Here is a 56,752-nt window from a genome sequence, read left to right as displayed (position 1 = left end):
GGAAGACGGCGGCAAAGTTCAGGGCCTCGTGGAAGTCGCCTTCACTCGTGGAGCCGTCGCCGCACAGGGCCAGCACCACGGTGTCCTCGCCGCGCAGCTTCGCGGCATGGGCCACGCCGACGGCGTGCAGCAGCTGGGTGGCGAGCGGCGTGGTGGGCAGGGCCGTGTTGTACCGGTGCGGGTCAAAGCCTGAGTGCCAGTCCCCGCGCAGGGATTCAAAGGCCTCCATGGGGTCCACGCCGCGGCCCAGCACGGCCACCGTGTCGCGGTAGGTGGGGAACAGCCAGTCCCCGGAGCGCAGGCACATGTCCGCGGCCACCTGGCAGGCCTCCTGGCCGGTCGAGGACGGATATACGGCCATCCGCCCCTGCCGCACCAGGGCGTTCGCCTGGTCGTTGATGCGCCGGCCCACCACCAGGCGTTCGTAGCCGTCCACCAGCGTGTGCGGGTCCGGGAGGTTGTACGTCTCCTTGTAGTCCGCGGCGGGCGCCGCCGAGCCGTCCGGGGCGATGAGCTGGACCGGCGTGGCCGATGGCAGCAGGTAGCTTTCCGGACAGTCGGCATTGCCGGTGTATTCGATGAATTCCGGATGGTTCGTCATTGGATTTCCACTCCTCCCAGGGAGTTTTGCGGCCCCGGCGCGCCCGCCGTCGCGGGGTGGCGGCGCGGTTCGCCAGCGTGAAGATGTTCCGTCCTTCAAGTATGCGATTGACTGGCTATTTGTATCCATCACTTGTGCGATGTGTGGAAAATCCGGAACTGAAGCCGTAGTCTTGAAGACGAAAGTGCATTGTGACGTGCATTACTGGCACAGCCCGTCTCACGGCCCCGCCGGCGACGCCCCGTGACCCCAGCGAAGGAACCCCATGCCAGAGCACCCCGCCGTCCCGCTGGACGAGGTGGACCGCAGGATCATCGCCGAGCTGGTCGGCGACGGACGGCTCTCCGTCACCACCGTGGCCGAGCGTGTGCACATCTCCCGCGCCCATGCCTACTCCCGCATATCCCGGCTTACCTCCACCGGCGTGCTGACCAGGTTCACGGCCCTGGTGGACCCGGCGAAGGCCGGGCTGAAGTCCTCGGCCTACGTGACGCTCAAGGTCAGCCAGCATGCGTGGCGTGAGTTGAAGGAGGCGCTGCGTGCCATCCCGGAAGTGGAACATATTGCCCTGGTGGGCGGGGACTTTGACGTGATCCTGCTGGTCCGCGCGGAGGACAATGCCGGCCTGCGCCGGGTCATTTTCGACCAGCTCCAGTCGATGCCCGGCGTTCAGGACACCCAGACGTTCCTGATCTTTGAGGACCTGGACAACCGCTGAGCGGGCGCCGGGCGCGGCCAAGCCATGAGTATGCCGTGAATCTCGAATCCGCCATTGATCTTTGGACCGTTCGGGCGCATTCTGGTGCGGGTATAGCGATCTTGGGAGCATGCCATGGCAGCGTTGAAAGCACCCGTTCCATCCGCCGGCGCCAGGCCGGGGCTTAAACGCGAGATCGGGTTCATCGGTCTCCTCTGGGCCTCGACGGGTTCCATCATTGGCTCCGGCTGGCTGTTCGGGGCCAAGGACGCCCTGCAGATCGCCGGCCCCGCCGCCCTCATCTCGTGGGTCATTGGCGGCATTTGCATCCTGATCCTGGCACTGCCCCATGCGGAGCTGGGCGGCATGTATCCGGTTTCCGGCGGCACGGCACGCTTTCCGCACTATGCCTTTGGCGGCGCCGTGGGCGCATCCTTCGGCTGGTTCTCGTGGGTGCAGGCCGCCACGGTGGCCCCCATCGAGGTCCAGGCCATCATCAACTACGCCGGCCACTACAACTTCGCCAAGTCGTGGCTGGTCATCAAGCAGACGGCCGCGGGCCCGCAGCCCACGCTGACGGGCAGCGGATTGACGGTCGCCATCCTGCTGATGGCCTTTGTCACGGCCGTCAACTTCCTGAGCATCAAGAAACTTGCCAACGTCAACAGCGCCGCCACGTGGTGGAAGGTCGGGGTGCCGCTGTTGACGATTTTCATGCTGGCCGTCTTCAATTTCCACCCCGGCAATTTCAGCGCGTCCAACGGCTTTGACCCGGACGGCGTCAAGGGCATCCTGTCCGCCGTGTCAACGGGAGGCATAGTCTTCGCGCTGCTTGGTTTCGAACAGGCAGACCAGCTGGCCGGTGAGAGCAGCAACCCCAAGAAGGACATCCCGCGGGCCGTCATCGGCGCCACGGTGATCGGCGTGATCATCTACCTGCTGGTGCAGTTCGCGTTCCTGGTGGCGCTGCCGTCCTCGCAAATTGGCACCACCTGGGCCAACGGCGTCTACACGGCCATGACGGGCCCCTTCGCCGACCTCGCCACGCTGGTGGGCTTTGGCTGGCTGGCCTCTGTCCTCTACATTGACGCACTCATATCCCCCGGGGGCACCGCACTGATCTAAGTCACGGCGTCCTCCCGGGTTTCCTACGGGCTTAGCCGCAACGGCTATGTGCCTGTGGTGTTTGAAAAGACGAACAAGTCCGGCGTGCCCTGGGTGGGGCTGATCGCAGCCTTTGTCATCGGCTGCATCTGCTTCCTGCCGTTCCCCACCTGGCAGTCGATCGTGGGCCTGATCACCAGCGCCAGCGTCCTGATGTACGCCGGGGCGCCACTGGCCCTGGGGGCGTTCCGCCGCAGGCTGCCGGATGAGGACCGCCCGTACCGCCTGCCCGGCGCCAACGTCATGTCCCCCCTGGCCTTCATTGTCGCGAACCTGCTGATCATGTGGACGGGCTGGAACACGGACTGGAAGCTGGGCGTCGCCATCCTGATCGGCTACGTCATCCTCGTCGGCAACCGCCTGTTCAACCTGAACCCGCTCAAGCCGCAGATGGACTGGAAAGCCGCCCAATGGCTGCCCGTCTACCTGGTGGGCATGGGCCTCATTGTCTACGTCAGCGACTTCGGCCCGCTGGCGCATCCGTGGTTCCCGCTCTACTGGGACATTGTGGCCACGGGGGTGTTCAGCCTGATCATTTACTACTGGGCGGTCCATGTGGCGCTGAGTACGGAGGAGATCAAATCCATGGTCAACACCGTGGTGGTTGCTGAAGAGGAAACCCTCACCGAATCCTCCTGACGCCGGGAGCAATGGGGGCTAGTACTACGCCGCCGGGGATGCGGCAGGTCCCAGGTCCGGCCTGTCCCGCAGTTCCAGGGCGGTCCCGAGGCGTTCCAACTCAAGGACGGTGATTCGGTTGGTTCCGGGACGCAGCACCGGAGCCGGAACGTAGAGCGTAACTTGCGGGCCGGTCTCCCAGTACCGGCCTAGCAGGAACCCATTCGCCCAGGCGAAACCCTTACCGAATCCGGGCAGCGCAAGATGGGCATCTGCCGGCGCCTCGAGGTGGAATTCGGCAGTTGCGAATCCGGAGCCGGATGTGTCAGCCACCGCAGTGGACGTCGGGGAGGACAGCCCCTTTAGCCTGTCCTCATCCAGATCCTCAAGCGGAACCGTGCGCTGCTCCCAATGGAAGACGTACCTCCGGCCCACCAGGACGCCGCCCAGGATGCCTTTCCCCTGTCCCAGCAACGGACCGTAGTTGATGCGGCCCTGGTTTTCGACCAGGACCTCGAGCTTGACTGGCCTTCCCGTGCCCATGAGGCGGACGACCTCGCCCCCCTGCGCATCGTCCAGGACACCCGCGAAGACGCCGTCAACCCAAAGGTAGGCTCTGTCGTGCAGCCCCCTGATCGTGATGGTGGTTTCCGCCGCGGGCAGCACGGCGCTGGCGCTATAGAGCACCAGACCCCGGTCGAGACCGAGTTGCTCAAAGCTGAGGGGCCGCACACTGTTTACGGCCTGGTGGGAGCGGACGAAGTCCAACAGCTGGGCTCCGTGGCGCACGGCCAACTCTTGATGTGGCACCACCGCCGCCGGCTTCAGGAGCTCATCAGGGAGGGGCTTGAGTTCCTTGCCTGCTGCGGCATGGTACTCGGCGCGCATCGCATGGTATTTCTCGGTCAGGGTTCCGTCTTCGGCAATCGGCGCGTCCGAGTCGTAGCTGGTGACGGTGGGCTGCAGGACCCGGTCGTAGTTGCATCCGGAGCGGAGCCCGAAATTGGTGCCACCGTGGGCCATGTACAGGCAGACGGAGGCGTCCAAGGCCAGCATCGTGCGCACCTCGCCTGCAGCTTCTGCCGCGTCCCGCGTGTGATGGTGCTCGGTCCAGTGGTCAAACCAGCCGTTCCAAAATTCCACGTTGAAAAAGGGCTCGCCGGGACGGCGGCGCTTCCAGGTTTCGATCGCTTCGTCGCTGCGGCTGCCCAGGGTGGCCGTGGCCCAGGTGTCCGGCAGGGCGCCTCCGTCCAGGAAGTAGTCCGTGCCGCCGTCAGCGGTGAAGAGCATCTCCGTGACGCCGCGTTCTTGAAGCGCCTGCCGGTTCCAGCGCAGGTACTCACGGTCGTCACCGTAGCTGCCGTATTCGTTCTCCACCTGAAAGGCGATTATGGGGCCGCCCTGGCTGGCCTGCAACGGGGCAAGCTCGGGAAGCAGTTGGTCAAACCAGGTTTCCACGGCGGAGCTGAAGACAGGTTCGGAGCATCGCAGCCCGATGCCCGGCGCGGCCGTCAACCAGGAAGGAAACCCGCCGTTGTCCCACTCGGCGCATATGTACGGTCCGGGCCGGACGATCACGTCGAGCCCGGCCCGCTGGGCCAGCCTGATGAACCGGCCAACGTCCCGCCAGCCGGAAAAATCCGGTGCTTGTCCGGATTTGGGCTGATGGAAGTTCCAGGCGATATAGGTGTCAAGGGTGTTGGCGCCCATGGCGGCCAGGCGTGCGATCCGGTCCTCCCACTGCTCCGGATGCACGCGGAAGTAGTGGATGGCTCCGGCCAGGATCCGGTGCTTGTTTTCGCCGCGGAAGAGCTGGCCCCTGCGGATGCCCAGCGTCGGTTCACGCGATTCCGCTGCAGCCAGGCTTCCCCGCGCCGCGATCCCGGATGCCCGACTCACGGTTCCACAGCAATCCGGGCCGGCTGGCCGTCCCGGAAGTAGTCCAGCAGCTCGGCAGGAAGGTCCGGTACCTCGCGGGCAGAGCCATCTCCGCGCAGGGATTCGGTGGCCAGCACCCCTGCGGCCACGGCCTGCCGGGCAGCCACCGGACTGGTACGGGTCCGTCGGCCGCTGCGGACAAAGTCCAGGAATTCCACCATGAGCAACGGATCCGCCCCGCCGTGGCCACCCTCGCCGTCGCCGATCATAACCTTCCGGTCCGGCTCGCTGAAGCCGTCCTGGCTCCTGCTGGTCCACACATAGATCTGCCCGCCCGGGCCGTCACCAAAGTTCTCGATCCGGCCCCTAGTGCCGATGACCGTATAGTTTCGCCAGTAGTCCGGGGTGAAGTGGCACTGCTGATAGGAGGCCAGCACACCGTTGTCCAGCACCATCTGCATCATGGAGATGTCCTCCACATCGATGACCGGGTTCAGGTCCGTCTGCTCGGTCGGCGGCCAGTTGTCCACATTGAACCAGTCCCCCATCCGCCGGTCGCTGTTGTCCCTCCGACTGGCCACACCGCCGTAAACCGCGAGGTCCCCGACCGCCGAGACCCGACTGGTGTAGCCACCAGCGAGCCAGTGGATGACATCAATATCGTGCGCACCCTTCTGCAGCAGCAGGCCGGTGGTGTTGGCCCGCTCGGCATGCCAGTCCTTGAAGTAGTAGTCCCCGCCGTTGCCCACGAAGTGCCGGCACCAGACGGCCTTGACCTCCCCGATGGCGCCCTCCTGGATCAGTTGGCGCATCTGGACGACGACGGGCATGTGCCGCATGTTGTGCCCCACATACAGACGGGTCCCCGTCTCATAGGCGGTCTGCAGCACCAGATCCGCGGCCTCCAGGGTCACGTCGAGCGGCTTCTCGCAGAAGGTGGCGATCCCTGCCTTCAGGGTCCTCACCGCTACCGCGGCATGCTGGTTGTCCGGGGTCAGCACCAGCACCGCGTCCAGCCCGGCGGCCAAAAGCACCTCCAGTTCACCGGTGACCTTCGCCGTCGGAATCTTCGCCGCCGCGTCCGCCCGGCCCCGCTCGCTGACATCGCACACCATCGTGACCTCCGAACCAGCGCCCGGTTTGTGCACGTGGCGCCATAACCCCGAGCGCAGCCCGAAACCGACGATCCCGACCTTCAAATCCCTTGTATCCACTGCCTTTTCATTCCTTCTGTCGCCACTATCCGCCGCCAAGCCTGGCCTGCGGAAACCTGCTGATCGCTAACTCTGATCCTCTAACTCTGCTCATGGGAACCGCCGCCGGAACCCTGACGGAGCGGCGCGGACTCCCGGGCAAACAGCTGCCAAGGGAATTCCAACACCTCCGGCTCCCCTCCTTCGCCCTTGGCCCGGTCCAGCAGCAGCGTGGCCACCGCGTCGAAGAATCCGGCCGGTCCCACCGAGCTGAGCGAAGGTGTCATCCGTTCGCCCTCCACCGTGTTGCCCACCCCGATGATGTCGATGTCCAGGCCCACGGTCAGGCCCATTCGCTGAGCGGCGTTAATGGCGCTCATGGCCGCGAAGTCCGTGGTGGCGTAGATGGCCGTGGGCCGCTCCGGGTTGGAAAGCAGGCGCACCGCCGCGTCATAGGCACTGGCCGGGAGGACCTCGTAGCTTTCCACGTAGTCCTCCCGCAGTTCCAGCCCGGCGCCGGCCAGCGCCTCCACGTAGGGCAGGTAGCGGGAGGGGCGCTGCGGGTCGATCCCCCGACCTGAAGTCAGGCAACCAATCCGGGTGTGGCTGCGCAGCAGGTGCCCCATCGCCAGCCCGCAGCCAGGCAATGCCAGGGAACGGATCACGTCAAATCCGGCCGGCTCCAGCACCTCGCTGAAAACGACTAACCGGGTACCCCGCCCGGCCAACCGGAGCAGGTCCTCCCTGTGGTCGGGCGGAACCGCGTCGATGAACACGGCATCCGCGTCGTGGCTCTGCAGGACCTGGGCCCAGTCAGCATCAGCCAAGATTAGCGGGGTGATGCCCAGCGGGGCTGCCCGCCGCTGGACGGCTTCAATGACGGCCAGCGACCACGGGTCCGAGAGCATGGTCAGGGACAGCAGCACGGTGTTGGTCCGGCCGGTCCGGATGGCCCGGGCGGCAGGGTTGGGCTGATACCCCAGACGGTCCGCCGCCTCGCGGACCCGCCTGATCGTCGCCGGCGAAACCCCCGCCCCGCCCTGGACACCGCGGCGCCCCGAAAGCACATAGGAGACGGTCGCCGTCGACACCCCCGCCTCGCCGGCCACGCTCCGGATGGTAGCCCGCATCGGTTCCCCCAATCTCTGCTGTTGTCCTGTTTGCAGGTTACTGTAACTGCGCCGGAGTTGCCCGCCTGACCTACGCGCCGAAGACGGGAACGTCCGACGGAAGCGCCTTCTGGTACTCCTCGCGGATCTTGTCTCCGCCGCCGTCCTTCCAGCGTTTGAGGGCGTCCTTGAAGTCGGAGACCTTGGCCCGGCCGGTGATGATGTCGATGGTCTTGTCCGTGATGATCTTGGTGATCTTGGAGCCGACCTTGGAATTCGTGTCCGAGTAGGTGCCGTTGGTCGGATTGCGCCAGGCGAATTCCAGCAGTTTCTGCTCCTGCTGGTAGATGTACTTGGTGTCGTCCGGGAACGCGGGATTGAAGATGACATTTTCCGGGCTGGACATGATGTTCAGGGCGCTGGCCAGGCCCGGAATGTCGGTCTGCCCTGATTCGGTCATGACCGGGTTGCCGTTGGGATCCAGGGTGAAGTCCTTGCCCAGCTCGCCGTAGTTCTTCTGGAGGTACTCGGCGCTGCCGAACGGCGCGGACAGATAGTTGATCAGGGCCAGCAGTTCCCGGATCTTGCCCTCGTCGGTCTTCTTGAACGGAGTGAAGCCGACGGTGCCGTAGCCCATGTCGTAGGTGGGCTTGGTCTTGCCGTCGAAGCCGAAGGGAATCAGGATCTCCGTCTGGGCGTTCTTGTCCAAATTTCGGTAGCGGGCAATGTTGTGCGGGCCCACAATGACCTGGGCGGCGACGCTGCCGTTGACGATCCGGTTCGAGATGTCTGTGGCGTTGGCGTCCGGGTAGAAGCAGCCGGCGGCGAAGAGCTTCGCCGCATATTCCAGGCCTGCCTCATACTGCGGGGTTTCGTAGCGGTTGGTCAGGGTGCGGTCCTTATTCACCGCCCAGCCGTTGGGCGCGCCCAGCCACTCGGTGATCATGTGCAGCATGTTGATGTACGCCGGCTCCAGGGCGTACTTGCCCTCGTTGGGCCGGGTGAGTTCCTTGGCTTTCTGGAAGAACTCGTCGGCGGTGGACGCGGTCAGGCCGCCGACCTGTGCCCAGGTGCTCTTGTTGCCGGCCATGACCTGACCGAAGGGAGTGCTGGGGATGGGTGCGCCCCAGATCTTGCCGTTGACGACGGCGGTCTTCCACGAATCCGGCTTCAGTGCGGCCAGGTTGGGGTACTCCAGGACGGCATCCCCCGAGAGGTATTTGGTCAGGTCCTGGAATTTGGCTTCCAGCATGGGTCCGATGTTGGGGATGCCTTGGTTCGGCGGAACCCACATCATGTCCGGCAGCGTGTCACTGGCCAGGATCGTGGCAAACTTGGCCGGGTAGCCGTCGCCGACGTCCTCGGCAATCTGCAGGTCCAGGGTGCCGCCCAGCTTTGCGTTGAGCCGCTGCCAGAACGGATTGTCCGCCATGGCCGGAGACATCGTCTCGAACGTCTCCGTCAGGCCCGTGACCGTGCCCTTAAGCGGCGGCGCCTTTACCGTCTGGACGGGGCTCGGCATCTTCAGGAAGCCGGCCTGCAAACCCTTGGCGTTACCGGCAAACTCCGCAGTGATGCCGGTGAACTCCTTGTACGTGGGCAGCTTTACGTCGGCCGAGGCCGCCGCTCCGCCGCCGGAGCCCGAGCCGGAGCTGCCGCAGCCGGCCAGCGAAGCCCCCATGGCTACCGCGGTCACGGACAGCCCCGCGAGGCCTAGGAAATTACGCCGGCTGACGCCGGCCTGGGAGGTGCGGTTCATCGCATACCCCTTTCTGGGTTATCCCTTGATGGCGCCGGTGATGACGCCCTTGTTGAAGTGCTTCTGGAGGAACGGGTAGACAAGGAGAATGGGCAGCAGCGCCACCACCACGATGGCCATCTGCATGGACTGCGGCGGCGGGGCGGACGCGATGCCCAGCTGATCCGCCAGCCCACCGCCCTGCACCACGTAGTTGCGCAGCACCAGCTGGACCGGGAACTTGGTCTGGTCATTGATGTAGAGCATGGCGTTGAAGAAGGCGTTCCAGAATCCGACCGCATAGAACAGTCCGACGACGGCGACCACGGCCTTGGAGAGCGGCAGCACAATCTTCCACAGGATCTTGAAATCCCCCGCGCCGTCGATCCTGGCACTTTCAACCAGCTCCTGCGGAATGTTCATGAAGAAGGAGCGCATCACCACAAAGTTGAAGGCTCCGAAAATGCCAGGCAGGATCAGCGACCACAAGGTGTTCAGCAGCCCCAGTTGCTTGACCATCAGGAACATCGGGATCAGTCCCGGGGCGAAGAGCAGCGTGAACAGCACCAGCAGCAGGACCGGGCGGCCGAAAAGCACGGGACGGCTGGTGGCGTATGCCATCGTGATCGTGACGAACAGAGCCAGCAGGGTGCCCACGGCCGTCACGACCGCACTGACCCCCAGCGCCCGGAACATGAACGATCCGCTGAAGATGGCTTCGTAGGACTGCAGGGTCGGATGCGTGGGCCACAGGACGTAGCCGCCGGCCTGCACCAGTTGCTGGTCATCGGCCAACGAGGTGGAGACCACCAGCAGGATCGGCAGCACAATGGACAGCGTGATCAGCCCCAAGATGACGCCCTTGATGCACTGGTAGAGCGGCGACGCCGGTTCCTTCCAGGCAGGCCGGTTAGGGTTGAACGTCAGGCCTGAGCGTTTGCGTTTGGACAGTTTCCGATTGGACTGTTTGCCCTGGGATGGCTTGCCGCTGGGCGGCGTGCCGTCCGAGGCATTCCGGACTTGTGCGTTTATTGCCATGACATGTCTCCTTGGATGGCTGGCGTCCTGGCCGGGCCGGGAACCTAGCCGACCTTTTTCGAAAAGATTCCGGGTTCGCCCATTCGGTGGGCCACCTTATTGGCTGCGAAGATCAGGATGGCCCCCACAACTCCCTTGGCCAGGCCGGCCGCCGCGCCCATGCTCCAGCCGCCTCCCACCACCCCGGCAAAGTAGGTGAAGGTGTCCAGCACTTCGGACGCTCCAGGGCCGACGGCGTCGTGCTGGAGCAGGAACTGTTCAAAGCCGACGCTGAGGATGTCCCCGATCCGCAGGATGAGCAGCAGGACGATGATGGACCGCAGGCCAGGCAGCGTGATGTGCCACATCCGGCGCCAGCGGCCGGCACCATCCGTCGCGGCTGCCTCATAAAGCGAGCCGTCAATGCTTGCCAACGACGCGAGGAAGATGATCATCGCCCAGCCCGCGTCCTTCCAGACCAGCTGGACGGTGGCCAGCAACGGAAAAGTATCCGGATTGGTCATGAATGGGATGGCCCCCAGGCCCAACTGCCGCAGCTCGTTATTGACCAGGCCGGCACCTCCCAGCACCTGTTGGAACAAGGCGATGACCAGGACCCAGGAGAGGAAGTGCGGCAGGTAGACAATGCTCTGGAACCACCGCCGGATCTTGGTGCTCATCAGCGAGTCCACGATCAGCGCCAGTCCCAGCGGCACCGGGAAGAACAGCACCAGCTGCCACAGCGCCAACACCAGCGTGTTCCGCAGGGCAACCCAAAAATCGGGGTCGAAATAGAGGTCCACAAAGTTTTGCAGCCCGACCCAGTCGCTGTTCAGGATCCCCAGGAATGGCTGATAGTCCTGGAACGCGATGACGTTGCCCAGAATCGGGATGTAGAAGAACAGCAGCAGGAACACCAGCCCGGGGACCATCATCAACAGCATCTGCCGGTCCCGTTTCCAGCGCACCCTCAGGCTCTGCCTGCCGGCGGCGCTCTTCCTGGCCTTCCGTGCGCCCAGGGGTTTTCCCGGAGGCCTTGAAGCCACGGCAGACTGCCGGGACGGCGCTTGCCGTTCCTCGCTCGTGGTCGAGATCATGCTCTCTCCTCTTACCTTGGGTGATGCCCATCGCTGTGGCCTGCATCTCGTTAACCGTTTAATAGACCATAAGGGAAGACGCACCAGAGTGCAATATGATGATTGAATAAAGCAATACCAATCATTATTATTCATATGGACCCTGCGGTGACGGCATGACTGGACTACCATGAAGGCAAAAGGAGCCCTCTTTGGCCACGGCCCGAGGCGGGATCAAACCAGAAGTCAAAGACCGCAGATGAGAGTTCGCATCAGCTTGGCCGGTGCGGCCGGAGGGAGAAGTCATGGGGCAATGCTGCAGGCCGCCTGCCCGCGATGCCTGGCGTGAGGCCGCGGCGCCTCAGAGTGGCGCAGGAGATTCGGGACCACCCAGTCACCCAGGTCTCGCACACCCATGCGCTGGCCTACTGCGCCTCGGCCGGCCGGTGCCTGCCCACCGAGGCGCAATGGGAATTTGCCGCCGGGCCAGCCTAGCGCGGGCCCGCTACCCCTGGAGCGACGAGTGGGCGCCGGGGGCGTTCCGGAACACCGCTGCAACATTTGGCAGGGCTTGTCCCAGGTCCGCCGGCGGCAGCTGCGGCTTCCGGACGGGGGCCCCGAAATTTCCCAACGACGGTCCTGAACGTGGAATGACGCCGTCGTGACACGTCCCAATGTGGTCCTGATCTGTGCCGACGAGTGGCGCGGAGACTGCCTCTCTGCGGCGGGGCACCCCCATCTGCAAACTCCGCACCTGGATGAGCTTGCGGCAGCCGGGACTCGGTTTGATCATGCGTATTCCGCAACTCCCACCTGCGTTCCGGCGCGGGTGGCCCTGTTCACAGGGCAGTCCCAGGAGCGGCACGGCCGGGTCGGCTACCAGGAGGGCATTCCGTTCGAGGTGGCACACCCGGTCACCCTTGCCGGAGAGTTCCGCAAGGCGGGCTACCAGACCCAGGCGGTCGGGAAGATGCACGTCTATCCGGAACGGAGCAGGGCCGGTTTCGACGACGTGATTCTGCACGACGGTTTCCTGCACTTTGCCCGTCGGGAGCACAAGCTCAATTTCAGGTTTTTCGACGACTATGTGCCCTGGCTACGGCGGCAGCCCGGGGTGGGCCCGGATGAGGAGTATTTTGACCACGGGGTGAACTGCAACTCCACTGTAGCCCGGCCTTGGGACAAGGCTGAACGGCTGCACCCGACCAGCTGGGCGGGAACCCAGGCCATCGACTGGCTGTACCGGCGCGACCCCACCCGACCCTTTTTCCTGTACCTGTCCTTCCACCGCCCGCATCCACCCTACGATCCGCCGGCCTGGGCTTTTGAGCAGTATCTGGACCTGCCTGCCTTCCGGCGCCGGCTGGGGAACTGGGAACACCATTATGATCGGGTGCGGACCGACGGCTTGCACCAGGCCGCGTTCGGCACACTGTCCGAGGCGGTCACACACCGCGCCCGTGCCGGCTACTACGGGCTGATGGCCCACGTTGACCTGCAGATCATGCGGCTGAGGGAGGCCCTGACCGGGTTCGGGCTGGCGGACAATACCGTCATCGCCTTCACCAGCGACCATGGAGAGATGATGGGGGATCACGACTTCTACCGGAAAGCCGTTGGCTACGAGGGCTCCGCCCGGATACCGTTCATCGTTGCTGCTGCACCCTCGGATGGCGGTGCGCTCCGGGGGGCCGTCGCGGACCAGGTGGTGGAACTGCGCGACGTGATGCCCACCCTGCTGGAACTGGCCGGCCTGCCCGTTCCGCCCGAGTGTGACGGTAAGTCCCTGGTTCCAGCACTCCGCGGCGAAAACGGTCTGCCGGTCCGCCGGTGGCTGCACGGCGAGCACGTCTATTTCGGGCAGTCCCTGCAGTGGGTGACGGACGGCCACGTCAAATATCTGTGGGCTTCGGGCTGGGGTACGGAGGAGCTCTTCGATCTGGACGCGGATCCGGAGGAACTGGAAAATCTGGCTGCGGACCCTACGCACGCGCACCTGCTGGAGCTGTGGAAGTCCCGGCTGGTCCAGGATCTTACCGGCCGGGAAGAGGGCTTCGTCAGCGATGGCCGGCTGGTCACGGGCCGGGCCGTTGTGCCCATCCTGACGCATACCCGGCTACGACTCGAAGCGGCCCGTTAGCCCAACCGGGGCCCGTCTCCCAATGATCTGGCTGTTGCATCGGCAGGATGAAGGAATGAACCCTCGCTACGCCGTGTTGTCCGATGCCCAGTGGAAGCACATTGCCCCGCTGATGCCTGAGTCCGAGGGGAAGTTGGGCCGTCCGTTCAAGGATCACCGCCTCGTGGCGGAGGGGATCATCTACCGGTACCGGGCCGGCATCCCGTGGCGGGACCTGCCGCCGCATTTCGGGCCGTGGCAGACGGTCTGGAAGCGCCACCGCGGCCACAGTGGCGACGGGACCGGGGACAAGGCCCCGGCCGCCCTGCTGACACGGGCGGATGCCGCCGGGCTGATCCATTGGGAGGTGTCGGTGGATTCCACGGTCCACCGTGCCCACCAGCATGGCACCAACCTCCCCCGCCACACAGGGGGACCTGTCGAATGAGAAGAATCTGCTCGTGGAGCCTGCCGATCACGCCATCGGCCGCTCCCGCGGCGGCCTGACCACCAAGATCCACGCCCTGGTCGACGGTAATCAACGCCCGCTGGTCCAGCTCCTTGGGCCGGGCCAGGGCGGGGACTCGCCCATGTTCGAGAACCTGATGGAGGCCCTGAAGGTCGAAAGGGAGGGCCGCGGACGGGCACGCACCCGCCCGGATCGGGCCATGGCCGACAAAGCCTACTCATCCAAAGCGATCCGGGCCTACCTGCGGGAGAGTGGCATCGAGTGCGTCATCGACGGAAAAGGAGGACCAGAAGGCCAACCGACAGCGCAATGGCTCCGCTGGCGGCAGGCCGGTCAGCTACGACAAGGAAGCCTGCAGACGCCGCAACGTCGTCGAGCGCAGCTTCAACGCGCTCAAGCAATGGCGGTCCCTGGCCACCGGTACGGCAAGCTCGCCCTCACCTACCGCTCGGCCGTCGTCCTGCAGTCCGTCGCCATCTGGAGCTCAGCATTAGGAGACACGCCCTAGTACTACAGTCGCGTTAATATGGTTGATCTGCGGCTCTGGTACTGGTGTTCGCGTGCGCGGTGTTGGTGTTTTCGGCGCCAGCGTGAGCGGTGTAGGACGTGGCTGGGGTCCGGGATGCTTGCCCAGGCGAGACGTGTGATGAGGTGGCGGATTTCGGGCAGGGAGAGCGCTACGAGGCTTTCCTGCCCGGTTCCGGTGCCCCTTTTTTGGCCCTGACGGTGGTCAGGAACCCATGGGCGAGCATCGAGAGGGTGATGTGCCGGTACCAGCCGGCGTATTGGCGGACCTGGTAGTGGTCCAGTCCGGCTTCGCCCTTGGCGGTCTGGAAGGTTTCCTCGATGGCCCGGCGGATCCCGGCGATGCGGGCCATCTGGGCCAGGGCGACGCGTTAGGGGTGTGGCAGATGAAACAGGCAATTTCCTCGGGCCTGGCCAGGGAACGCCCGGCGAGCAGCCAGTGCTCCGCACGCCGGTCTTCGGCGCCGTTGATGCGCACCCGCGCCCAGGCGTAGTCCCGCACGCCCTTGGATCCCTCGCCGGCTGACCGGGTGCGCCACGCGGCAGGCGCGAGGTCTGCCACGGCGGCATCGGCGCGCTTTTCGGTGCCGGCAAAGGTCCCGTCCTTGACGATGACGCGCTGGGAGACCGGGACGGCGTGGACGTAGTGGAGCCCGCGTTCCTCCAGAGTGCGGCGCAGCCGGTGGTACTGGCCGTAAACCGCGTCCCCGGCCACCCAGGCCGCCGGGACTCCTGCGTCCAGGGCACGCAGGAGCGTGTCCATGGCCAGCTCCGGCTTGGTCCTGAACTACCGGTCTCTGGGCACCCCGGCCGCGTCGCAGCGTCCGGGGTCCTCGGTCCAGGCCTTGGGCAGATACAGTTCCCGGTCCAGGAAGGTGCGCCCGCGCCCGGTGGCATGGGTGAGGAACACCCCGATCTGGGAGTTCTCCACCCGCCCGGCGGTTCCGGAGTACCGACGGGCGACGCCTGCCGAGCGGGTGCCCTTCTTCAGGAACCCCGTCTCGTCGATCACCAGCACCCCGTCGGGGTCACCGATCCTTTCCACCACGAAGGAGCGCAGGTCATCCCGCAACCCGTCCGGATCCCAGTCCGTGCTTGAGAGCAGACGCTGCATCCGGTCCGGGACCCGATGCCCGGCGCGCTCCGAAAGCGTCCAGGAATTCTTCCGCTCCTCCTCGGAGAGCAGTCCCTTGACATACCCAACAGCGTTCGCCCGAGGCTCCGAACGGGCGAACCTGGCCCCGATCAGCTCCCGATCTCCGCCAGCCCATCGGCCCATTCCCCCACGTCCGCCACGCAAATATCATCGCCCACCGCCTAGGATTAACACGTCCGCGTCCCGGAACACGGTTAAAACTCCAAACGCAGAGAAAATAAACGCGACTGTAGTACTAGGCTCGTTCCATGAGCACAGCAAGCAAGGCCACGGAGCTTCTCCGGCTCCACAATGCGCCCGAAATTCTCCGGCTCGCCAACGTGTGGGACGTCATCAGCACCAAGGTGATTTCGGAGCTGCCCGGCACGAAGGCGCTGGCCACGGCCAGCCATTCGATTGCGGCATCCTACGGCTATGAGGACGGTGAGCACATCCCGGTCGCCACCATGATCGAGGCCGTCGGCCGGATTGCTGCAGCCACCGAACTGCCCGTCACAGCCGACCTTGAGGCCGGCTACGGCAACCCCGGGGAGACGATCCGCAAGGCGATCGGCGTCGGGATAGTCGGTGCCAACATCGAGGACCAGATGCGACCGCTGGCGCAGGCCGTCGCGCAGATGAAGCAGGCCGCCGCCGCAGGCGCCGCCGAAGGCATCGACTTTGTCCTCAACGCCCGCACCGACGCCTTCCTGCGCGGCGCGGACCGCGACCCGCGCGAGGTGCTGGAGGCCGCCATCGAACGCGGCCGCGCCTACCTGGAGGTCGGCGCCACGTGCGTCTTTGTGCCCGGCAAGCTGGACGAGCCCACCGTCAAGGCGCTCGTGGCCGGCATTGGGCGCGGGAAGGTCAGCGTCATCAACGTGCCCGGTTCCCTCACGCCGTCCCGGCTGCAGGAGCTGGGCGTGGCCCGGATTTCCTACGGTCCGTGGATCCAGCGCGTGGCCCTGACCGCCATTGCCGACGCCGCCACCGAGCTCATGAACAACGGCTCCCTGCCGGAAGGCACCCGCCCGCTTAACTGAGCGGGGGTGCGGCACCGGCCGGCCGCGTTTAAGGCTCCGGGAACCATGGCCCTGGGGCTACCTGCCGGTAAAGTCCGGCTTCCGCTTCGCGGTGAAGGCGGCAAAGCCTTCGAGGTAGTCGGCCGTCCTGGACAGCGCGGCCTGCGCCTCGTTTTCCCGCACGACGGCGTCCCACAGTCCCAGCCGCTCGTCTCGGATGCGCGCCACCAGGGCCTTGCTGGCGTTGAATGCCCGGGTGGGGCCGTTGGCCGCCTTCGCTGCCGCGGCACGGGTGAAATCAAGCAGTTCCCCCGCGGGCCTGGCCCGGCTGAACAGCCCGGAGGCCACGGCCTCGGTGCCGCTGATGAGCTCGGCCGTGTAGATCAGGTCAAGGGTGCGGTGCGTGCCGAGCCGTTCGGTGAAGAGCCAGTGGCCGCCGGAATCCAGCGTGGCCCCCAGGTTGGCAAACGGGGAGCCGATCTTGGCGGTCTCCGCCACGTACACCACGTCCGTGGCCACCAGCAGGCCCAGCCCCACGCCCAGGCAGGCACCCTGCGCGGCGGCAAAGGTGGGCGCCGGAAAGGCACCCATCTTCTGCATGAGCGGGACCAGCAGCCCGTCGAGGTAGCCGCTGACGTCGTCGGTGGCGCCGTCCACACCGGCGATGTCGCGGCCGGCACAAAACGCCCGCCCCTCCCCGCGGAGCACCAGGGCCCGGACGGCCCCCGCGGAGGCGGCTTCCGCGGCTTCGCCGTACGCGGCCCCCAGCTCCCCCAGCGCGGTCTCGTTGAGCGCGTTCAGCTTCTGCGGGGCGTTCAGGACAATCTCGGCCACGCCGTCGGCGATGGACAGGTCAATCATGGTGTCTCCTCAGGGGTTGCGGGCCTCGACGGGCACGGCCGGCGGTTTAGCCGTCGTAGTCGACAGTGACCTCGGGGGTCGTGGGGCGGGATTGGCAGGTGAGGACGTAGCCGTTCTCGATTTCGTCGGGCTCAAGGGCGTAGTTCTCATCCATGTCCACCTCGCCGCACACCAGCTTGGCCCGGCAGGTCCCGCACACGCCGCCGGCGCAGGCAAACGGCACGTCGGGGCGCACGCGCAGGGCGGCGTTGAGGATTGACTCGCGGGCGTGGGTGGGGCTGAGGATGTCGGCGGTCAAGCCGTCAAGGGTGAAGGTGATCTTGTAGGTTTCCTCGGACTCGTCCACCTGGACCGGGCGGCCGGCCTGTCCTTCGGGGCGGTCGGGGCGCCCCGTGGTGAACAGCTCGAAGCGGACCCGGTCGCGGTCCACGCCGCGGGCCTCCAGGACGTCGCGGCACAGCTGCACCAGCTCGAAGGGACCGCAGAGGAACCACTCGTCGACGTCGTCGGCGTGGATGGCGGTGCCCAGCAGCGCCTCGAGCTTTTCCGCGTCAAGGCGCCCGCTCATCAGCGGTGCGATGCGCTGTTCGCGGGAGAGCACGTGGTGGAGGGCGAACCGCCGGGGGTACCGGTCCTTCAGGTCCGCCAGCTCCTCCAGGAACATGACGTCCATGGTGGCCTTGTTGGCGTAGACCAGGTCGAAGCGGGTGCCGGGGTTGCCGGCCAGGAGCGACTTGGCCAGGGCCATGACCGGGGTGATGCCGGAGCCGGCGGCAATGGCCACGTAGGTCCCGGCGTCGTGCGCCATGTCTTCCGGGTGGTTCATGCTGTTGAGGACGTTGGAGACGCCCGTGCCGCCGGCGTGCTTGGAGATGAAGGCACCCATGGGGCTCATGACGTCCATGACGGCCCCGGCAGCCAGTTCCTTGTTGGCCCAGGTGGAGAATTCACCGCCGATGTCCCGCTTGATGGCAACCTTGATCTCGGAGCTGCCGTCCTCAAACTGCACCGGCACGGCGCAGATGGAGTAGCTGCGGCGCACCTCACGGTCCACGCCGTCGGCCCCGGGCATCTGCACGCGCAGCGCCACGTATTGGCCGGGCAGGTAATCGTAGTGGCCCGCCAGTTTGGCGGGCACCGCGAAGGTGGCCTCAATGGCGTCCTCCGTGAGCCGGCGGACCTCCTTGACGGTGAGGGCGTGGAACGAGGCCCGGCGCCGGGCCGTGGCGTCTGCGGGAACTGTCATTAGAGCACCTTGAAGTAGTCGAACGGTTCCTTGCAGTCCTGGCAGACGTACAGTGCCTTGCAGGAGGTGGAGCCGAAGCGGGTAAGTTCCTTGGTATTGAGCGAGCTGCACTGCGGGCATTTGACCTGCAGGGCAAGCCGGACGGGGCCGCTGTGGCCGCCGGCGCGGGAATGCCCGCTGGGCGGGGCGATCCCGAATTCCGCGAGCTTGGTGCGCCCTTCGGCACTCATCCAGTCGGTGGTCCAGGCCGGGGAGAGCACCAGGAGCACCTCCGCGGACGGGTACCCTTCCTTCGCGAATTCCGCCTGGACGTCGTCCCGGATGGCCTCCATGGCGGGGCAGCCGGAGTAGGTGGGCGTAATGGTGACCTGGACGGCGGGCTTGCCGGCGGGCCCGCCCGGCCCCCCGGCGTCGTACACCTCAACGCTACGCAGGATGCCCAGGTCGGCGATGGTGAGCACGGGGATCTCGGGGTCGCATACACGTGCGGCGATGTCCCAGGCCTGCTGCCGGGCAGTCCTTTCCCCGGTCTGCATGACGGTCACCAGCTGGCCCCGGGGAATTCGCGGGCCAGCACCTGCATCTCCGCGAGCACAAGGCCCAGGTGCTCGGAGTGGTTTCCGCGCCGTCCGCCGCCCGTGGCCATGGGGTGCCCGGGGACGTCCAGTTCCGCCTCGGCCAAAATGGCGCCGGTGGTCCGGTCAAATTCTTCCTTCAGGCTGGACGGCACGACGCCGGCGTCCCCGATCCTTGCGGTGAGCGCGTCGTCCTCGAAGAGCTCGCCGACAAACGGCCACATGAGGTTGAGGCCGGCCTCCATGCGGCGGCGGGACTCGTCCGTGCCGCCGGCCAGGCGCAGCACCCACTGGGTGCTGTGGTCCAGGTGGTAGTCCACTTCCTTCACGGCCTTGGCGGCGATGGCGGACAGCATCGGATCGCTGGATTTCACCAGTTCGCGGTACAACGGGAACTGGTAGTTCGCCACGATGAACTGCCGGGCAATGGTGGCGGCAAAGTCGCCATTGGGCTGTTCGAAGAGGTGCGCGGAACGGAATTCGCCCTCCCGGCGGAAGTAGGCGAGATCGTCCTCGCTCTTGCCCCAGGCGGCGCCGGCGTACGTCAGGAAGGAACGGGCGTGGCCCAGCTGGTCCAGGGCGATGTTGCCCAGGGCCACATCCTCCTCCAGCTCGGGGGCACGGGAAATCCAGTGCCCCAGGCGCTGGGCCAGGATAAGGGCGTCGTCGCCGAGGCGCAGCGCGTATTCGGCCACGTCTTCGCTTGGCTTCGCCGTGCCCTGTTCGGCGGCGAGTGCAATGTCCTCCGGGCGGAGGGCAAAGCCGGGGGTGATGCGGGTGGCTGAGGCGGAGGAATCGCCCAGGGCCCCCACGTCGTGCGGGTCCGGTGTCACAGGTGCTTCACTCCTTCGCTCTTCGTGTAGTAGGTGGCGTGCCGGTAGTCCTTGCCCTGCGGGGATTCAAAGAAGGAGCCCTTGGAGTCCGGGTCCGAGGCGGCGATGGCGTCGGAGGGGACCACCCAGATGGAGACGCCCTCGTTGCGGCGGGTGTACAGGTCACGGGCGTTGCGCAGCGCCATGGCGGCGTCCGGCGCGTGCAGGGAGCCGGCATGCACGTGGCTCAGGCCGCGGCTGGAGCGCACAAAGACCTCCCACAGGGGCCAGCGGTGCGCGCCTTCGGCGGGGTCCGGCGTCGTGCTTTCGGGTGACGTTGCTTCAGTCATGTCTAGGCTGCTGCTTTCTGTGCGTTCGTGGACTGCTTGGCGGCCTGCTTGGCCGCGTAGGCTGCGGCGGCCTCGCGGACCCAGGCGCCGTCCTCGTGGGCGGAGCGGCGGCGCTCCAGGCGCTGGGCGTTGCAGGGGCCGCGGCCGGCCAGGACTTCCTTGAATTCCGCCCAGTCCAGCGGGCCGTGCTCCCACTTCTTGGTGTCCTCGTTGAAGCGGACCTCCTCATCGGGCAGGGTCAGGCCCAGGACCTTCACCTGCTCGGCGAGCATCCCCACAAAGCGGGAGCGGAGCTCGTCGTTGCTGAAGCGCTTGATGTTCCAGGCCATGGACTGCTTGGAGTTGGGGGAATTGTCGTCCGGCGGGCCGAACATCATCAGGGACGGCGCGTACCAGCGGTTGACGGCATTCTGCGCCATCTCACGCTGCTCCGGGGTGCCGTTGGCCAGTTCCAGCAGGATCTCAAAGCCCTGGCGCTGGTGGAAGGACTCCTCCTTGCACACGCGCACCATGGCCCGTCCGTAGGGGCCGTAGGAGGCGCGGCACAGCGGCACCTGGTTGCAGATAGCGGCGCCGTCCACCATCCAGCCGATGGCGCCCATGTCCGCCCACGTCACGGTGGGGTAGTTGAAGATGGAGGAATAGCGGGCCTTGCCGGCCACCAGGGCGTCCATCATGTCGTCACGCGTGGTGCCCAGCGTCTCCGCCGCGGAGTAAAGGTACAGTCCGTGGCCGGCCTCGTCCTGGACCTTCGCCATCAGGATGGACTTGCGCTTCAGGCTCGGGGCGCGGGTGATCCAGTTGGCCTCCGGCTGCATGCCGATGATCTCCGAGTGCGCGTGCTGGGAAATCTGGCGCACCAGTGAACGGCGGTACGCCTCAGGCATCCAGTCCTTGGGCTCCACGCGGGAATCCTTGGCGATGATCGCATCAAAGTTTTCCTGCCCCGCGATGTCCTCCGGGGACAGAACAACGGCGGGGGCCTGGGCCGTGCCGTTGGAAGCGGGGTTCTGGGGGGCGGGCTGGCCCGCCGGCTGCACGTTCCGTGCCATGGCAACTCCTCGATGTGGTGCCGACATTATTTACCGACCGTTCGTTCAGGATATAATGTGACGGGCACCTCGTCAATCGCAATTTTTGCAGATTGACAGAACAGGGCCCCAGGGTATTACCTAATGAACATTCGGTTAGATAACGTGAGGAGCGACACATGGCGTCCATCGACGCCGGGGCACAGCACCCGATCCTTTTGAATGACTATGCGTCCGAGTGGCTGGGCATCGAGGTGCTGGGGCTCGACGACGGCCACGCCACCATTGAGATGACCCTCCGCCCGGAGATGATGAACGGCTTCGGCATCACCCACGGCGGCATGATTTTCGCCTTCGCCGACACCGCCTTCGCCTTGGCCTGCAACTCCGCCCACGGCCACGACGGCTTTGTCACGGTGGCCTCCGGCGCGGACGTCAACTTCATGGCGCCCACCCGCGCAGGCCAGCGGCTCACCGCCGTCGCCAACCGCCGCCAGCAGCAGGGCCGCAGCGGGCTGTATGACGTCCAGGTCCTGGCCGAGGACGGCGGCACCACCACCGTCGTGGCCGAATTCCGCGGACGCAGCCGGACCATCCCCAGCAAAAACACGAACTGAAAGGTCCGCCCACGATGACCGAAACCACCCAGAAGGACCCTTCCCGGCTCGACGCCGCGGAGCTCATGAGCCGCGACGAACTGGAGGCCCTGCAGCTCGCACGGCTCAAGGACACCGTTGCCTACGCCTACAACCGCGTGCCGCTGTACAAGCGCAAGTTCGACGAAGCCGGCGTCCACCCGCAGGACCTCAAGGAACTTTCCGACCTGGCCCAGTTCCCGTACACCACGAAGGAGGACCTGCGCCAGGAGTACCCCTTCGGCATGTTCGCCGTGCCGCAGAACGAGGTGGTGCGCATCCACGCCAGCTCCGGCACCACTGGCCGGCCCACCGTGGTGGGCTACACCCAGAACGACCTCGACGTGTGGGCCTCGCTCGTGGCCCGCTCCATGCGCGCCTCCGGCGTCCGGCCCGGCATGAAGGTGCACGTGGCCTACGGCTACGGCCTGTTCACCGGCGGACTGGGCGCGCACTACGGTGCGGAGGCCCTGGGCACCACCGTCATCCCCATGTCCGGCGGACAGACGGAAAAGCAGATCCAGCTGATCCAGGACTTCAAGCCCGACGCCATCATGTGCACGCCCACCTACCTGCTGACCATCATGGACGCCATGGTCCACCGCGGCATCGACCCGCGCGCGACCTCGCTGAAGTTTGCCGTGTGCGGCGCCGAGCCGTGGACGGAGGAGATGCGCAAGGAACTGGAACAGGGACTCGGGGTGGACGCCTGCGACATCTACGGACTCTCCGAGGTCATGGGCCCCGGCGTCGCCGGTGAATCAGTGGAGACCAAGGACGGCAACCACATCTGGGAGGACCACTTCCGCCCGGAGATCATCGACCCCTTTGACCACACCACGGTGCTGCCCGACGGGCACAAGGGCGAGCTGGTGTTCACCTCCCTCACCAAGGAGGCGCTGCCGATCATCCGCTACCGGACCAAGGACCTCTCCAGCCTGCTGCCGGGGACGGCCCGCCCGTCCATGCGCCGGATGGCCCGGATCACCGGCCGCAGCGATGACATGATCATCCTGCGCGGGGTGAACATGTTCCCCTCGCAGATCGAGGAGATCGCGCTGCGCATCCCCGCGCTCAGCCCGCACTTCCAGCTGGAACTGACCCGCAGCGGCCGCATGGATGCCATGACCATCCACATCGAACCGCGCGAAAACACCACGCCCGAGGACCGCGCAGCCGCCGCGCTGGCGCTGAAGTCGCAGATCAAGATCCACGTGGGGTCCTCGTGCACCATCGACGTCGTCGAGCCCGGATCGCTGGAACGCTCCAACGGCAAGCTGCGCCGCATCTTCGACAACCGCCCCAAGCCCTGACCGCCGAGGTCCTGCGGCCCCTCCCGGCACATGCCTGTGCGCCGGGAGGGCCGCAGGACCGTGAGAAACTAGGAACCATGCCCCATACCGCCCCCGCCACCCAAGCCGCCTCGTCCAAGCGGGGGCGGCCCGGCTACGACCAGCAGTCGGTGCTGCGGGTTGCCGTGGACGTCTTCAACAAACACGGCTACGAGGCCACGTCAATGGGCATCCTGGCCGAGCACCTGGGCATCTCCAAATCCGCCATCTACCACCATGTCCCGTCCAAGGAGGACCTGCTCCGGCTGGCGCTGGAGGAGGCCCTGGGCGGCCTGGAGGGCGTCCTGACGCTCGACGGCGCCACGACCGGCGCGCCCGACGCCCGCCTTGAGTTTGTGCTCCGGGGGACGATCGGGGTGCTGGTGGCGAGGCTGCCGTTTGTCACGCTGCTGTTGCGCCTGCGCGGGAACACGGAGATGGAGCGCGAGGCCCTGGCCCGGCGCCGCGTGTTCGACCGCACCATCACCGGGCTGGTCTCGGCGGCCCAGCAGGAGGGCTCGCTGCGCACCGACATCGCCCCCGGCACCATCACCCGCCTGCTCTTTGGCACCATCAACTCCATCGTGGAGTGGTACAAGCCCGGCGGGGCGCTCTCCGCCGCCAGGCTGGCCGACGACGTCATCACCATGTCCTTCCAGGGCCTGCACAAGTAACGCCCGTGCGTTGACTGCGCCCCGCGGCAGGCGCACGATTTAGGCATGGCCACCAAAATTTCCGACTCCCTGCGGGCGCTCTCGGGCGAACTCCGCTACGAACCCACCACCAAGCGCATCCGCGCCCTGCTCGGGGACCGGCCCGTGCTCGATTCCCGCAGCGCCGTGGTGCTTTGGGAACCCCGGCGGGTGGTGCCGTGCTACGCGGTGCCGGCCAACGACGTCGTGGGCGTCCTGAGCCCTGCCGCTCCCCCGGCGCACAGCCACGAAGCGCCCGCGGTGCTGCACCCCGGCATCCCCTTTGCCCGGCACAGCACGCCCGGCAAGGCGCTGGACGTCTCCGCCGGAGGGCAGAGCGCGGCAGGGGCGGCGTTTGAGCTCGGGGACCCGGACCTGGCCGGCTACGTGGCGTTCGACCCGAATGCCTTCAGCTGGCTGGAGGAGGACGACGCCGTCCAGTCCCACCCGCGCGACCCCTTCCACCGGGTGGACATCCGCCACAGCGCCCGGCACGTCATGGTCAGCAACGCCGGGCTGGTGCTGGCTGAATCCGCGGCGCCGGTCATGGTGTTTGAAACGGGCCTGGCGGAGCGGGTCTACCTGCCGCCCGCGGACGTCAACTGGGACCAGCTGATTGCCACGGATTCAGTGACGCTGTGCCCCTACAAGGGCGCGGCGGGCTACTGGCGCCTGGCCGGCGGGTCCGGTGAGGACGTGGCCTGGAGCTACCAGGAACCGCTGGCGCCCGCCGCGGAAATCGCCGGCTACGTGAGCTTCTACGACAACCTGGTGCAGGTGAGGGAAGTGTAGGCTCCCCCACCCCAAGTAGGTCGCAGTAGTTGCGATGGCAACCGCTTTCGCGGGGCCCATTCTTGCAACTACTGCGAGCTACTTGTCACTGCGGGGTTATTTGTAGAGGGTGTCTTCCTTCTCCACGAGGGTCAGCACGTCGTAGGTGGCCACGGTCTCGCCGTTCTGGTTGTGCAGGATCGCGTCCCAGCACACCTCGCCGTACTCGTCGGTGACGCGCGGGGTGATCTTCTTGGCCGTCAGGGTCACGCGGATGGAGTCCCCCGCCGCCACCGGGGTGATGAAGCGCAGGTTTTCCAGCCCGTAGTTGGCCAGCACGGGGCCCGGGGCGGGCTCCACGAACAGCCCGGCAGCCCAGGCGACCAGCAGGTAGCCGTGCGCCACAATGCCCGGGAAGAACGGGTTCTTTTCAGCGGCAGCGGCGTTCGTGTGGGCGTAGAAGGTGTCCCCGGTGGAGTTGGCAAACGCCGTGATGTCCTCCAGCGTGACCTGCCGCAGCCCGGAGGCAAACGCGTCGCCAATGTGCAGCTCGGCAAGCGACTTCCGGAAGGGGTGCACCGCCCCTGCCACGCCGCCAAACTCAGCCGAGCCTACTATGACCCGGTCCGCCCCTGTGTGCCACACGCCGGTCACGGCAGTGAGCATGTTGGGCGAGCCCTGGATGGCCGTACGCTGCATGTGGTGCTTGACGGAGCGGATCCCGCCCAGCTCCTCGCCGCCGCCGGCACGGCCGGGCCCGCCGTGGACCAGGTGCGGCACCGGCGAGCCGTGGCCGGTGGAGGTGCGCGCGTCCTCCCGGTTAAGCACCAGGACGCGGCCGTGGTGGGCGGCGATGCCGGTCACCAGCTGACGGGCCACCTCGGGATCGTTGGTGCACACGGTGGCCACGAGGGACCCGGCGCCGAGCGCGGCGAGCCGGACAGCCTCGGACACATCGCCGCCGTCGTGCGTGTCATAGCCAATCACGCTGGTGACCGGGCCGAACGCCTCCAGCCCGTGGACTTCGGGAGCCTCGGCGTCGGCCCAGTTCAGCAGCACCGGGGACATGAACGCGCCATCGGCTACGGCGGCCACGGTCCCGTCGGCGCGCGTCACGGCCGGCGCGTCAAGGCTGCCATAGGCCAGCTCGCCGCCGGCGGCGATCATGGACTCGACGGCGGCCCGGACGTCCGCGAGCTGCTCCAGCGAGGCGAGGGCGCCCATGGTGACGCCGTCGGCGCGGGGGTCCCCCACCACCACCCGCTGGCTGATCCGCGCGCCGATGGCGTCGATGACGGCCTGGCGCAGCTCGTTGGGGACGATGGTGCGGCGGATGGAGGTGCACTTTTGCCCCGCCTTGACCGTCATTTCCGTAACGACCGACTTGATGAAGGCGTCGAACTCCGGCGTGCCGGGGACGGCGTCGGGGCCCAGGATCGCGGCGTTGAGCGAGTCGGTTTCAGCGGTGAATCGGAGCCCGCCACGGGCCACGTTGGGGTGGTTCTTCAGCAGGTTCGCCGTGCTGGCGGAGCCGGTGAAGGAGACCATGTCCCGGTAGTCCAGCCCGTCGAGCAGGGTGCGGGCGGAGCCGGAGACCAGCTGCAGCGAACCGGCGGGCAGGATGCCGGATTCCACGATGGCGCGCACGGCGGCTTCGGCCAGGTAGCCGCTGGGCGTGGCCGGCTTGACGATGGTGGGCACCCCGGCGATGAAGGCGGGCGCAAACTTCTCCAGCATGCCCCAGACGGGGAAGTTGAAGGCGTTGATCTGCACGGCAACGCCGGGGATGCGTGTGTAGATGTGCCCGCCCAGGAACGAGCCGTCCTTGGAGAGCGGCTCGGCCGGGCCGTCCACAATGACGTTGGCGTTGGGCAGTTCGCGCCGGCCTTTGGAGGAGAAGGTGAACAGCACCCCGATCCCGCCGTCAATGTCCACCATCGAGTCGATCTTGGTGGCCCCCGTCCGGGCGGAGACTTCATACAGTTCCTCGCGGCGGCCGTTGAGGTACTGGGCCAGTTCGCGCAGCTTCAGGGCCCGTTCGTGGATGGTGAGCTTGCCAAGCGAGGCCTGTCCCACGGTCCGGCCGTGCCGGACGGCAGCGGCCAGGTCCAGCCCCTCGGCCGACACCCGCGCAAGCACCTCGCCGGTGCTGGCGTCGCGCGCGTCAGTTGACCTGGCGCCGTCGGCCGGGGTCCACCACGCATCCTCGATGTAGCTCGGGACGGTTTCAATTATGGTCTTCATGTCCATTCGTTTCCCTCGATCGTGTGGGCGTCAGGCCCAGTCGAAAAATCCCTTGCCGGTTTTGCGTCCGAGTTCGCCGCGGGCGACCTTTTCGCGCAGGATCGCCGGTGGTGTGAAGCGTTCCCCGAGTGTTTCGGCCAGGTATTCGGCAATGCCCAGGCGCACGTCCAGGCCCACGATGTCCGTGGTGCGCAGCGGTCCGGTGGGGTGTTTGTAGCCGAGGACCATGGCGTTGTCGATATCCTCGGCGCTGGCCACGCCTTCCTCCACCATGCGCATGGCCTCGAGTGCGAGCATCACGCCCAGGCGGGAGGAGGCGAAGCCGGGTGCGTCGTTGACGACGACGGCGGTCTTGCCCAGCGCTTCGACCCACCCTTTTGCCGCGGCCACGAGGGCGGGGGCGGTCTGCTTGGCGATGACGACCTCGATGAGGGTGGAGGCCGGGACGGGGTTGAAGAAGTGCAGGCCGATGAAGTTTTCCGGGCGTTGGAGCTCGGCGCCGAGCCCGGACATGGACAGCGAGGAGGTGTTGGAGGCCAGCACGGCGTCCGCGGCCAGGTGCTTCTCCACGGACTGCAGGGAGGAAACCTTCAGCTCCCAGATTTCCGGCACGGCCTCCACGACGAGTTCGCGGCCGGCAAAACCGGCGTAGTCCGTGGACACTTCCAGCCGGGCCAGGTAGTCCCCTGCCGTGCCGGCCAGGCCGCGGTCGATGGACTTGGCGACGGCGCTTTCCACACGGGTGCGGGCGCCGGCGGCGGCGTCGTCGTCGCGTTCAACGACGAGGACATCGCAGCCCTGGGTGAGGAAGGCGTGCGCGATGCCCGCACCCATCCGCCCCCCGCCCAACACGCCCACGGATTGCGGGAGCGTTGGCGAAAAGGCCCCCGGTTGCGCGGGAGCGTCGGCAGAGGGACTCTTCTGGGGTGTGGTGGTCATTTCTTCCTCTTGTCCAGGAACGCCTGCATGCGTTCAAACTTCGCGGGGGATTCAAAGAGTTCGGCCTGCTCGCGGTTGTCAAGGCCGGGATGGGCCTCGCGGGGGGCGTGGAACACGCGCTTGGTGGCCTGGACCGCCAGCGGGTCCTGCAGGGCGATCTTGTCCGCGAGGGCGTGCGCGGCAGCCAGCAGTCCGGCGGACTCCACGAGCTCGGTGATCAGCCCCACGGCCAGGGCGCCCTCGCCGGTGAGGATGCGCCCGGCCAGCAGCATCTGCTTCGCAACGGGCTCGCCGACGAGCTCCTTCAGCCGCCAGGTGGCCCCGGCGGCGGCCATGATGCCCAGGGACGTTTCCGGCTGGCCCATGCGCAGCGCGCGGGTGCCGATCCGGAAGTCCGCGGCGTAGGCCAGTTCCGCCCCGCCGCCGAGCGCGTACCCGTCCAGGGCCGCGATGACGGGCATGGGCAGTTTCGCGATCCGGTCGAACAGGCCGGAGTTGATGCCGGCCAGGGCGTCCTCGCGGCGGCGTTCGCGCAGCTGGGCAATGTCCGCCCCGGAGGCGAAGATGCCCTTCGTCCCGGCGGCCTCATCGCCCGGGATCCCGGACAGGATGAGTATCCCGGGCTTCCTCTCAAGATGGCTGCAGACGGCGTGGAGCTCGTCCACCATCTGCGCGTCGATGGCATTGCGGACCTCGGGCCGGTTGAGCCGGACCGCCACCCGGCCCCCGCCCTGCGTGACCAGCAGCGTGGTGAAGGAGGAAGGATCGAGGCCGGCGCCGGCGCCGTCCGCCAGGGACCCGGGCATCAGATGCGCTCCACGAGCATCGCCGCGCCCTGGCCCACGCCAATGCACATGGTGGCCAGGCCCAGGGAACCGGCGGACGCCTCGCGCTCCATCCGGCCCAGCAGCGTGATGACAATGCGCGAACCCGAGGACCCCAGCGGGTGGCCCAGGGAGATCGCGCCGCCGTCGTTGTTCACGGTCCCGGCATCCAGCCCGAGCTCGCGCATGCAGGCCAGCGACTGGGAGGCAAACGCCTCGTTCAGCTCGACCGCGGCCAGCTGGCTGACGCTTGCACCCTGGCGCCCCAGGACCTTCCGGCTCGCGGCAACCGGGCCCATGCCCATGATTTCCGGGGCCAGGCCGGCAGCGGCACCGTCCACGATCCGGGCCCGCGGGGCCAGCCCGTACCTTTGGATGGCACGTTCGGAGGCCACGATGACCGCCGACGCCCCGTCGTTGAGGGTGGACGCGTTGCCTGCCGTGACCACGCTGCCGCCCTTCACCACCGGGCGCAGGCCCGCCAGCACCTCCGCGGTGGTGCCCGGGCGCGGGCCCTCGTCGGTGTCCACCACGGTATCGCCCTTGCGCCCGTGCACCGTGACCGGGACGATCTCGTCCCTGAAGTGCCCGGCCGCGATCGCCTTGATCGCCCGCTCGTGGGAACGGACGGCGAAGGCGTCACAATCCTCCCGGGACGTGCCGTACACGCGGGCCACTTCCTCGGCGGTCTCGGACATGGAGAACGTCATCTTGCCCTCCCGCGACAGCTCCCCGGACAGGAAGCTGGGGTTGCTGAAGCGCCACCCGATCGAGGTGTCAAAGGCCGCCCCCGGCTTGGCAAACGCCTTCTCCGGCTTCGCCATCACCCACGGCGCCCGGGACATCGACTCAACGCCCCCGGCCACCACCAAATCCGCCGCGCCCGCCTTCACCATGTGCGAGGCCATCGTGATCGCACTCATGCCCGAGGCACACAGCCGGTTGACCGTGATCCCCGGGACCGTGTCCGGGAAACCGGCCAGCAGCCACGCCATGCGCGCCACATTCCGGTTCTCCTCACCCGCACCGTTCGCATTGCCAAAAATGACCTCGTCAACGCCCGCCGGATCAATCCCGGTACGCGCCACAAGGTCCTTGACCGTCAACGCGGCCAGATCGTCCGGACGGACGCTGGACAAGGCGCCGCCATAACGGCCCACGGGCGTGCGTACGCCGTCGACCAGGAATGCCTGCGGTGTTTCTGTGGCCATGAAAGTACCCTCCGAACGTGCTGTGCGGCGCGGCATCGGGCGCCCGCCATGGTTCCGGCCGCCAATTTACCGACCGATCGTTCTATAAATATTCCATGTGATGGGGCGCACGGTCAACCGCGCCTCCCATCTGTGTTGCACGTCTTGGACCAAAACGGCCCGATTTCACTGAATTCCGTCCACTATCTGCAACACAGTCCGGGGAGGCGGGGGTTCGCTGGATACAGTGGGCAGCATGACGACTTCCGATGCTGCAGTCTCCCCGTCCGCGCCCACGCCGCCGGCCGCCCCTCCCGTGGCCAAAAGGGTGCCCGTGGAGCGCACCCACCACGGCGACACGTTCATCGACAATTATGAGTGGCTGCGCGGGAAGGACAACCCGGAGGTCGTGGCGCTCCTGAACGCCGAGCAGGCGTATACGGATGCTGTGACGGCCGGCCAGGAACAGCTGCGCACCGACATTTTCAACGAGATCAAGGAGCGCACCCAGGAAACCGACCTTTCCGTGCCGAGCCGCAAGGACGGGTGGTGGTACTACTCCCGCATGGTGGAGGGCAGCGCCTATTCCATCCAATGCAGGGTGCGCGCGGAGGGCGACGGCAGCCAGGTGGCGGACTGGACTCCCCCGCTGGTTCAACCCGGCGTTGACGTCCCAGGCGAGGAAGTGCTGCTGGACGGCAACGTCGAGGCGGAGGGCAAGCCGTTCTTCTCGCTGGGCGGTGCGGCCGTGACCCGCGACGGCAACCTCTACGCCTATGCGGCCGATTACGCCGGCGACGAGCTGTTCACCGTACGGATCAAGGACCTGCGCACCGGGGAACTCCTGCCGGACACCATTGAGAAGGCCTTTTACGGCCTGGCCTTCTCCCCCGACGGCGGCACGCTGTTCTACATGGTGGCCGACGATTCCTGGCGCCCCTACCAGGTGAAAACCCACGTCCTGGGTACGCCCGTCGCCGGGGATGCGGTGCTGTACCAGGAGGACGACGTCGCCATGTGGACCGGCTTTGGCCTCTCCGCCGACCGCCGCCACCTGGCCGTCAGCATCGGCTGCTCCGAGTTCAGCGAGACCCGGCTGCTGGCCTTTGACGCCCCCGAAAGGGGTCTGCAGACCCTCATCCCGCGCAGCGGGCACATCCTGTACGACGCCGAACCCTTCCTGTGGGAGGGTGTCGAAAGGGTCCTTTTGACCCACGACAGGGACGCCGCCAACTCCATGGTTTCCGTGGTCGATGCCGCGGAGTTTGCCAAGCCGCCGGCCGAACAGCACTGGTCCACGGTCATTGCCCACGACGAATCGGTGCGCATCAACGGCGCCACGGTCACGGCCACCCACATGGTGGTTTCGCTGCGCCGGGACACCATCGAGCGCGTCCAGGCGACCCCGCTGGAAGGCCTGGGCACGCCCGGCCAGGGTGCCGCCGTCGAGCCCGCCTTTGACGAGGAGCTGTACACGGCTTCCATGGGCGGGACCGAGTTTGAGGCACCGGTGATCCGGCTGGTCTACACTTCCGACTTCACGCCGCCGCGCGTCTACGACTACGTGCTGCCGGCGGGGGACACGGGCGGGGAGCTGCTGCTGCGCAAGGAGACCCCGGTGCTGGGCGGCTACCGTCCGCAGGATTACGTGGCGGAGCGCGAGTGGGCCGTGGCCGATGACGGGACCCGGGTGCCGCTGTCCGTGCTGCGCCGCGCGGACCTGCCCCGGGACGGCTCCAATGCCGGGCTGGTGTACGGCTACGGTTCGTACGAGGTCAGCATGGATCCGGGCTTTGGGGTGCCGCGGCTGTCGCTGCTGGACCGCGGCGTGGTGTTCGTCATTGCGCACGTGCGCGGCGGGGGCGAAATGGGCCGGCAGTGGTACGAGGACGGCAAGAAGCTGCACAAGAAGAACACCTTCACCGACTTTGTGGCCGCGACCGACTGGCTGGCGGGGTCCGGCTGGGTGGACCCCGCACGGATCGGCGCCATGGGCGGCTCGGCCGGCGGTCTGCTGATGGGCGCCGTGGCGAACCTGGCGCCGGAAAAGTACGCGGCCATTGTGGCTCAGGTGCCGTTCGTGGACGCCCTGACCACAATCCTGGACCCGGACCTGCCGCTGTCGGCACTGGAGTGGGAGGAGTGGGGCAACCCCATCACCGACCCTGCCGTGTACAGCTACATGAAGTCCTACACACCGTACGAGAACGTGCGGGCCGTGGCGTACCCGGCGATAGCGGCCGTCACGAGCTTCAACGACACCCGCGTGCTGTACGTGGAGCCGGCCAAGTGGGTCCAGGAGCTGCGCGCCGTGTCCACGGGGACGGCACCGATTGTGTTGAAGATCGAGATGGACGGCGGCCACGGCGGGGCGTCCGGCCGGTACGAGGGCTGGAAGACCCGTGCCTGGGACTACGCGTTCCTGGCGGATGCACTCGGGGCCGTCCGGCTGCGGCAGCCCGCGGGTCAGCCGCGCACGAATGCGTAAATGGCCTCGGAGGTCCATTCGCCCTTGAGGTACATGTTGTCCCGCAGCACGCCTTCGCGCCGCATGCCCAGCCGCTCGCAGATGGCGGCGGAGGCGCTGTTGCGGGCATCAAGCCGGGCCTCCACCCGGTGGAACCCCAGCCCGTCAACGGCCAGATCCAGCACGGCCCGTGCCGCCTCCGTGGCGTAGCCGTGCCCCTGGGCTTCGGGGGCCAGGGTCCAGCCGATTTCCCCGACCCGCTCCAGCCCGTCCCCGGTTTCCGTCCGCCCGCCCGGGTTCCACTTCAGCGCGAGTTCCCCGACCAGCCCGGGCCGCCCCGCCCGTTCCACGGCGAAGGTGGCCCAGTCGCCCGGGCCGGAGAAGGGATCGTCCACATACTTGGCGATCCGCGCCATGCACTGCACGTAGCTGCGCGGCCCGCCGTACAGGTAGCGGGCGGTTTCCGGAAGCCGCTGGTAGGCGTAGTACGCGGCCAGGTCGTCCGGGGAAAAGCGGCGCAGCACCAGCCGTTCTGTGGTCAGCGGGTACGGAATTTCAACCATGGCAAAACCATAGGACGTTTCCGGGCCGCAAACCACCTGCCTGCGTGCCGGGGCGCGCGGGGCTCTCGGGCAGGCGGGCAGGCAGCAGGCGGCCCGGCCGGCAGCCCGGCTACCCCTTGACCGCCCCCGATGTCAGCCCGGACACCACGGACTTGCGGAACACCAGGACCAGGACCGCGATGGGGATCACCGCCACCGTGCTCGCCGCAAACAGCGTGCCGTACGGGGTGATGTGGGGTGAACCGAACAAGGCGATGCCCACGGGGATGGTGCGGAAGTCGTTGGAACTGTTGAAGGACAACGCCATCAAAAATTCCGTCCAACAGGCCGTGAAGGTGAACACGCCGGCCGTGAACAGGCCCGGCAGGGCCATGGGCAGGATGATCGACCACAGCGTGCGCAGCGGGTTCGCGCCGTCGATCCTTCCCATCTCCTCCATTTCCCGCGGGATGCCAAGAAAATAGTTCCGCAGGATCCAGATGGCGAACGGCAGGTTGAAGGCCGCATACGGCAGGATCAGCGCCTGGTAGCTGTTGAGCCAGCCCAGCTCGCGCATCAGCAGGTACAGCGGCGCGATCACCGCGATGGCGGGGAAAACCGAGATCATCAGCAGCACCATCAACGTGGTGAACTTGCCTCGCATCGGCAGCCGGCCCAGCGCGTAGCCGGCCAGGGTTCCCAGCGCCAGGACGATGATGGTGGCTGCGACGGCAACCACCACCGAGTTGAGGATGTAGCGGCCGAAGGAGTTGTCGACGAAGGCGTTGGTGTAGCTGCCGCCGCTGATCGGGTTCGGGAACCATTGCGGTGAAGGGGCGGAAACGCCGGCGTCGGTCTTAAAGCTGGTGCTGACCATCCAGTAAATGGGCAGCACCACAAACAGTGCAGTGAGCGCACTGGCGATGGCCAGTCCGATCCGGTGGCCCATGGTGCGTTTGCGCATGGCTAGGATCCCTCCCCTTCGTTGACCTGTGCCCGGAACACCCGCAGGAAGAGGATGCACCCGATGACGACGAGGGCCGCCGTGGTCACGGCGACCGCGGCGCCGGGGCCGAACGACAGGTTGGTGAACATGGCCTGGTAGCCGAGCACGGCCAGCGAGGTGGTCGCGTATCCGGGCCCGCCCTGCGTCAGGACGAACGGCAGGTCAAACAATCCAAAGGCCTGCAGGATGCGGAACAGCACCGCCAGGGCGATGGTGGGGCGCAGCAGTGGCAGCGTGATGCGCCAAAAGGTCTGCCAGCCGTTGGAGCCGTCCACCTCCGCTGCCTCGTACACGTCCCCGGGCAGCATGACCAGCCCGGCCAGGACGATGATGGCCACAAACGGCGTGGTCTTCCAGATGTCGGCCACCATCATGGCGATGACGGCCGAGGCATTGCTGCCCAGGATGACCGGATGGCCCAGGCCCACCGCGCTGAAGATCGCGTCGGCGGCGCCGTAGGTGGGGTCGTAGATGTAATTCCACAGCTGGGCGGAGATGACGGTGATCAGCGACCACGGGATCAGCAACAGGGCCATCATCCACCCGCGCAGGGCCCGCAGGTGCTCCAAAACCAGGGCAATCATGGTCCCGAGCACCACCTCCACGGTGACGGTCACCACCGTGTAGAGGACGGTGAAGCCCAGGGCGTAGCGCCATTTGACGCTGCCGAACACCGTGTGGAAATTGCCCAGGGTGAGGCCGCTGAGCTGGAAGCCGCTGCCGAGCACCTGGACGTTGCTGAAGCTCATGACCAGCGAGAAAACCACCGGGAAGATCGTGACGGCGGCCACCACGAGCAGCGCAGGGGTTGAAAAGTACCAGCCAAGCCGTGCCATCCGCCGCCTGTTGACGTCCTTTTTTCGGACCGTCTCCGGCGGCAGGGTCCTGCGGCTGGTGAGCGATGGGGGCGTCGCCGCCCTGTCAGTGGACATTGTGACTCCTGACGAATTGGGAAACCGGCCATGGCCGGCCGTGGCACCCGGAATGCCGGGCCCGCCGGCGGGGGCTGCCCGCCGGCTGGCCCGGGGTCCGTTTACAGGCCGCCGCCGGACAGGGCGGAATTGATGGCCGAGTCAGCATCCTTCAATGCTGTTGCCGGCGTCTTTGAACCGGCCAGGACGGCACTGACATTGGTGTAGATGGCGGTGCTGACCTGCGGGTAGAACGGGGTCTGGGCAGGCCGCGGGACCAGCTTGGTCTGCGGCACCACGGCCAGGACGGCGTTGCTCTTGATGACGTCCGCGGACGTCCGGACGGCCTGGTTGGTCGGGATCTCGGAGAACTGCGTGGCCAGGATCTTCTGGGCGTCATTGCCTGTCATCCACTTGATGAAGGTCAGGTCCGCCGCAACATTCTGGCTGTGCGGGTTCACATACAGGTTCCAGCCGCCAATGTTCGAATAGCCGGGTGTGGACTCGCCGCCGAAGGTCGGCATGGGGGCCACGCCCACCTTGCCGACCACGGCGGACCCTGCCGCCTGGGACGTGGAATAGCCGTAGTCCCAGTTGCGCAGGAACACCGACTTGCCGGCGGAGAACTCGTTCATCGACTGCAGTTCCTGATAGGTCGATTCGGCCTTCGGGCTCACGCCGCTGGTGACCAGTTCCTGTTCAAACTTCAAGGCCTTCAAGGCTGCGGCACTGTTGACGGCGGAGGAGGTGGAGTCCTTGTTGAGCACGGCACCGCCGGCGTCGGTCAGGAATTCCATGAAGTTGCAGGTGGCTCCCTCGTAGGACGCACCCTGGAAGACGTAGCCGTACTGGGCTTCGCCCTTGGACTGGATCGTCTTTGAATCCGTCATCAGCTCCTCCCACGTGGTGGGCACCTTCATGTTGTTCTTGGCGAGCAGGTCCTTGCGGTAGTACAGGAAGCCCTGGTCCTCGAAGAACGGGGCCCCGTAGACCTGGCCCTTGTAGGTGGCCCCGGCCACCAGCCCGGGGGCGAAGGTGCCAAAGTAGCTGGCAGGCAGGTACTTCGACAGCGGGTCGGCCAGCTGGTGGGCGGCGAATTGTGCCGGCCAAATGACGTCGCCCATGTAGACGTCGGGTCCGGCACCGCCGGAAATCTGCGTGGTCAGTGTGGCGCGGTTGGTGTCGGTGTCGGTGGGGGCGGAAATCAGCTTCACCTTGATGTTCGGGTAGGCCTTTTCAAAGGCCGTGACCAGCACCGTGCGGGGATCGGCGCCGCTGGAGGTGATGGGGCTGGCCCACCAGGTGATGTTTCCCGAATTGGCCGTTCCGGGCGCCGCGACGGTGGCGGCGCTGGAGGATGTGGCGTTGCTGCTGCCCGGCGAGGAACTGCACCCGCCCAGAACCACCGCCGTCATGGCGACGGCGGCCAAAGCCGCGGCCCGCAGTGAGGCCGGCCGCAAGGACCGTCCCGGGTGGCGGTGCACGTGTACGTTGCGCATTAGACTTCTCGATTCACTCTTCTCGACTTGTGCCAGGTCCCGGGCTCGACGACCGGGACCGGTGGCTTGCGCCGCAGCATGCCACGCGCCGCCCCTGGGGGCGGTGTCCTGATTGAGTGCTTCTGCGGCACCTCGGGTGGAGTGATGGTGTGCCGGGCGGCCAATGCCGGGCCCGGCGGCGGGGGCCGGATGCTCCTAGGGGCTGGCGCGTGGGCGGGGCCAGCGGGGTTGGCGGCCGCTTTCGACGTCAGGCCTCACCTGGAATGCTGCACTTCCTTGCATGAATTCCATGTGTTCCAGCCTCGCTCGTGACCGGCCGGCATGCTCGTGTGGGCCACCTTTAACTCTGGAACGCTGCCCAGTCCCTGTCAAGGGGAGGCGTGCCAGTGGCAGGTCCGGTTCGGCATGCGGGCAAGGCGAAATCCGGGCCAAGAACGGGCACACGGAAGCGCCGTTGCTGACTCAACCAGTCCCGGACCCACCGGACCGCCGCTGACTGTCGACTGATTTCAGCAGGCGGGGAGCTCGGCAGCCGGATCCATGGATCGGAGGGCCCGGCGGGATCAGACGTGACCAATGCAGGGTCCTGCGGGATTCCTTGACGGTCCGTGCCTGGTGGGAAGGGCCGGAAGGCATGCGCATGGAACCGGTGTTGTTATACCGCTATGGATTTGCCTACTTTAACTGAGTAGCTCGGTTGTCCGGCGCAGTCGGTTGTGAAGCCGCGGCCTTGAAGCCGGCGGGGAGTTCGAGCAGGTTGCCGGTGTTGCGCCCGGGCCCGTCTAGCTTGTAGACGACGACTTCGTCTCCGCGTCTGAGGCGATCCAGCATCTTGTCCTATTCAGGGCGGTTGGCCGGGGTGCCGTTGTTCCCGTGGACGCGATCGCTGCGTTCACATCACAGCCCTCAAATTCCGGTTCCCCGATCTGCAGGTCGGCATCCGGCCCCGCGGTGCTGGCTGTGGCATATCCATGGAGCGTCAAGTCAACTTCTTCAAAGTCCCATCATAAGGATGGATTGCCCCAAGGATGGGAGTACTGCCGTGGGACACATTGTTGAGCCATTGCATTATCACGACACGCCGATCGAGTCCGGTTATGGCAGGAAGAGCCACTGTGCTTCCAACGAATCCTTGATGGAATAAAGTTTCTGGACCCCACCTTGATTGGTGAGATCGAGTGAGAGTTCCCGCGCCGCGGTCAGCAGCATCGAGTCCGGCGCTTGCGCCGAGATGATGGTGGACACCGGGACGAATTCAGTGATGCCCGTGGAGTACTGAGGCGGTTCAGGGCGAGCGGGACCGCCTCTTGGCCGAGCGCGATGCTTTGCTTGCTGTACGGGACGAAGAACTGCGCGACGCCCTTCGCGTCCCGTGAGTTGGTGGTGCAAGTGCCGATCGTTGGCGTGTTGGCGCTCCGGGGTGGTCCAGTCGCCCAACCGGTCCAGGGCGTTGACCTGGCCATCAGATAGCGTCCCGCCGTGGTGGGCCCGCCTTTGCCGTACGATCCACTTCCCCAGGCGCCGCCCGACCTCGGGGGCTGGGCGCGAGGTCCAGGGGAACCGTCCGTTCGCAGTGAGGAATGCCTCGAGTTCGTCCAGTTCGTTCCGCCATTCAAGGGAGGGGCTTGGGGAATCCGGCTGCTTGCCCTGTGGTCCTGACCAAGGCCGGCGTTCCGTTTCACGGCGGCTCGTAGATAGTGACGGACCGTGTTCACCGGAGCATGGCACAGGGCCGCGGTGCGGGGGACAGAAAGGCCACGGGCGTACGTCATCTCCCATTCCTCGTCCTTGGCCACAGTACCCACCTCCCGTGCACGACACCTTATCCGGTGCCCGTGTGCCGGGCAGGGGGCGGTGGCGATGTTGGGCATGAGCGAGTCTTCACCGATGGCTTGGGCATTTGAGGCTTTGAGCCCCATCCGATCGTGCGGTTCGGCACCACTGATTGTGCGGGCGAGCGCCAGTGGTGGTGTGGCTGGGTGCCACCGACGCTCCCCGTCCTTACGCGCTGGCCAGGGCGGTGTGCTCGCGCATGTTGTAGGTGCCCGTCTCAGCCCAGATCGTGTTGTGGATGATCTGGTCCATGGTCGCGGCCGCGTGAACACATGCCGAGGCGCTGCGCACCGCCAAGGTCGGATCCAGCAGGAGCCCGCCCGGCTACGCCGCTACGGACTGATCATCGTCGACCTATGCGGACCATCCGCATAGGTCGACGATGTCGGCTACATCCCGTCCGAACAGGACGCCGCGAACCTGTTCTTACAGCTCGTCTCCTCTGGCTACGAGCCCTCCTCGCTGATTCTGACCTCGAACCTTCCGTTCGCCCCGGGGGGGACGTCTTGGGGGGAGGCCGGCACCCAAAGCGCGAATTTGCCAACTGACAACGATCCGGCCATGGGCCTGGGCCCGGGCTCGTAGCCACTAGGTAGTTCCGGCGTTAGTGGGAGAAGTTTGTTGAGATTTCGGCGAGGGTGCGCCCCTTCGTCTCAGGCGCGAGCCATTGCGAGAGGACTGCGCCGAGTAATGCGACGGCGGCGGCTACGACCATGCTTGGGCCCAGGCCGATGTTGTTGATCGCCCATGGCAGGGCGAAGGTGCCAAGCGCGGCTCCGATGCGGCTGAAGGACGCGGCGAAGCCCATGCCGATGCCGCGCAGGTGGCCGGGGAATACCTCGGCCGGATAGACCTGGGTCAGCGTGGTGTAGCTGGCGTTGAAGAAGGAGAAGGCGAGAAACAGGACGAGCACGATGATCGCTGGTGCGTTCGCCCAGACTCCAATGATCAGCAGGATGCCTGCGCAGAGCCACTGCCCGGGCACGGTGAGGATTCGGCGGCCGAGCTTGTCAATTAGAAGTACGGTGGTGACAACACCCGCGGTCGCCAGTGCGGACAGGCCGACTCCACCGGTCCAGCCGCCGAAGCCGAATTGCTTGAGCACGTCGTCGGCGAAGGTCGCGATCGCGAAGTATGGAGTGACCGCGCAGAACCAAAAGCCTGAGGTGAAGAGGGTGGTGCGCCAGTGCTGCCTAGAGAACAGCATTGCGACGGAGGCGCCCTTGATTTTGGTCCTATTCTGCGCGGCTTGGGCCTCCTGGATCATCCTCAGATCCATCTCTTCGGTGATGCTGCTGTGCATCTGGGGCGATTCGACATGGCTGCGTGCGATCGCGAGTGCTTCCGTGTGCCGTCCCTTCGTAATGAGCCAGCTCGGCGATTCGGGGAGGCCCAAGCGGGCGACGAACAGGACGAATGCGAGTATCGTGCTCGTGCCGATTATGAGGCGCCACGGGGCGCCGGCGTCGTGCAGGAGCGTGCCGATGATGAATGCCATCATGAAACCGACGTACCAGGCGATCAGAGTCAGCCCGAGCAATCGCCCGCGGAGCTTTGGAGGGGAGAACTCTGATAGCAATGGCCCACCGATTGAGTACTCGCCGCCGATCGCGATGCCCATGATGAACCGGATGATGGCCAGCTGGATCACGGCCCCGTCTCCGGAAGTTACGAAGAACTGGGCCCCTGAGGCGACCAGGAACAAGCCCATGTCCACCAGGAACATGGGCTTGCGTCCGAACTTGTCAGTAGCCCAGCCAGCCAGCGGGGAGCCGACGAAGATACCAACCAGCGGGCCTGCAGCGATCATGCCCAGGGACAATGCGTCGAGATGGAGCTCTGACCCCATGAGTCCGGTGACGGGGCCGATAATCCCGAGGATGTAACCGTCGAGGAACATCCCACCGATGAAGACAGCGACAAGCCGCACCATGAAGCGGCGTTTGAACTTGGAGCTGGTTTCTTTTGATATGTTGGAACTGGTTTCTTTTGACATGGAGGTGTCGACGGAGGCCGTCGTCCTGGGCGGATCGATCATTGTGATTTGTTCCCTTCTGGATTCAGCGGAGACACTGAAGGCTGCTTTAGGGTTCTTTATACTTCTGGGTTCTGCGTGGGGGGAAGCTGCTGCCAAGCTGTTCTCGGCGGGCAACCCCTGAGGCGTAGAGGGTCTTGAGTCATTGCTTGTAGCCATGAGCGAATCCTTTGCTCGGCGAATCATGAGCTTCACGGTGATGCTGGTTGCATCAGACTGTCCGTGAGGTAGTTGTCGTCAGTTTTCGTGAAGTGAGTTGGGCTAATTGATACAGACAACGCATATACCGCTACCGGGCAACGAAGGCGTTCAGGCCGGCTGTGGCGATGGATGGTGGGTGGTGGCCGGCAACTTGTCCTACATGCCCTCGTGCCGTGAAACCGATCCCTGTTGCTGTCCGGCGAAGAGCAGCTGGAAGCGGTTAGGCATCGATAACCATGTCGGTGCGCGCGGTGGAGCAGCAGGGCAGGAACTTTCCAGCATCGATCTCACGTTTCCGGATGCCGCCCTGGTGGTTCATTTCGACCTCCCCGGACAGCTTGACAGTCTTGCAGGAGCCGCACATGCCTTCCTTGCAGTTCGCGCCGATTCTGACGCCCGCACGCTGGGCCACCCCGAGGATGTGCTCGGTGGGGTCGATCCGCACGTTGATGCCGGTACGCATGAAGGACAGCGTGAGGCTTCCGGTTCCGACCGTGTCGAAGCTCGAGGCATCAGGGTTCCCGGCCTCCGGCCCCACGTCCGGACTGCTGTCGGGACGTGGCGCCTCCGGGTCGACCGTTACCAGTGGCAGCCCCGTGGCCTCCAGGGGTCCCTCCGCGTCGAAGCCTGGCTCGTAAAGCCCGAACGCCGTCGGTTGGCCTTCATAGTAGTCCTCGGCGGAATCGGCGATCTCCTCGGCGATTTCCACTGCAATGTCCGCTGCAAGAGAGACCTCCGCCTGGTATTCAAGGAGCGTCTGGCGGTCTCCCGAGAAGAATTCCATGTAGATGGAGGTGTCGTCGACTCCGACATTCTTGAGGAGCTCAGTGGCGGTGTTCAGGTAACCCTCGGGGCCGCAGGCATAGACCTGGCGGCCGTTGGCATCGGGGGCAACCTCGTCGAGCATGGCCGCCGTCACCCTTCCGGTGAGCCCTTCCCACCCCTCGGGTATGCTGCGGTCACCCAGTGAGTAAAAAACCTTGACGCGCGAGTCAACTGAGGCGATGTAAGCCAACTCCTGGTGAAAGGCGAAGCCTCCGGCCGCCGCTCCGTGGTAGAGCACCACAACGTCGGCCTGTCCGGGCAGGGAGTGGATGGTCCGCACCATGGACATGATGGGAGTGATGCCTGCGCCGGCGGCCAGCAGGAGGTACCGTGCCCGCCGGTCTGCGTCAGGGAGGTGGAATGCCCCCACCGGTCCGAGCATCTCGAGGACGGTGCCGGGTGTGACGTTCTCGTGCACCCACGGCGAGACGAGTCCTGTGGGATCGCATTTGACTGTGATGTTGAAGGTCCACGGCTGCGTGGGTGAACTGGACAGCGAGTAGCTGCGGTCCACCGGATCCTGGTCCCCGCCGTTGACGGGAAAGGCGACGTTCACGTATTGGCCCGGACGGAACGCCAGGGGCGCACCGTCGCAGCGGCGGAACACGAAGGTCATCATGCCGCCCGCCTCGGGAACGGTCTCGACACATTCGGCCATGAACTCCTGCGGATGCCAGGGACCCAAGGCGCGGGCAGCCCGGGCGGGTGCCTCGGTGCTGCCCATCACCCTGTTCCATGGCATCTCGAGACCGCGAATACGCTGTGGTTCCTGGGTTGCTGTGTCGGTGAGGAGTTCGATCATGCCAAGTGCTCCTGCACGCGCTGGACGTACCAGTTGATGAAGGCCTCCACCTGGTATTCGCTCTTCATGTACGGGCCGGGCTCGTAGGCGGGGCTGCCGGCGCCATTCTGGCACAGCTCCACGAAAGCCTTGTCCTGCAGGTTTGTCTGCTTCCAGGTGTAGGTGAGCTTGTCCAGGTCGTAGTCGACGCCTTCCTCGGCGTCGTCAGCCACCAGCCAGGTGGTGCGTACCAGTGTCTGGTGTTCGTTGATGGGGAAAACGCCGAACGTGACGACGTGGTCCCCGAGGAAATGAAACCAGCTGTTGGGCTGCAGGTGCATCGAGCAGCGGCCTAGGCGGAAGTCACGCAAGTCGCCGAGGAGCTTCTTGGAGAGCCGGCGCCCATCGGGCGAGAACGATTCGCCCTCTCCGTCCAGCGATTCCCGGGAGATGCGGATCCCCGCGATCCGCGTGTCAAGCTCCTCGATGACCTCATAGGGAAGGCCATAGCGGCGGCACCGCTCCTCGAGCGAGGACTGCGCTTCCTTGTTGCGGTCCCAGACCTCTTCAAGGTGGGCCGGGACCAGTCCCTCGGTCAGGCCCCAGGTGGGGAAGAGCGAGCAGGCGAGTTCGGGGTGCCCATCGCAGTGGTAGCACTCACGGTTGTTTTCCATGACGAGCTTCCAGTTGCCCTCCTCGATGATGTTCTGCTGGTAGGCGATCTTTGTCTTGGACAGGTCGTGGGGTGCGAGGTAGGGCTCAAAGATCTTGGAGGTATCGTCGAAGTCTGCGGGCGGTTCGTCTGCGATGCAGACGAAAATGAGTCCGGCAATCTCACGGCTGTGGGCGCGCTTGAGGGCGAAGCAGTTCTTGTCGAACTTGGCTTCACCGGGAGCGGAGGCATGGATCAGGTTGCCTTCGGGAGAGTACGTCCAGGAGTGGTAACCGCATACCAGGTTTCCGGTGGAACCGGCGGCTTCGGTCAGGACGCGTGCACCGCGGTGGCGGCAGACGTTGTGCAGGACGTTGACGTCCCCATCGTCGGTGCGCAGCACGATCAGGGAGTAGTGGCCGTAGTCGAGCGTGATGTAGTCGCCCGGCTCCGGAAGCTCGGCAACGCTGCCGGCAAAGATCCAGTGCTGGCCAAAAATGGCTTCCATGTCGAGCTTGAATATGGTCGGGTCAGTGTAGAAGGGGGCGTCGAGGGAGTAGCCCGTGCGCCGCAAAGCGAACAACTCGGTAATTTCTGCCAGCTGCTCGGCAGGCAACGACGAAGCGAGTTTTCCGCGTGAATTGAGGGGCACGTTCACTGAAGCAGTCATGGGTTTCCTCCGGGAGGGCTGGGGAAGTGTGCGATTCGGGGATACCACCGAGTGGTAGGTGCAACCGGCATTGTCGCATTTGTTGTAACCGTTAGATTAGTCACACCAGTCCTGCAATAAAAGCGCAAGATTTGATGCAGAATAGTGCACAATGGATGCATGATCGATTCAAGGCTGACAACACTCCGGGTATTTGCCCAGTGCGGCACCGTGGGCGCGACCGCTGAACTCACGGGTTATTCTCCCTCCGCCGTCTCGGCGCAGTTGCGCGAGCTCCAGCGCGTACTTGGAATGCATCTACTGACGAAGGACGGCCGTGGTGTGCGGCTGACCGCCACCGGCCGTTTTCTCGTCGCGGGCTCGGACACCCTCATTGCGGAATGGGAGAGCCTGCGCGCCGCGGCCATGGAGGCCGGCAGCCAGGTGCCGTCCCGTTTTGGCCTCGGCGGATTCTCCACGGCGGCCGCCCAGTTGCTCGCCCCATTGGCCGCCACCCTGCGCTCAACACGCCCCCTTCTGGAAGTGCAGGTACTCGAGGCCGACCCGACCCGCTGCTTCAACTTGTTGGTTGCCGAGCGGATCGACCTCGCGGTCATCGTCGCCATGGAATCCGACAACCATCCTGAAGACGACCCGCGCTTCGAACAGACAGTCCTGCTCGACGATCCCCTGGACGTGATTATTCCCTCCAACCATCCGCTGGCATCACGAGAAACAGCAACGCTCGAAGAGCTGGTGTCAGAACCCTGGATCACCGAGACCGCCGGCTCCACCTACCACTCCCTGTTCACCGCAGCGTTCACGGCAGTAGGGGTGACACCGCGCATCGCCCATGAGGCGATTGAATGGGAAACCCAGATCGCCTTCGTGGGTGCGGGGCTGGGCGTCGGTCTGCTGCCGCGGCTGGCGCCCCTGCGCAATGCCGAAAACGTGGTTCGACTGCGCATCACCGGTAAGACGAAACCCGCGCGTCGCATTGTCGCCGCGGTGCGCAGGGGCAGCATCGCTTCGCCCCTGATCCAGGAGTCGCTCAACATCCTGCAGGTCAGAGCCAATCGGATCCTCGCCGCCCGACCTGAAGACGACCGCTGACAACGCATGGCCGCGTTTCGTGGCCGACGGGCCACAGGTCCAGAAGGTGGCGACACGTCCGCGCGGCCTGCCTTCTGCGCCGGACCAGAGAGTCCGCGGCCCCGGGACGAGCCAGAGTGCGCCCACAACCGACCCACGAAAGGGCCGTTTGCGGGCTGTAACCACTCCCGAACCACTCCGGGTGTCTTGACGAGGGTTAGTGCTGCCGGCTTTACGCCACCCCTGGCCCATTGTTGGGACTGGTTGACCTGGGCAGGGCCGCCGGAAACCGCAACAAGACCGGCACCTCGGCCAACCGCCGACCGGACCACGCCTTCCTGCACAACGGCGTCGATGCCCATTCTCGGGTCGTTTACGCCGAGATCCTGGCCGATGGGAAGAAGTAAACCGTAGCTGGGTTCTGCCAGCCCACCAACGCCGGTTTCCAAGAATGGAATCACCGTTAGACGGGTATTGGCCGATAACAAATCCTGCTACCGCTCCCGCGCCTCCAATGAAGCGCCAGGCCCGGACAGCAAGCACAACGTAACCGCCCTTACAGACCCGGCACCAACGGCAAAGTGGAACGATACAGCCGCACCATGCTCGATGAATGGTCCAACGCCAAGCCCTATGCATCAGAGGCCGAGCGAGTTGACGCCTTCGCCGACTGGCCGATCACTACAGTCATCATCGAGGCCACACCTCACTCAAAGGTCCGCCACCGGCCGGCTGCGGCACTAACCTCTCCGGTAAATCCACCTGGCTAAGTCTGGATGAGGCCGCGGCCACGGCGTCGTCCCACTTGACGGCCGCCGTCGCCCGGTTCACGGATAGGGGTCCTCAGGCAGTTCGGGGAGGACAAAGTCACAGCCGGGCATATTTCTCCTCACGGTTCACGTTGGGCTGTCGGGCCAACCGTTCGCGTCCGGCGTAGACATTCAAACTGTGTCCCCGGCTAAATCCCACCAACGTCAATCCGGTCTCGGCAGCGAGGTCGGCGGCCAGGCTCGAAGGCGCGCTCACGGCAGACAAGACAGGAATTCCGGCAAGGGCAGCCTTTTGGACAAGCTCGAAGGAAGCCCTTCCCGAGACTTGGAGTACGGTCCCTTCCAACGGCAACAGGTTCTGGCGCAGGGCCCACCCCACCACCTTGTCCACGGCATTGTGGCGTCCAACATCTTCGCGAAGACAAAGCAGCTCCGGCCTAGGGCCGTCCACCTTGAATAGGCCGGCGGCATGGACGCCGCCGGTTTGGTCGAACACCGTTTGGGCTTCTCGAAGGAGTTGAGGCAGTTCTGCGAGGACATCCACAGGGACTCGCAATGCGTCCTGGGAAGGATCAAAATGGAGGGTCTTACGGACGGCATCAATCGAATCGGTCCCGCAGATGCCACATGAGCTTGAAGTGTAGACATGCCGCATGGTGCCGGGCATGGCCACATCGGACCGCAGTTGGGCGTCAATGACGTTGAACGTCTGTGTGGCTCGGGTATCTCCGGCACAGAAGCGCAGAGAGACCAGCTCGGATGGTGAACGTATGACGCCTTCAGAGACCAGGAACCCGGCTACCAGGTCAAAATCGTCCCCGGGTGTCCTCATGGTGACCGCGAAGGAGCGGCCGCCGACACGGATTTCCAGGGGCTCCTCAGAGGCCAGTACGTCTTCTTTGAACCGCACTGGGTGTTCGGTTCCGGAACCGTCCAGTTGGAAGCGGTGGATCTTCCGGCGCTGGGTCATGCGTGCCATGATGTGCTTCGTGCTCGGGTGTTTGCGGCAACGACGGTCTCTTTTGGCGTCGCCCAAGGGAGGTGGAGCACAGGAACCTGCCTGCCGGCCCGGGCACCTCCAGGGGGGACGGCAATGATGCCATCGGCCCAGGCCAGGCCGCGCATCATGCCGGGGCCTGTATGCGACACAGGGAATGCCAGGCCATGGATTATTCTGCAGGGAATGAGACGCGTACGGTCCCGGTCCGGGTCGACGTCCGCACCTGAAATCGCCTGTCCAACGGCTCTTAGGGGCCTGCCTCCGAGGGCAGCCAGTAACGGTTCTACCAGCGTGGTGAGAGCCATCATGGCAGCCAGTGGATTTCCAGGAAGTCCGACGACGAACCGACCTTTCGGGAGTTCCGCCAGAACAGCGGGATGGCCTGGGCGCATGGCGATGCCGTCGAGCAGCAGTCGCCCACCAAGCGCGGCCACGACGCGACGGAGGTGGTCGGTGCCGGATGGGCCGGTTCCTCCTGTCGTTATGATGACGTCCGGTTGTTCCCCGGGGAGTGCCTCGGGTTTTCCCAGGGCCGATAGCCATTCGTCGTAGGAATCCCCGATTCGGTGGGGATTTTCAGGAATGCCCCCCAGTAGTGAAATGACGGTGCCCAGTTGGGGACCGAACGTGTCCCGGACCTGTCCGGGGGCAGGAATGCCGGCCGACACGACTTCCGTGCCGGTCAGTACGATTGCTACTAGTGGTTTGGCATCGATCTGGAGTTCGTCGTGGCCGGCCGCAGCGGCGAGAGCAATGTGAGCGGGGTTTAGAATGGTGCCGGCCGGGATTAGCACTTCGCCCGCCGCCGCTTCTTCACCGGCATGGCGTATGTGCTGACTCACTCGAGGTTCCCCGTGTTGTGCCCGGTCGCTAAGGGCCAGCAGGAGCTTTCCACCAGCGTCCTGCGTGAGCCGGCCACTTTCTTTGCGGAGTATTGAAGTTGCGCCGGGAGGTACCAATCCACCGGTGGCAATCGTGTTGGCGTGGCCCGGTAACAGGGTGTGTCGCTGCTCGGAAAGGGTCCAGGGACCGCTGCCATTGATGGCCCAGCCGTCCATTGCGGAGGAAGAGTAATGGGGGAGGTTCTGTTGTGCCGTGACGTCCCAGGTCAGTGTGCGGCCTGATGCCAATGCCAGAGGGACACTCACGGGCGGGAGCGGGGCGGCTACGTCAAAGGCAAGCTGACGGGCTTCGGACCAGCCGGTTCCCGGTGGTCCAGAACCGTGCCAGGTAGGGGACGACTTTGTGCCGCGACCTCCGGTGGCAGTATCACGGGCGAGCATCGTGGGCTCCTTTCTGGCTGTCTTGAGGTGTTGAAGGTTGCGGTCCGGTGCCTCGTCCAGTGGTATCGCCTTGGCGTTCACTGCCCTGGCGATCTGGACCTTGTCATGCAGGATGGCCATCATCAGTTGGCGGTTGTCCTCCACGACCGAGCACTGGCCGGTGGTGAAGTACAGGAACTTTGCCCAGGACTGGGTGCGTGTCCAGGGATTTCTTATCGCCCGAGTATCAGGCTGAGCGCCTCGGCCCGGGCCGCTGGCAGACAGAGCTCCCCGCGGACGGCTGAAGTAATGGTCTTGGCCCCGGGCTTGCGGACGCCCCGCATCGACATGCAGAGATGCTCGCACTCGACTACCACAATGGCCCCCAGGGGCCGCAGCGAACTGACCAGCGCTTCTACGACCTGGGTCGTCAGTCTTTCCTGGACCTGGGGCCTGCGTGCAAAGATGTCAACGAGCCGGGCCAGCTTGCTCAGTCCCGTGACGAGACCGTCAGCCGATGGAATGTAACCAACGTGGGCTACGCCGTGGAACGGCACCAGGTGGTGCTCGCAAGTGGAATGGAAGGGGATGTCCTTGACGATGACCATTTCTCCGTGCCCAAGGTCAAAGGTCTTATCCAGCACGGCCAGGGGGTCCTCATGAAGCCCGCCAAATATCTCCGCAGCCGCCCGGGCTACCCGCGCGGGCGTATCCACGAGCCCTGGCCTGTCCGGGTCCTCGCCAATCGCAAATAGATATTCGCGGACGGCCTGCTCAACCCGCGGCCCGTCCACACCTTTGGACGCTGTTGCCATCGTCATGTTGGCGCTCACGCTTCGGCCCGTTCCAGCCGCACGATGACGGACTTGGACGTCGGTGTACCACTGGTGTCAGCTACGGAATCGAGCGGCACGAGCACGTTGGTCTCCGGGTAATATGCTGCCGCACAGCCCTTCGGTGTCGAATACGAAACGATCCGGAAGTTCTCTGCCCGCCGCTCTGTCCCGCGGAACTCGGAAATCAAATGAACCATGTCACCGTCCCTAAAACCCAGCTCAGTGATGTCAGCCTCGTTGACAAGAACCACCCGACGCCCGCCGTGGATACCGCGGTATCGGTCATCCTTGCCATAGATGGTGGTGTTGTACTGGTCATGTGAACGCAGGGTCTGAAGGACCAGCCGCCCCTCAGGTACTTTGATGAATTCCAGCTCATTGCCGGTGAAGTGGGCCTTGCCCGACGCGGTCCCGAACTCTCTGGCGTCCCGCGGAGGGTGGGGGAGGACAAAGCCGCCAGGGTGCTCGATCCGCTCCTCGAAATCTTCGAAGCCGTCGATGACGGCCTCGATGTGCTTCCGGATCAATGAGTAGTCGTCTTTCATCGAGAGCCAGTCAGCTTTAGGCGTGTTGGGCAGCGGTAGATTGTCAGTGTCGGTAAAGAGCTTATGGGCGAGGTTGCACACTATGGCGACCTCTGAGTGGAGGTGCTCGCTGGCCGGCTTGAGGCGTCCGCGGGACGCATGGACGGCGCTCATCGAGTCTTCCACCGTCACCCTCTGGTCACCGGTGCGCTGCGCGTCCTTTTCGGTCCGACCCAGCGTCGGGAGGATCAGCGCGCGTCGGCCCGTGGACACGTGGGAATGGTTCAGCTTCGTGGAGATCTGTACCGTCAGCTCTGTGTTGGCCAATGCCCGTTCCGTGACCTCGGAATCCGGGGCCGCCCGGACAAAGTTTCCACCCATTCCAATGAAGACGCGGACCTTGCCGTCCCGCATGGCACGAATCGCCGCAACCGTGTCGTAGCCGTGCTTGCGGGGGGAAAGGAACTTGAACTCCTGGTCCAGCCTGTCGTGGAAATTCTCCGGCATCTTTTCGAAGATGCCCATGGTGCGGTCGCCCTGGACGTTCGAGTGGCCGCGAACCGGGCATACTCCTGCTCCGGGCTTACCGATGTTGCCTTGGAGAAGCAGCACGTTGACGACGTCCCGGAGCGTGGGAACTGAGTGTTTGTGCTGGGTTAGGCCCATGGCCCAGCAGACGACGGTGGATTTGGAGGCCAGCAGGCGTTCGCCCGTGGCTTTGACCTGCTCCAAGCTCAAGCCCGTGGCTTCGACTATTTCACTCCACTCGACTTTTTCGAGGTGCCGCAGGTATTCATTGATGCCCACGGTGTGGTTATTGATAAATTCGTGGTCCAGGACCGTAGTCAGTCCTGGGGTCTTCCTCCCCTGCGCCTCCGCCTCGAGGAGGTATTTGCCAAGCCCCTGGAAGAGGGCCTGATCCCCGCCGGCCCGGATCTGCAGGAAGTCGTCGGTCAGTTGCGTGCCCACGAGCGTTCCGGAGACCGTCTGGGGGTTCTCGAACCGGAGGAGCCCGGCCTCGGGAAGTGGGTTGACGGAGATGATGACGGCGCCGTTCTTCTTGGCTTTTTCCAAGGCGCTGAGCATGCGCGGGTGATTGGTACCTGGGTTCTGCCCGGCAACGAAGATCAGCGAGGCTGTTTCCAGATCGGCGAGGCTGACCGAGCCCTTGCCGATCCCGATGGTTTCGACGAGGGCTGAACCCGTGGATTCGTGGCACATGTTGGAACAATCGGGGAGATTATTCGTGCCCAGTCCCCGAACGAGGAGCTGGTAGAGGAAAGCGGCTTCATTCGAGGTCCGCCCGGAAGTATAAAAAACTGCCTGACCGGGATGGTCCATGTCTTTCATCTCCTGGGCGATCAGCTCATATGCTGCGTCCCACTCGATGGGTGTGTAGTGCGTGGCTCCTTCGGCTAAAAGCATCGGGTGGGTTAGCCGGCCCTGCTGACCCAGCCAATAGTCGTCCCGCGTTTTCAGGTCCTCGATAGGGTGTTTGGCGAAGAACTCGGGGGTGACGCGGCGGCGGGTGCCCTCCTCGGCCACTGCCTTCGCGCCATTTTCGCAGAACTCGGCTGCGTTGCGCTTTTCGTGTTCGGGCCACGCGCAGCCCATACAGTCGAATCCGTCGACCTGGTTCACGGCCAGCAGCGTTTGGACACTGCGCAGCGGACCCATCTGCTCGAGGGAGATCTTCAGCGAGTTCACCACCGCGGGGATTCCGACGGCCTTGGTCTTGGGTTTGGTGACGGTCAGCTTTGACTCGTCGATGTTATGCAACGGGGCTTTTGAAGGCATGTGGTTGTTCCTTCAGATCTGGGCGGGAAGCAGGGAGCTGGCAGGGGTGCTTGGTGGCAGTGTGGTGGTCTCCTGCAGCCTCGGCAGGCTGCGCGCCGGCGCGGCCACAAATCCCCGCCCTTCAGGCGCCTCGGCGCCTTCGACGGATACGACAACGGGTTCCGGGGGGTGGCAGATGGGCCCGCGGCGGGTCATCCGGCGGTTCCCGGGATCAAGACACGCGACTGTTCCCGCGCGGCCTCGGTTGTATGTAGAAGAAGCAGGGATGTGGTGACGGAGCCCACGCCGCCCGGGACGGGAGTCAGCGCCGCGGCGGTGCCCCGTACGCTGGTCTCGTCGACATCCCCTACGAGGGATCCGTCAGGTAGGACGTTGGTGCCGACGTCTATCACCACGGCCCCGGACGAGACATGGCCGCCGTTCAGCAGACCGGTGCGTCCGGCTGCGACGACCACGACGTCGGCGGTCTTGGTGTATTTCTCCAGCGGTCCTGATCTGGAGTGGCAGACGGTGACCGCGGCGTCGCGTTCCAGCAGCAGCAGTGAGAGCGGTTTTCCGACAACGGCGGAACGACCAATCACGACGACATTCCGGCCTGCCAGCGGAATGTCGAAGTGGTCCAGAATCTCGATGACGGCCCGTGCCGTGGCAGGTGCAAACGAGGGCTGGCCAACGGCCAGGCGGCCAAGGCTTAAGGGGTTCGCGCCATCGATGTCCTTCTCCGGGGCAATGTGCCCGACCAACCCATCTGTATCGACGCCAGGAGGCAGTGGCGCCTGGAGGATGATCCCGTTAACGGATGGGTCCCCGCTGAGGTCTTGCAGGACGGAGGCCAGGGCCTGTCCGGTGGCATCGGGGCCAAGGTCCACGATCCGGCAACCAATGCCGACGCTTTCGGCAGCTCGTTCGATGGACCGCACATACCAGTGTGTGGAGCCGTCGTCGGTGGCCACAACCACTGCGAGTGTGGGGCGCAGTCCGGCGGCTTCGAGCTCCCGGACCTCATGGAGGGCCTTCTGTTTTATGGTCTTTGCCAGTTGTTTTCCGGAGAGGAGTACGGCACTCAACCGAGAATCCTTTCACGCACGCGCCCCACGAGGGAGTCTGCTGCCAGAATGACCTTCTCGTCAAGGCCGTCGGTTTGGTCAGTCAACCGCGAGCGGGCCGAAGCGTCTTTGATGGCTACTACGTTAATGTCGACGTTCACCCGGGCGGTACTTGCTGCTGCGCGGGCTGCGTCGGCGGCGGCAGCGACGTCGCTGATCACGTTGGCATTCGCGACCTCGAAAAGTTCCGTGGCAAGTTCCACGATTGCGCCGGCAACCCTGATGAGCTGTGCGGGGGTTTGGGCGGCCAGGAAGAGCGCGTCCTGGATGGCTGCCGTCCGTGCGGCCTTAAGGCCTTCGGTCCCGGACGGAAGCTTGTACGAGTCGATGACGCCTTGGAACGCATGTTGGTCGGCGTCCGCGAGGCGAAGGGCCTCGACGACCAGTTCGTCTGCGGCGCTGATGATCCTTTGGATGAGTCCGGCGTGCTGCTCGTATTTGGTGCCGGTGGTGTATCTGGCCACCATGGCGACGAGCGCTGCCCCCTGGGCGGCGTGGAGGGCGGCGGCGGCGCCGCCGCCTGGCGTGGGTTCCCGCGAGGCAAGCCTGGCGAGGTATTCATTGATTGTTTCTGAGCTGATCATATGTCTTCCTGGGCTGAAGCTTGAGTCGACTGGGCTGGGTTTGAGACGTGATGGAAGGGCAGCGGCCCGGACTCTGCTTGCGAGGTGAAGAGTCCGGGCCGCGTGCTCTTGAATGGTCCGGCGCTGTTAGCCGCGGAGCCGGGTCATCGTCGGGTCGTACAGCGGATCTGCAGTGACTGTGGCCTGGATGCGCCGTCCGAAGTACTCGATTTCTACCGCGTCGCCAACGGAGACGGCGGCGGGCAGGTACGCGTAGGCGATCGGCTTGGCCACGGTGTAGCCGTAGGCGGCGCTTGTTACGTAGCCAACTGCCTGGTCCTTGTAGAAGACAGGTTCCTTGCCCAGCACGATGCTGCGTCCGTCGTCGACCGTCAGGCAGCGCAGGTGGCGGGCGGAGTTTTCCTCGGTCCGGCCTTCCAGCGCTGCCTTGCCGACAAACTTTTCCTTGGTCATCTTCACGGCGAAACCGAGTCCCGCTTCCAGCGGGTCGTGCTCCGTGGTCATGTCAGTGCCCCACGACCGGTAGCCCTTTTCCAGACGCAGCGAGCTGAACGCGGCGCGGCCGGCAGCGATCACGCCGAATGGCTGGCCCGCCTTCCACAGCGCGTCCCACAGGCGTTGGCCGTTGTCTGCGCTGGTGTACAGTTCCCAGCCCAGCTCGCCGACGTAGGACAGCCGCATTGCAGTGACGGTGACGCCGCCGATGACAACCTTCTTCGCCCGGAAGTAGCGCAGGCCGTCGTTGGAAAAGTCGTCGCTGCTGACGGTGCTGATCAGGTCCCTGGCGAGGGGTCCCCACAGACCGATGCAGCATGTCCCGCCGGTGGTGTCGCGCACCTGGACCCAGTCGCTGGCGGTTCCGTTTGCCGTCTGGTGGCGTGCGGCCCGCTCAAAGTAGGCCGTGTCGATGTTTCCATTGGCCCCGAGCTGGAACGTGTCTTCGCTCAGCCGGGCCACGGTGATGTCGCTTCGGATTCCGCCGGCGTGGTCCAGCAGGAGGGTGTAGGTGACTGCCCCGGGCTTCTTGTCCATCTCCGCTGTGGTGAGTTCCTGCAGCAGCTTCAGTGCTCCCGGGCCGGAAATCTCGAGGCGCTTTAGCGGGGTCATGTCGTACATGGCCACCGCGTTGCGGGTCTTCCAGGCTTCTGCGGCGGCGATGGGCGAGCTGAACATCCCGGACCAGGCGTCGCGTGCCGGCGGCTGCCACCCAGCCGGCATCTCCTTCAGCAATTCTGCGTTGGCTTCGAACCAGTAAGGCCGTTCCCATCCGCCGCCCTCGAGGAAGAATCCTCCCAATTGCTTGTGGCGGGCGTGGAAAGGGCTGACGCGCAGATTCCGTGGCGAGAGCTTTGGCTGCAGCGGGTGCAGGACGTCGTAAATTTCCACGAAGTTCTGCTGGGACGTTTCGCTTACGTATTCGCGGGTCAGCTGAACATCCTCGAAGCGGTGGATATCGCAATCGCCCAGGTCAATGCTGGACTTGCCCTCCACGAGGAGTTCGGCGACGGCGCGGGCGATGCCTGCCGAATGGGTGACCCACACGGCTTCGGCGACGAAGAAGCCATCGACCTCCTTGGATTCACCCACCAGGGCGCCGCCGTCCGGGGTGAAGGAGAAGATGCCGTTGAAGCCATCCTCGATTTCGCTCTCGCGCAGGGCTGGCAGCAGCTGCTTGGTTGCTTCCCATGCCGGGAGGAAGTCCTCCAGGGTGAAGTCGAGGCGGGAGGGCATGTTGTGTTCATTGATGCTGCCGGAGTCGTAGGAGCCGAGTTCATCAAGATCCACGGGCATGGGACGGTGCGCGTACGAACCGATACCATAGCGGTCACCATGCTCGCGATAGTAGAGGTCCTGATCCTGGTGCCGCAGGATCGGCAGGCCGGCACCGTCGGGCAGTTCGTTGCGGCCTATCTGCGCCGGCACCGGAGTGGTCTTCACGTACTGGTGGGCCAACGGCAGGAGCGGGACGGACATCCCTATCATCTCGCCGATCTTGGCGCCCCAGAAACCGGCGCAGGAAACCACGATGTCAGCAGGAATGGTTCCTTCGGACGTCTGGACGCCGGTGACCCGGCGGCCGGACTGCTCGATGCCCGTTACCGTGGTGTTGCCGAGGTACTTGACGCCTGCGGCTTCCGTCCGCTTGATCAGCAGCTGGACTGCGCGGGCAGCGTGGGCCAGGCCGTCGCTGGGGACGTGGAGCCCGCCAAGGATCTCTTCCTCACTCAGGAGCGGGTAAAGCTCCTTGCACTCGGCGCGGGAGAGGATCTTGCCCTCGATACCCCACGCGGCGGCATAGCCGAGCTTCCGCTTCAAATCCGCGAGGCGGGTCTCGGTGGTCGCAACTTCCAACCCACCGACCTGGTTGAAACAGCTGGCGCCGTCCTCTGTCAGGGACAGGAGCTTCTCAACGGTGTACTTGGCGAAGCTCGCCATGGTTTTGGAAGGGTTCGTTTGGAAGACGAGGCCCGGGGCGTGGGATGTGGAGCCCCCGGGCATGTTCAGGGGTCCCTGGTCAAGGACGGTGATGTTGTTCCAGCCCCGGGTGACCAGTTCATCGGCCAGGTTCGTCCCGACGATTCCCGCTCCGATAATGACAATGCTTGGCGTCGATGCCATGTGGTTTCTCCTGCTGTTTTCGTGTGTAGTCTTTGCGGGTGTGGTGGTCGTGTCTACCGGAACACGACAGTACTGGTTTGGTCCAGCAACACACGGTGTTCGCAATGCCACCGCACCGCGCGGGAGAGTGCCAGTGCTTCGGCGTCCCGTCCGACGGTTGATAGGGCGGCCGGTCCATAGCTGTGGTCGACCCTGATGACTTCCTGTTCGATGATGGGCCCCTCATCCAGTTCCGCGGTTACGTAGTGGGCCGTTGCGCCCACCAGCTTGACTCCACGGTCGTAGGCCTGGTGGTAAGGGCGTGCACCCTTGAATCCCGGGAGGAAGGAGTGGTGGATGTTGATAGCCCGGCCTTCCAGGGAGCGGCAGAGGTCGTCGGAGAGTACCTGCATGTACCGGGCGAGCACGACGAGGTCGATGTTGTGCTCGTCCACCAGTTCCAGCAGGCGCCGTTCGGCGTCCAGCTTCGTCTCAGGGGTTACCGGCAGGTAGATAAAGGGCAGGCCGGCGGCCTCGGCCATGGCCCGGTGAGTTTCATGGTTGGAAACGACAAGGGCGATGTCGCCGCCGAGGCTTCCGCCACGCCAGCGGAAGAGCAGGTCGTTCAGGCAGTGGCCGAACTTGGACACCATCACGAGGATGCGTTGCTTGGTCTGGTCATGAAAGCTGAACTTCATCTCGAAGCCGTCCGCAATCGAAGTGAACTCCTTCTGGAGCCGTTCCGGCGTGTACTCGGGGGAACCCGAGAATGCGGTGCGCAGGTGCAGCGTCTCGCGAAGCCCGTCGTCGAACTGCTGATGCTCTTCAATATTGAACCCACGTTCGAAAAGAAAAGTAGTGACGGCCTGGACAATGCCGGCACGTTCGACGCACGACAGTGTGAGTACGAACTTCCGGGCCTTGTCATTCCCGCTGGGGCCTGTCTGAGGCAGCGTGCTGGTTGATGGGTCTGTTGCCACTTGGGTCATGTCCCCTCCTTTGAATATATTTATACACTCAGTACTGATATATCAGGACTGGAATTAGCGTATACTGGTCAGTGATGGAGGTCAATAGCCTTTTAGGCTTGAATGGAAAGAGGTCCCCCGCTATGGCTTTTGAAGTTCTGGCACTTGGTGATAGGGCAAAGAGATCATTGGCCGAGGTAGCGTACGAGCACATCCGGGACCGGCTGCTGATGCTGGACATCAAGCCTGGCGACCTCCTCAATGACGAGGACCTCGCCAGGGACCTTGGCGTCGGTCGGACCCCGGTGCGTGAAGCCCTGAAACGGCTGGAGCTGGATCGCTTGGTGGTTTCCTATCCGCGGAGGGGTACCTTCGCGACGCGGGTGGAGGTCACGGACCTTGCGTTCATTTCCGAAATCCGCACCCAGCTTGAGCCTCTTGCCGCCTCCCGCGCTGCGCGCGTGGCGACGGAGCCAATGAGAGAACAGTTGCGGGCTGTTATGTGCGCTGTCGAGTCTTTCGACACCCGGGCGGCCTCCGTCGTTGAAACCCTGCGCCTCGATGCCAGCGTGCACCAAAGCATTTACGCGGCCGCCGCCAATCCCCACCTCGAAGATGTCCTGATTCGCTACGACAACCTCGTGACACGAATCTGGTGCATGGTCCTGGACCGCCTTCCCGACCTCTCCCGCCACCTGCATGAGCATGTGGACCTGCTCCGTGCGGTCATCGACGGGGATGAAGCCCAGGCCGGGGAACTCGCGCGCACCCACGTCACTGGCTTCGAGCATGCTGTGCGCGAAGCTCTTTTCGCCGCCTAGCCCTCTAGATGAGTAATTCCAAGTTGGTTAATGGTCGTAGGCGGTGAGTGAGCGGCGGATGGCTTGCCCGGTTTGGTCGTTGTGCCAGATCGCGGCGGTCATGGCCAGCAGGCGTTGGATGACGCGGGCGG

48 protein-coding genes and 5 pseudogenes (1 of these 53 cut by a window edge) are annotated in these 56,752 nt (G+C 65.3%); 17 read left to right on the top strand and 36 right to left on the bottom strand.

The genetic code is table 11. From position 1 onward, the window contains the following. Positions 1–601, bottom strand: the 5' portion of a protein-coding gene (locus MMF96_RS13695) for a thiamine pyrophosphate-dependent dehydrogenase E1 component subunit alpha (RefSeq protein ID WP_256883854.1). It extends 554 nt beyond the left edge of the window; 601 of the gene's 1,155 nt are visible here — the first part of the coding sequence; the start codon lies at positions 599–601; the stop codon falls past the left edge of the window. A gap of 265 nt (positions 602–866) precedes the next feature. On the opposite strand from MMF96_RS13695, the gene MMF96_RS13690 reads away from it, so the two are divergent. Together MMF96_RS13690 and MMF96_RS13685 are read left to right on the top strand one after the other, a co-directional pair. Continuing rightward, a complete protein-coding gene (locus MMF96_RS13690; protein ID WP_256883853.1) occupies positions 867–1,319 on the top strand; it encodes an Lrp/AsnC family transcriptional regulator in 453 nt (150 codons plus the stop codon). A 114-nt stretch (positions 1,320–1,433) separates the two neighbouring features. Continuing rightward, positions 1,434–3,101: pseudogene (locus MMF96_RS13685) on the top strand (APC family permease). Positions 3,102–3,125: 24 nt separating this feature from the next. On the opposite strand, the gene MMF96_RS13680 reads toward MMF96_RS13685, so the two are convergent. The 6 genes from MMF96_RS13680 to MMF96_RS13655 all read right to left on the bottom strand — a co-directional run bounded on the left by MMF96_RS13680 (position 3,126) and on the right by MMF96_RS13655 (position 11,112). Continuing rightward, the gene (locus MMF96_RS13680; RefSeq protein WP_256883852.1) at positions 3,126–4,979 is read right to left on the bottom strand and encodes a beta-galactosidase; all 1,854 of its coding nucleotides are present in this window, start codon (positions 4,977–4,979) and stop codon (positions 3,126–3,128) included. After that, positions 4,976–6,172, bottom strand: coding sequence for a Gfo/Idh/MocA family protein (locus MMF96_RS13675; RefSeq protein ID WP_256883851.1), 1,197 nt, complete (start codon positions 6,170–6,172; stop codon positions 4,976–4,978). The genes MMF96_RS13680 and MMF96_RS13675 overlap by 4 nt, the downstream gene beginning before the upstream one ends. Positions 6,173–6,252: 80 nt before the next feature. After that, the gene (locus MMF96_RS13670) at positions 6,253–7,281 is read right to left on the bottom strand and encodes a LacI family DNA-binding transcriptional regulator (protein WP_256883850.1); all 1,029 of its coding nucleotides are present in this window, start codon (positions 7,279–7,281) and stop codon (positions 6,253–6,255) included. Between the two features lie 70 nt (positions 7,282–7,351). Then, complete coding sequence (locus MMF96_RS13665; RefSeq protein WP_256883849.1) at positions 7,352–9,019, bottom strand: sugar ABC transporter substrate-binding protein; 1,668 nt, start codon at positions 9,017–9,019, stop codon at positions 7,352–7,354. Between the two features lie 18 nt (positions 9,020–9,037). After that, positions 9,038–10,036: a carbohydrate ABC transporter permease gene (locus MMF96_RS13660; protein WP_256883848.1), complete on the bottom strand. Its 999-nt coding sequence runs from the start codon at positions 10,034–10,036 to the stop codon at positions 9,038–9,040. A gap of 44 nt (positions 10,037–10,080) precedes the next feature. Next, a complete protein-coding gene (locus tag MMF96_RS13655) occupies positions 10,081–11,112 on the bottom strand; it encodes a sugar ABC transporter permease (protein WP_256883847.1) in 1,032 nt (343 codons plus the stop codon). A 315-nt stretch (positions 11,113–11,427) separates the two neighbouring features. Between MMF96_RS13655 and MMF96_RS19670 the strand changes: the two genes are divergently transcribed. From MMF96_RS19670 to MMF96_RS19930, 4 genes are all read left to right on the top strand, one after another. Then, positions 11,428–11,586: an SUMF1/EgtB/PvdO family nonheme iron enzyme gene (locus MMF96_RS19670; protein WP_306295887.1), complete on the top strand. Its 159-nt coding sequence runs from the start codon at positions 11,428–11,430 to the stop codon at positions 11,584–11,586. 166 nt (positions 11,587–11,752) lie between these two features. Continuing rightward, positions 11,753–13,231: an arylsulfatase gene (locus MMF96_RS13645; RefSeq protein ID WP_256883846.1), complete on the top strand. Its 1,479-nt coding sequence runs from the start codon at positions 11,753–11,755 to the stop codon at positions 13,229–13,231. Positions 13,232–13,286: 55 nt separating this feature from the next. Then, the gene (locus tag MMF96_RS19935) at positions 13,287–13,658 is read left to right on the top strand and encodes a transposase (RefSeq protein ID WP_375141439.1); all 372 of its coding nucleotides are present in this window, start codon (positions 13,287–13,289) and stop codon (positions 13,656–13,658) included. 13 nt (positions 13,659–13,671) lie between these two features. Continuing rightward, positions 13,672–14,187, top strand: coding sequence for a transposase (locus tag MMF96_RS19930; RefSeq protein WP_375141438.1), 516 nt, complete (start codon positions 13,672–13,674; stop codon positions 14,185–14,187). Positions 14,188–14,356: 169 nt separating this feature from the next. Here MMF96_RS19930 and MMF96_RS13635 read toward each other — a convergent pair. Beyond that, positions 14,357–15,483, bottom strand: a pseudogene (locus tag MMF96_RS13635) (IS701 family transposase). 125 nt (positions 15,484–15,608) lie between these two features. Here MMF96_RS13635 and MMF96_RS13630 point away from each other — a divergent pair. Further along, positions 15,609–16,382 carry an isocitrate lyase/phosphoenolpyruvate mutase family protein gene (locus MMF96_RS13630; RefSeq protein WP_256883845.1) on the top strand — a complete coding sequence of 258 codons (774 nt, stop codon included), beginning with the start codon at positions 15,609–15,611 and terminating at the stop codon, positions 16,380–16,382. 57 nt (positions 16,383–16,439) lie between these two features. On the opposite strand, the gene MMF96_RS13625 is transcribed toward MMF96_RS13630, so the two are convergent. The 6 genes from MMF96_RS13625 to paaA are packed head-to-tail and all read right to left on the bottom strand — an operon-like array spanning position 16,440 to position 21,257. Next, positions 16,440–17,222, bottom strand: coding sequence for an enoyl-CoA hydratase/isomerase family protein (locus MMF96_RS13625; RefSeq protein ID WP_176618114.1), 783 nt, complete (start codon positions 17,220–17,222; stop codon positions 16,440–16,442). Positions 17,223–17,268: 46 nt separating this feature from the next. Next, a complete protein-coding gene (gene paaE / locus MMF96_RS13620) occupies positions 17,269–18,468 on the bottom strand; it encodes a 1,2-phenylacetyl-CoA epoxidase subunit PaaE (protein ID WP_176618113.1) in 1,200 nt (399 codons plus the stop codon). After that, the gene (gene paaD, locus MMF96_RS13615) at positions 18,468–19,004 is read right to left on the bottom strand and encodes a 1,2-phenylacetyl-CoA epoxidase subunit PaaD (protein ID WP_176618112.1); all 537 of its coding nucleotides are present in this window, start codon (positions 19,002–19,004) and stop codon (positions 18,468–18,470) included. The genes paaE and paaD overlap by 1 nt, the downstream gene beginning before the upstream one ends. Positions 19,005–19,009: 5 nt before the next feature. Then, on the bottom strand, positions 19,010–19,876 hold the full coding sequence (gene paaC / locus MMF96_RS13610) for a 1,2-phenylacetyl-CoA epoxidase subunit PaaC (protein WP_176618111.1): 867 nt from the start codon (positions 19,874–19,876) through the stop codon (positions 19,010–19,012). Next, positions 19,873–20,205, bottom strand: coding sequence for a 1,2-phenylacetyl-CoA epoxidase subunit PaaB (paaB, locus tag MMF96_RS13605; RefSeq protein ID WP_176618110.1), 333 nt, complete (start codon positions 20,203–20,205; stop codon positions 19,873–19,875). The genes paaC and paaB overlap by 4 nt, the downstream gene beginning before the upstream one ends. Positions 20,206–20,207: 2 nt before the next feature. Beyond that, entirely contained in the window at positions 20,208–21,257 is a 1,050-nt protein-coding gene (paaA, locus tag MMF96_RS13600) for a 1,2-phenylacetyl-CoA epoxidase subunit PaaA (RefSeq protein WP_256883844.1), read from the bottom strand. A 158-nt stretch (positions 21,258–21,415) separates the two neighbouring features. Here paaA and paaI point away from each other — a divergent pair, with 158 nt between their 5' ends. The 4 genes from paaI (at position 21,416) to MMF96_RS13580 (ending at position 24,686) form a co-directional block, all read left to right on the top strand. Beyond that, positions 21,416–21,853, top strand: coding sequence for a hydroxyphenylacetyl-CoA thioesterase PaaI (paaI, locus tag MMF96_RS13595; protein WP_176618108.1), 438 nt, complete (start codon positions 21,416–21,418; stop codon positions 21,851–21,853). A gap of 14 nt (positions 21,854–21,867) precedes the next feature. Next, positions 21,868–23,184, top strand: coding sequence for a phenylacetate--CoA ligase PaaK (gene paaK, locus MMF96_RS13590; protein ID WP_176618107.1), 1,317 nt, complete (start codon positions 21,868–21,870; stop codon positions 23,182–23,184). Between the two features lie 77 nt (positions 23,185–23,261). Further along, a complete protein-coding gene (locus MMF96_RS13585) occupies positions 23,262–23,876 on the top strand; it encodes a TetR/AcrR family transcriptional regulator (protein ID WP_176618106.1) in 615 nt (204 codons plus the stop codon). Positions 23,877–23,921: 45 nt separating this feature from the next. Next, on the top strand, positions 23,922–24,686 hold the full coding sequence (locus MMF96_RS13580) for a DUF427 domain-containing protein (RefSeq protein ID WP_256883843.1): 765 nt from the start codon (positions 23,922–23,924) through the stop codon (positions 24,684–24,686). Between the two features lie 96 nt (positions 24,687–24,782). Here the strand turns inward: MMF96_RS13580 and paaZ are convergent, their stop codons facing one another. The 4 genes from paaZ to MMF96_RS13560 are packed head-to-tail and all read right to left on the bottom strand — an operon-like array spanning position 24,783 to position 29,883. Further along, the gene (paaZ, locus tag MMF96_RS13575; RefSeq protein WP_375141437.1) at positions 24,783–26,909 is read right to left on the bottom strand and encodes a phenylacetic acid degradation bifunctional protein PaaZ; all 2,127 of its coding nucleotides are present in this window, start codon (positions 26,907–26,909) and stop codon (positions 24,783–24,785) included. A gap of 30 nt (positions 26,910–26,939) precedes the next feature. Continuing rightward, entirely contained in the window at positions 26,940–27,848 is a 909-nt protein-coding gene (locus tag MMF96_RS13570; protein ID WP_256883841.1) for a 3-hydroxyacyl-CoA dehydrogenase family protein, read from the bottom strand. Beyond that, positions 27,845–28,654, bottom strand: a complete 810-nt coding sequence (locus MMF96_RS13565; protein WP_256883840.1) for an enoyl-CoA hydratase/isomerase family protein — start codon at positions 28,652–28,654, stop codon at positions 27,845–27,847. The genes MMF96_RS13570 and MMF96_RS13565 overlap by 4 nt, the downstream gene beginning before the upstream one ends. Continuing rightward, positions 28,654–29,883 carry an acetyl-CoA C-acyltransferase gene (locus tag MMF96_RS13560; RefSeq protein ID WP_256883839.1) on the bottom strand — a complete coding sequence of 410 codons (1,230 nt, stop codon included), beginning with the start codon at positions 29,881–29,883 and terminating at the stop codon, positions 28,654–28,656. The genes MMF96_RS13565 and MMF96_RS13560 overlap by 1 nt, the downstream gene beginning before the upstream one ends. Positions 29,884–30,118: 235 nt before the next feature. On the opposite strand from MMF96_RS13560, the gene MMF96_RS13555 reads away from it, so the two are divergent. Then, entirely contained in the window at positions 30,119–32,350 is a 2,232-nt protein-coding gene (locus MMF96_RS13555) for a S9 family peptidase (protein WP_256883838.1), read from the top strand. Here MMF96_RS13555 and MMF96_RS13550 read toward each other — a convergent pair. From MMF96_RS13550 to MMF96_RS13525, 7 genes and pseudogenes are all read right to left on the bottom strand, one after another. Further along, a complete protein-coding gene (locus MMF96_RS13550) occupies positions 32,329–32,892 on the bottom strand; it encodes a GNAT family N-acetyltransferase (RefSeq protein ID WP_176618099.1) in 564 nt (187 codons plus the stop codon). The two genes, MMF96_RS13555 and MMF96_RS13550, sit on opposite strands and share 22 nt — an antisense overlap. Before the next feature lie 109 nt (positions 32,893–33,001). Next, on the bottom strand, positions 33,002–33,835 hold the full coding sequence (locus tag MMF96_RS13545; RefSeq protein WP_218063294.1) for a carbohydrate ABC transporter permease: 834 nt from the start codon (positions 33,833–33,835) through the stop codon (positions 33,002–33,004). A 2-nt stretch (positions 33,836–33,837) separates the two neighbouring features. Then, positions 33,838–34,809: a carbohydrate ABC transporter permease gene (locus tag MMF96_RS13540; RefSeq protein ID WP_256883837.1), complete on the bottom strand. Its 972-nt coding sequence runs from the start codon at positions 34,807–34,809 to the stop codon at positions 33,838–33,840. A gap of 101 nt (positions 34,810–34,910) precedes the next feature. After that, positions 34,911–36,287 (bottom strand): ABC transporter substrate-binding protein, encoded by a 1,377-nt coding sequence (locus tag MMF96_RS13535; protein WP_256883836.1) that lies wholly within the window; start codon positions 36,285–36,287, stop codon positions 34,911–34,913. A 1,095-nt stretch (positions 36,288–37,382) separates the two neighbouring features. After that, positions 37,383–37,532 carry a hypothetical protein gene (locus tag MMF96_RS13530; RefSeq protein WP_256883835.1) on the bottom strand — a complete coding sequence of 50 codons (150 nt, stop codon included), beginning with the start codon at positions 37,530–37,532 and terminating at the stop codon, positions 37,383–37,385. Between the two features lie 198 nt (positions 37,533–37,730). Beyond that, positions 37,731–38,066, bottom strand: a pseudogene (locus tag MMF96_RS19925) (helicase associated domain-containing protein); the annotation flags it as partial. A 222-nt stretch (positions 38,067–38,288) separates the two neighbouring features. Then, the gene (locus tag MMF96_RS13525) at positions 38,289–38,417 is read right to left on the bottom strand and encodes a hypothetical protein (RefSeq protein ID WP_256883867.1); all 129 of its coding nucleotides are present in this window, start codon (positions 38,415–38,417) and stop codon (positions 38,289–38,291) included. 90 nt (positions 38,418–38,507) lie between these two features. Between MMF96_RS13525 and MMF96_RS19665 the strand changes: the two are divergent. Beyond that, positions 38,508–38,705 (top strand): annotated as a pseudogene (locus MMF96_RS19665) (ATP-binding protein); the annotation flags it as partial. Positions 38,706–38,724: 19 nt separating this feature from the next. Here the strand turns inward: MMF96_RS19665 and MMF96_RS13515 are convergent. The 3 genes from MMF96_RS13515 to MMF96_RS13505 all read right to left on the bottom strand — a co-directional run bounded on the left by MMF96_RS13515 (position 38,725) and on the right by MMF96_RS13505 (position 43,284). Further along, positions 38,725–40,158 carry an MFS transporter gene (locus tag MMF96_RS13515; RefSeq protein ID WP_256883834.1) on the bottom strand — a complete coding sequence of 478 codons (1,434 nt, stop codon included), beginning with the start codon at positions 40,156–40,158 and terminating at the stop codon, positions 38,725–38,727. Positions 40,159–40,576: 418 nt separating this feature from the next. Next, positions 40,577–41,983: a ferredoxin reductase gene (locus tag MMF96_RS13510; protein WP_256883833.1), complete on the bottom strand. Its 1,407-nt coding sequence runs from the start codon at positions 41,981–41,983 to the stop codon at positions 40,577–40,579. Beyond that, the gene (locus tag MMF96_RS13505) at positions 41,980–43,284 is read right to left on the bottom strand and encodes an SRPBCC family protein (protein WP_256883832.1); all 1,305 of its coding nucleotides are present in this window, start codon (positions 43,282–43,284) and stop codon (positions 41,980–41,982) included. Before MMF96_RS13505 ends, MMF96_RS13510 begins: the two co-directional genes overlap by 4 nt. Before the next feature lie 159 nt (positions 43,285–43,443). On the opposite strand from MMF96_RS13505, the gene MMF96_RS13500 reads away from it, so the two are divergent. The 3 genes and pseudogenes from MMF96_RS13500 to MMF96_RS19915 form a co-directional block, all read left to right on the top strand. After that, a complete protein-coding gene (locus tag MMF96_RS13500; RefSeq protein WP_256883831.1) occupies positions 43,444–44,376 on the top strand; it encodes a LysR family transcriptional regulator in 933 nt (310 codons plus the stop codon). Positions 44,377–44,606: 230 nt separating this feature from the next. Further along, positions 44,607–44,762 (top strand): hypothetical protein, encoded by a 156-nt coding sequence (locus MMF96_RS19920; RefSeq protein WP_375141436.1) that lies wholly within the window; start codon positions 44,607–44,609, stop codon positions 44,760–44,762. A gap of 141 nt (positions 44,763–44,903) precedes the next feature. Further along, positions 44,904–45,125 (top strand): annotated as a pseudogene (locus MMF96_RS19915) (integrase core domain-containing protein); the annotation flags it as partial. Positions 45,126–45,222: 97 nt separating this feature from the next. Here MMF96_RS19915 and fdhD read toward each other — a convergent pair. From fdhD to purU, 8 genes are all read right to left on the bottom strand, one after another. After that, complete coding sequence (gene fdhD / locus MMF96_RS13490; protein ID WP_256883830.1) at positions 45,223–46,104, bottom strand: formate dehydrogenase accessory sulfurtransferase FdhD; 882 nt, start codon at positions 46,102–46,104, stop codon at positions 45,223–45,225. After that, positions 46,092–47,408, bottom strand: a complete 1,317-nt coding sequence (locus MMF96_RS13485; protein WP_306295888.1) for a molybdopterin molybdotransferase MoeA — start codon at positions 47,406–47,408, stop codon at positions 46,092–46,094. The genes fdhD and MMF96_RS13485 overlap by 13 nt, the downstream gene beginning before the upstream one ends. Positions 47,409–47,620: 212 nt before the next feature. After that, positions 47,621–48,208: a GTP cyclohydrolase I FolE gene (gene folE / locus MMF96_RS13480; RefSeq protein ID WP_256883828.1), complete on the bottom strand. Its 588-nt coding sequence runs from the start codon at positions 48,206–48,208 to the stop codon at positions 47,621–47,623. Positions 48,209–48,216: 8 nt separating this feature from the next. Further along, positions 48,217–50,544: an FdhF/YdeP family oxidoreductase gene (locus MMF96_RS13475; protein WP_256883827.1), complete on the bottom strand. Its 2,328-nt coding sequence runs from the start codon at positions 50,542–50,544 to the stop codon at positions 48,217–48,219. 191 nt (positions 50,545–50,735) lie between these two features. Continuing rightward, entirely contained in the window at positions 50,736–51,611 is an 876-nt protein-coding gene (locus MMF96_RS13470) for a bifunctional 5,10-methylenetetrahydrofolate dehydrogenase/5,10-methenyltetrahydrofolate cyclohydrolase (protein WP_256883826.1), read from the bottom strand. Continuing rightward, entirely contained in the window at positions 51,608–52,234 is a 627-nt protein-coding gene (locus MMF96_RS13465; protein WP_256883825.1) for a cyclodeaminase/cyclohydrolase family protein, read from the bottom strand. Before MMF96_RS13465 ends, MMF96_RS13470 begins: the two co-directional genes overlap by 4 nt. A 126-nt stretch (positions 52,235–52,360) precedes the next feature. After that, a complete protein-coding gene (locus MMF96_RS13460) occupies positions 52,361–54,853 on the bottom strand; it encodes an FAD-dependent oxidoreductase (RefSeq protein ID WP_256883824.1) in 2,493 nt (830 codons plus the stop codon). Positions 54,854–54,906: 53 nt separating this feature from the next. Continuing rightward, positions 54,907–55,821, bottom strand: coding sequence for a formyltetrahydrofolate deformylase (purU, locus tag MMF96_RS13455; RefSeq protein WP_256883823.1), 915 nt, complete (start codon positions 55,819–55,821; stop codon positions 54,907–54,909). A 122-nt stretch (positions 55,822–55,943) separates the two neighbouring features. Between purU and MMF96_RS13450 the strand changes: the two genes are divergently transcribed. Beyond that, entirely contained in the window at positions 55,944–56,621 is a 678-nt protein-coding gene (locus tag MMF96_RS13450) for a GntR family transcriptional regulator (protein WP_256883822.1), read from the top strand. Positions 56,622–56,752: the final 131 nt, after the last annotated feature.

This window comes from Arthrobacter sp. STN4, from assembly GCF_024539665.1.
GTDB lineage: Bacteria > Actinomycetota > Actinomycetes > Actinomycetales > Micrococcaceae > Specibacter.
Note: the sequence above shows the minus strand (reverse complement) of the source record. Positions and strands in the feature narration are given on the sequence as shown.

Bases quoted from the DNA above. Each gene is read 5' to 3' on its own strand.
- MMF96_RS13485 (WP_306295888.1), bottom strand. From the start codon at position 47,408: ATGCTCGCCCGTGATACTGCCACCGGAGGTCGCGGCACAAAGTCGTCC.
- MMF96_RS13515 (WP_256883834.1), bottom strand. From the start codon at position 40,158: ATGATCGATCCGCCCAGGACGACGGCCTCCGTCGACACCTCCATGTCA.
- MMF96_RS13535 (WP_256883836.1), bottom strand. From the start codon at position 36,287: ATGCGCAACGTACACGTGCACCGCCACCCGGGACGGTCCTTGCGGCCG.
- paaE (WP_176618113.1), bottom strand. From the start codon at position 18,468: ATGACAGTTCCCGCAGACGCCACGGCCCGGCGCCGGGCCTCGTTCCAC.
- MMF96_RS13670 (WP_256883850.1), bottom strand. From the start codon at position 7,281: ATGCGGGCTACCATCCGGAGCGTGGCCGGCGAGGCGGGGGTGTCGACG.
- MMF96_RS13560 (WP_256883839.1), bottom strand. From the start codon at position 29,883: ATGGCCACAGAAACACCGCAGGCATTCCTGGTCGACGGCGTACGCACG.
- MMF96_RS13450 (WP_256883822.1), top strand. From the start codon at position 55,944: ATGGCTTTTGAAGTTCTGGCACTTGGTGATAGGGCAAAGAGATCATTG.
- paaI (WP_176618108.1), top strand. From the start codon at position 21,416: ATGGCGTCCATCGACGCCGGGGCACAGCACCCGATCCTTTTGAATGAC.
- MMF96_RS13655 (WP_256883847.1), bottom strand. From the start codon at position 11,112: ATGATCTCGACCACGAGCGAGGAACGGCAAGCGCCGTCCCGGCAGTCT.
- paaK (WP_176618107.1), top strand. From the start codon at position 21,868: ATGACCGAAACCACCCAGAAGGACCCTTCCCGGCTCGACGCCGCGGAG.
- MMF96_RS13465 (WP_256883825.1), bottom strand. From the start codon at position 52,234: ATGATCAGCTCAGAAACAATCAATGAATACCTCGCCAGGCTTGCCTCG.
- MMF96_RS13510 (WP_256883833.1), bottom strand. From the start codon at position 41,983: ATGATCGAACTCCTCACCGACACAGCAACCCAGGAACCACAGCGTATT.
- MMF96_RS13565 (WP_256883840.1), bottom strand. From the start codon at position 28,654: ATGCCCGGGTCCCTGGCGGACGGCGCCGGCGCCGGCCTCGATCCTTCC.
- MMF96_RS13555 (WP_256883838.1), top strand. From the start codon at position 30,119: ATGACGACTTCCGATGCTGCAGTCTCCCCGTCCGCGCCCACGCCGCCG.
- MMF96_RS13475 (WP_256883827.1), bottom strand. From the start codon at position 50,544: ATGCCTTCAAAAGCCCCGTTGCATAACATCGACGAGTCAAAGCTGACC.
- MMF96_RS13690 (WP_256883853.1), top strand. From the start codon at position 867: ATGCCAGAGCACCCCGCCGTCCCGCTGGACGAGGTGGACCGCAGGATC.
- paaA (WP_256883844.1), bottom strand. From the start codon at position 21,257: ATGGCACGGAACGTGCAGCCGGCGGGCCAGCCCGCCCCCCAGAACCCC.
- MMF96_RS13585 (WP_176618106.1), top strand. From the start codon at position 23,262: ATGCCCCATACCGCCCCCGCCACCCAAGCCGCCTCGTCCAAGCGGGGG.
- MMF96_RS13550 (WP_176618099.1), bottom strand. From the start codon at position 32,892: ATGGTTGAAATTCCGTACCCGCTGACCACAGAACGGCTGGTGCTGCGC.
- MMF96_RS13570 (WP_256883841.1), bottom strand. From the start codon at position 27,848: ATGACCACCACACCCCAGAAGAGTCCCTCTGCCGACGCTCCCGCGCAA.
- MMF96_RS19935 (WP_375141439.1), top strand. From the start codon at position 13,287: ATGAACCCTCGCTACGCCGTGTTGTCCGATGCCCAGTGGAAGCACATT.
- MMF96_RS13665 (WP_256883849.1), bottom strand. From the start codon at position 9,019: ATGAACCGCACCTCCCAGGCCGGCGTCAGCCGGCGTAATTTCCTAGGC.
- MMF96_RS13545 (WP_218063294.1), bottom strand. From the start codon at position 33,835: ATGCGCAAACGCACCATGGGCCACCGGATCGGACTGGCCATCGCCAGT.
- MMF96_RS13500 (WP_256883831.1), top strand. From the start codon at position 43,444: ATGATCGATTCAAGGCTGACAACACTCCGGGTATTTGCCCAGTGCGGC.
- fdhD (WP_256883830.1), bottom strand. From the start codon at position 46,104: ATGGCACGCATGACCCAGCGCCGGAAGATCCACCGCTTCCAACTGGAC.
- MMF96_RS13660 (WP_256883848.1), bottom strand. From the start codon at position 10,036: ATGGCAATAAACGCACAAGTCCGGAATGCCTCGGACGGCACGCCGCCC.
- folE (WP_256883828.1), bottom strand. From the start codon at position 48,208: ATGACGATGGCAACAGCGTCCAAAGGTGTGGACGGGCCGCGGGTTGAG.
- MMF96_RS13625 (WP_176618114.1), bottom strand. From the start codon at position 17,222: ATGATTGACCTGTCCATCGCCGACGGCGTGGCCGAGATTGTCCTGAAC.
- MMF96_RS13580 (WP_256883843.1), top strand. From the start codon at position 23,922: ATGGCCACCAAAATTTCCGACTCCCTGCGGGCGCTCTCGGGCGAACTC.
- MMF96_RS13540 (WP_256883837.1), bottom strand. From the start codon at position 34,809: ATGTCCACTGACAGGGCGGCGACGCCCCCATCGCTCACCAGCCGCAGG.
- MMF96_RS13460 (WP_256883824.1), bottom strand. From the start codon at position 54,853: ATGGCATCGACGCCAAGCATTGTCATTATCGGAGCGGGAATCGTCGGG.
- MMF96_RS19670 (WP_306295887.1), top strand. From the start codon at position 11,428: ATGCCTGGCGTGAGGCCGCGGCGCCTCAGAGTGGCGCAGGAGATTCGG.
- MMF96_RS13505 (WP_256883832.1), bottom strand. From the start codon at position 43,284: ATGACTGCTTCAGTGAACGTGCCCCTCAATTCACGCGGAAAACTCGCT.
- paaZ (WP_375141437.1), bottom strand. From the start codon at position 26,909: ATGAAGACCATAATTGAAACCGTCCCGAGCTACATCGAGGATGCGTGG.
- MMF96_RS13630 (WP_256883845.1), top strand. From the start codon at position 15,609: ATGAGCACAGCAAGCAAGGCCACGGAGCTTCTCCGGCTCCACAATGCG.
- paaD (WP_176618112.1), bottom strand. From the start codon at position 19,004: ATGCAGACCGGGGAAAGGACTGCCCGGCAGCAGGCCTGGGACATCGCC.
- paaB (WP_176618110.1), bottom strand. From the start codon at position 20,205: ATGACTGAAGCAACGTCACCCGAAAGCACGACGCCGGACCCCGCCGAA.
- purU (WP_256883823.1), bottom strand. From the start codon at position 55,821: ATGACCCAAGTGGCAACAGACCCATCAACCAGCACGCTGCCTCAGACA.